The following is a 55,192-nucleotide window of genomic DNA, read 5'->3' as shown; positions in this document are numbered from 1 at the left end:
CGCCCCTCCTGCCCGCCGACGAGGCCCTCACCGAGCGCCTCACCGAGGCCCTCCGCGTGGCGCTCGCCGAGCCGGCCTCCGCCTGAGCGGACCGGCCTCCGGCCGGCAGCCCTGGCCGGGCGGGAACCGCCACGCCGGCACGTGGGCGGCGTGTCCGCGAACGCGGCCACAGCGAACCGGCCGCGCACCACCGCCCGATTCCGGCGGGGCGAAGGGCGCCGCCGGAATCGGCGGCGAAACCGCCCGCTATCGGCGGCCCAGCGCGTGCCGAACACCCGGCCGCCGGAGCGGCGACACGCCACCCGCCGAAGGCCGCTCACGGCTTGCCAAGGCCGCCACCGGCCCCGCGCACGCCGGCCGCCAAGGGCGACTCGGCTCTTGCCGAACGTCACCGCCGGCGGGTGGCCCGCGGCGGCGGCCATGCCGTCGATGCGGCGCACGCGCAGCCAAGCTGGCCGTCGCGGCACGCCGCGCGGACAGCGCCGACACGACGACGGCCATTGCCGACGGCGTCCGGCGTGGTTGGTCGCGGCCGGTGGCCGGCCCTCGGGCGCACGTGGCGCGCACGCCCGCCCCGTCAGTACGTCAGCTCCTGCCGAGCACCGGCGCCGGCGCGTGGCCAGGTGCCGCCGAATCGGCGGCGACGCCGCGCGCCAGCAGCGTCGCGCCGGCCACGGCGCCCGGCATGAGGAGGACGGCGCCCAGGGGTATCAGGTAGAGGATCACGAGCGGCACGCCGAAGCCGAGCGCCACCGGCAGGCGGCGGCGCAGCAGCCGGATCCGCTCCTTCAGCGGCAGGCCACGGCGGTCGAGCGCGGCCGAGGTGAGCTCGATGGTGAGGAAGAAGCCGGAGACGGCGATGCCGATCACCGGTATGAAGGTCTGACCGATCACCGGCACGAAGCCCAGCACGAACAGCGGGATGGTGAACATCAGCACCCGCAGCAGGACCCGGACGCTGTCGCTGATGGAGACGCGGATGTCCTGCCAGAACGAGCGCCCGTGGCCGGGGGGCGCGCCGCCCTCGGTCTCCTCGACCTTCTCGCCGAGCGCCTGGTAGAAGGGGTCGCCGATGATCAGCGTGACGGCGGTGAAGGTGACCACCGCCAGCATCACGCCGGCCGCGACCAGCAGCAGCGCGAACCCCACCCGGACCAGGGACTGCCAGGTGCTGTCCCAGCCGTCGGCGAAGGGCGTGGCCCAGACGGCGATGTCCCCGGCCTGGAAGGCGAGGGCGACCAGCGCGCCCGCGTAGACCAGGAAGGCGATCAACGCGGGCACGAGACCGAACAGCAACCAGCGCGGGTGGGCGAGCACCCATCGTTGTCCCTGGGCCAGGTAGCGCAGACCCGCCGAGAATCCGTTCACGCCGGTCACCCTATCGCCCACCGCTGACAGCCCGTCCGGTCAGTTGTGGCTGTGCAGGACCTCGTTGAGGCCGCCCCAGGTGCCGGTGCGCGGCAGGGCCTCGACGGTGCCGGTCGTGGAGTTTCGGCGGAAGAGGAGGTTGTTCGCGCCGGAGAGCTCCAGGGCCTTGACGACCGAGCCGTCCGGCAGCGTGACCCGGGTGCCCGCGGTCACGTAGAGGCCGGCCTCCACGACGCAGTCGTCGCCGAGCGAGATGCCGAGGCCGGCCTGGGCGCCGAGCAGGCAGCGCCTGCCGATGGCGATGGTCTGCTTGCCGCCGCCGGAGAGCGTGCCCATGATCGAGGCGCCGCCGCCGATGTCGGAGCCGTCGTCCACGACCACACCGGCGCTGATCCGGCCCTCGACCATGGAGATGCCGAGGGTGCCGGCGTTGAAGTTGACGAAGCCCTCGTGCATCACGGTGGTGCCGGTGGCGAGGTGGGCGCCGAGCCTGACCCGGTCGGCGTCGCCGATGCGGACGCCGGCGGGCACCACATAGTCCGTCATCCGCGGGAACTTGTCGACGCTGGTGACGTTGAGACAGAGCCCGTCGGCGCGGGCGGCGAGCCTGGTCTGCTCGATCCGGTCGACGGGGACGGGCCCGAGGTTGGTCCAGGCAACGTTGGCGAGCAGCCCGAACTGGCCGTCCAGGTTGAGGCCGTGCGGACGGACCAGGCGGTGGCTGAGGAGATGCAGCCTGAGGTAGACGTCGTGGGCGTCGAGCGGCTTGTCGTCGAGCGAGGCGATGACCGTGCGGACCGCCACCACCTCGACGCCGCGGCGGGCGTCGGGGCCCACCGCGCGGGTGGCCGCCTCGCCGAGGAGCTCGGCGGCGCGCTCGGCGCTCAGCCGCTCGGTGCCGGCGACGCCGGGCTCGGAGGTGAGCTCGGGCGCGGGGAACCAGGTGTCGAGGACGGTCCCTTCGGTGGTCAGGGTGGCGAGGCCGGCGGCGACGGCGCCGGTGGCGGTGGTTGCTTCGTCGGTCATGGTGATGACGCTAACGGGTGGCCCCGCCCGGGGACGAACCGGTCCGGCTGGCGGGCGGGGGCCCGGCGAGCGCGCGCTCGAACAGGGCGACGGCCTCCCGCTCGTCGTACGGCTGGCCGCTCAGCAGCAGTTGGATGAGCAGCCCGTCGAGCGCGGCGGTCAGCAGCCTGGCGGTGACCGGGTCGGGCACGAGCGGGCGCAGCAGTTCGGCGATGCCGTCCAGGACGCGGGCGGAGAGCGGGCGGAGGCTCGGGCGGCGCAGCCCGGCGAAGTAGAGCTCGTAGCAGAGCTCGGTCTCGGCGCGGCCGGGGCCGAGGCTGTGGGTGACGTAGCGGGCGAGCCGCTCGGCCGCCGGCAGCTCGGAGTGGCGGGCGAGGCGCCGGGCGAGGTCGGCGAGCCAGATCTCGTTCAGCCGGTCGAGGGCGGCGGCCAGCAGGTCGTCGCGGCCGGCGAAGTGGTAGGTGGTGGAGCCGAGCGGGACGTCGGCCTCGGCGGCGACGGCCCGGTGGGTGAGGCCGGCGATGCCGTGCTCGGTGACGACCCGGACGGCGGCCTGGACGATGCGCTCGCGCCGGTCGGGGTCGTACCGGCGGGCCATCAGTGCGCTCCTCCCAGGTTGAGCGTGACGACGCCGGCGATGACCAGGGCCACGCCGAGCACCTTGGCCGCGGAGGCCGACTCGTCGAGGAAGAACATGCCGACGAGGGCGACGACTGCGGTGCCGACGCCGGACCAGATGGCGTAGGCGGCGCCGACCTCCATGGACCTGAGCACCTGGGCGAGCAGCGCGAAGGCGACGAGGTAGCCAGCGACGGTGCCGACGCTGGGCCACAGCCGGCTGAGGCCGTCGCTGTACTTCATCAGGGTGGTGGCCACGATCTCCGAGGCGATCGCGGCGGCAAGCGTCAGATAGACCATGTGGACAAGCGTACACAACGATGTGTACGCCGGTACGCACCTCTGGTCGGCGCACGCCGGTGGAGTGACGACCCCGCGCGCCACCCCGGGCCGCCCGGGAGTTTCCGGTCATCCTTGCAGCGAACAGCGGCAATACCATCAGCGGAACATCACAGGGAGTGAAGAGCAGATGGCCGAGTGCGAGGTCTGCGGCAACGACTATCGGATGGCCTTCGAGGTCCGCGCGGCGGGCGAGGTCCACGTCTTCGACAGCTTCGAGTGCGCCGTCCAGCGCATGGCCCCGATCTGCGAGAACTGCCAGACCCGGATCATGGGCCACGGCCTGGAGACGGAGGACGGCCACTTCTACTGCTGCGGCCACTGCGCCCGTGCCAAGGGGCACGCCCAGCTGGTCGACCACGCCTGAACGCGCCGGTGCCTCCCGCCATCCCCGGTCGGGGGCGGCGGGAGGCACCGGGGGAGGAAGCGCGCCCCCTCAGACGTTGAAGCCGAGCGCCCGCAGCTGCTCGCGACCGTCGTCGGTGATCTTGTCCGGGCCCCACGGCGGCATCCAGACCCAGTTGATCTTCAGCTCGGACACCAGGCCCTCGGTCGCCGTCCGCGCCTGGTCCTCGATGACGTCCGTCAGCGGGCAGGCCGCCGAGGTGAGCGTCATGTCGATGGTGGCGACGTTACCCTCGTCCACGTGGATGCCGTAGATCAGGCCGAGGTTGACCACGTCAATCCCCAGTTCCGGGTCGACGACGTCCATCATCGCCTCCCGGATCTCCTCCTCGCCCGCCGGCTTGGCGGTGATGGTCTCGGTGTCGCTCATGACGTCGTCCTCTCCTTCACCAGGCTGTCGCCCAGGGCCTGTGCGGTGGCGTCCTTCCAGGCCATCCAGCTCAGCAGCGCGCACTTCACCCGCGCCGGGTACTTGGAGACGCCGGCGAACGCGACCGCGTCCTCCAGCACCTCCTCCATCGCGTCGTCCGGGGTGACCTGCCCCTTGGACTGCATCAGGCGCAGGAACGTGCCCTGGATGGCCAGCGCCTCCCCCAGGTCCTTGCCGACCAGCAGCTCGTTGAGCACGGAGGCGCTCGCCTGGCTGATCGAACACCCCTGGCCCTCGTAAGAGACGTCGGCGATGGTCTCGCCCTCGTACCGCACCCGAAGCGTGATCTCGTCGCCGCAGGTCGGGTTCACGTGGTGGACCTCGGCGTCGCCGTCGCGCAGCCCGCGCCCGTGCGGGTTCTTGTAGTGGTCCAGGATCACGTCCTGGTACATCGACTCAAGCGCTCCCAGCTGCATGCGTCACACCGTCCCTATCCGAAGAAGCCACGCACGTAGGTGAGGCCTCGGACCAGGGCGTCGACCTCGGCCGGCGTGGAGTACAGATAGAACGACGCCCGCGTGGTCGCCGGAATTCCGTACCGCAGGCACACCGGCCTGGCGCAGTGGTGGCCGACCCGGACCGCGATGCCCTGCTCGTCGAGCACCTGCCCCACGTCGTGCGGGTGGATGTCGGCGAGGGTGAAGGACACCGTTGCGCCCCGGTCCTCCTCGCTGACCGGGCCGATGATCCGCAGGTCGGGCACCTCGGCGAGGCGCTCGAGCGCGTAGCGGGTGATGGCGTGCTCGTGGGCCGCGATCCGCTCCATGCCGATGCCGCTCAGGTAGTCGACGGCCGCCCCCAGGCCCACGGCCTGCGCGACCGGCGGCGTGCCGGCCTCGAACTTGTGCGGCGCCGGCGCGTACGTCGAGGAGCTCATGGTGACCGTCTCGATCATCTCCCCGCCGCCGAGGAACGGCGGCAGGTCCTCCAGGAGCTCCTGCCGGCCCCACAGCACGCCGATGCCGGTCGGCCCGCACATCTTGTGGCCGGTGAAGGCCACGAAGTCGGCGCCGAGCGACTGGACGTCGAGCGGCATGTGCGGGGCGGCCTGCGAGGCGTCGATCACCACCAGGGCGCCAACCTGCTGGGCGCGCCTGACGATCGCCTCGACCGGGTTGACCGTGCCCAGCACGTTGGAGACCAGCACGAAGGAGACGACCTTGGTGCGCTCGGTGATGACCTCGTCGATGGTCGACAGGTCGAGCCGGCCGTCGTCGGTGAGGCCGAACCACTTCAGCTTCGCGCCCGTGCGCTGCGCCAGGAACTGCCACGGCACGATGTTGGAGTGGTGCTCCATCTCCGTGATGACGATCTCGGTGCGGTCGTCCACCCGGTAGGGCTCCTCGGCCCAGCCCAGCATGTTGGCCACCAGGTTGAGCGACTCCGAGGCGTTCTTGGTGAAGATCACCTCGTCCCTGCTCGGCGCGTTGATGAACGAGGCGACCTTGGTGCGGGCCCCCTCGTAGAGCGCGGTGGCCTCCTCGGCCAGCACGTGGACGCCGCGGTGCACGTTGGCGTGGTGGCGCTCGTAGTAGTCCGCGAGCGCGTCGAGCACCTGGCGCGGCTTCTGGGAGCTGGCCGCGTTGTCCAGGTAGACCAGGGGCTTCCCGTCGTGCACGGTGCGGTGCAGGATCGGGAAGTCCTTGCGGATCGCCTCGGTGTCGAGGAGACCGGGCAGCGTATGGCTCACGAGCCCTCCTTGTTCGCTTCTCCGCCCGCGCGGCACGGCAGAGCTCTCATCGAAACCCGCGGCCCGGCAGCCGCGCGTGCGTCGCTCACGAAACGGCCCCCTTGGTGTACTGCTCGTAGCCCTCGGCCTCGAGCTTGTCGGCCAGCTCGGGACCCGCGGACTCGACGATCCGGCCGCCGGCGAAGACGTGCACGTGGTCCGGCTTGATGTAGCGCAGGATGCGCGTGTAGTGGGTGATCAGCAGGGTGCCGACCTCGCCGCCCTCGCGCAGCCGGTTGACGCCCTCGGAGACGATCCGCAGCGCGTCGATGTCGAGGCCCGAGTCGGTCTCGTCCAGGATGGCGATCTTCGGCTTCAGCAGCTCGAGCTGCAGGATCTCGTGGCGCTTCTTCTCGCCGCCGGAGAAGCCCTCGTTGACGTTGCGCTCGGCGAAGGCCGGGTCCATCTCGAGGCGTTCCATGGTCTCCTTGACCTCCTTCACCCAGGTGCGCAGCTTGGGGGCCTCGCCGCGAATGGCGGTGGCCGAGGTGCGCAGGAAGTTGGAGACCGAGACGCCGGGCACCTCGACCGGGTACTGCATGGCGAGGAAGACGCCGGCGCGGGCCCGCTCGTCGACGGACATCTCCAGCACGTCCTCGCCGTCCAGCGTGACAGTGCCGCCGGTGACGGTGTACTTGGGGTGGCCGGCCAGCGAGTAGGCCAGGGTGGACTTGCCGGAGCCGTTGGGGCCCATGATGGCGTGGGTCTCGCCCTGCTTCACGGTCAGGTCGACACCGCGCAGGATCTCGGTGGAGCCGGTCTCGGTCTCGACGGAGACGTGCAGGTCGTGGATCTCAAGCGTTGCCATGGGGATGCCTCAGGACTCCTGGGTGAGGGAGACGAGCACGGCGGCGCCGGGCCCCTCTCCTTCGATCTTGACGGGGTAGACGGGGATGGGACGGGTGGCGGGCAGCCCGGAGGGCTTGCCGGTGCGCAGATCGAAGCTGGAGCCGTGCAGCCAGCACTCGACCTGGCAGTCCTCCACCTCGCCCTCGGAGAGCGAGACGTTCGCGTGCGAGCAGATGTCGTTGACCGCGAACACCTCGCCCGACGTGCGGACGACGCAGACCGGGGTGTCGTCGAGCTCCACGCGCCTGGGCACGTCCTCCTCGAGGTCGCCCAGCGCGCAGACCCTCACAAAGCCACCGGTGGTCATGAGATCGACGCCTTCAGCTCGGCCTCCAGCTTGGCGATCAGCCGCTCCTCGACGTCCGGCACGCCGATCTGCTGGACCAGCTCGGCGAAGAAGCCGCGCACCACGAGGCGGCGGGCCTCCTCGGCGGGGATGCCGCGGGCCATCAGGTAGAACAGCTGCTCGTCCTCGAACCGGCCGGTGGCCGAGGCGTGGCCGGCGCCGACGATCTCGCCGGTCTCGATCTCCAGGTTGGGGACCGAGTCGACCCGCGCGCCGTCGGTGAGGACCAGGTTGCGGTTGAGCTCGTACGTGTCGGTGCCGGTCGCGGAGGCGCGGATCAGCACGTCGCCGATCCAGACCGCGTGCGCGCCGGTGCCCTGGAGGGCGCCCTTGTACGCCACGTTGCTGCGGCAGTTCGGCGCGTTGTGGTCGACGAGGAGCCGGTGCTCCTGGTGCTGGCCGTCGTCCGTGAAGTAGACCCCGTACAGCTCGGCCTCGCCGCCGGGCCCCGCGTAGGCGACCCGCGGGTGCAGCCGGACCACGTCCCCGCCGAAGGTGACGACCACGGACTTGAAGGTGGCGTCCCGGCCGACGAGCGCGCTGTGCTGGGAGCAGTGCACGGCGGTGTCGTCCCAGTCCTGCACGCTGACGACAGTGACCTTGGCGCCGTCGCCGACGAGGAACTCGACGTTGGCCGCGCGGACGGTGTCGCCGGTGTGGTCGAGCACGAGGACGACCTCGGCGAAGGCCCCGATCTCGAAGACGGTGTGGCCGAAGGTGACGCCGCCCTCGCCGTGCAGGCTGACCCGGACCGGCTCCTTCAGCACCGCGTCCTTGGGGACGGAGATCACGGTGGCCTTCTCGAAGGAGCTGAACGCCTGGGCCGCGACCCGGTCGACGGGCACCCCGGCCCTGCCGACCCTGGGGTCGTCCCGGCCGACCGGGGTGACGGTGACCGCGTCCGGCGCCTCGACCGCGACCTTGACCGAGCCGTCGGCGACGGCGGTGCCGTCGTGCAGCCCCCGCAGCCGGTCGAGGGGGGTGAAGCGCCACTCCTCCTCGCGGCCGTGCGGGACGGGGAAGTCCGCCACTTCGAAGGACGGCGGGGCGCTCATCCGGGTGGCGACGGTGGACTCGGCGGCCACCGCGACCGCTCCGCCCGCGCTGGCGCCGGCCGGAATACTCTGGGCCTCAGCCATGGGTGTCGTCGTGCTCGCTCTCTTGATCGGACGGGTTGTCGGACGGGAATGCTTGGGTGGGCGGGGCCGCCGGTCAGCCGACGGCGCCCTCCATCTGCAGCTCGATCAGCCGGTTGAGCTCCAGGGCGTACTCCATGGGCAGCTCCTTGGCGATGGGCTCGACGAAGCCGCGCACGATCATCGCCATCGCCTCGTCCTCGGACAGGCCCCGGCTCATCAGGTAGAAGAGCTGGTCGTCGCTGACCTTGGAGACGGTCGCCTCGTGCCCCATGGTCACGTCGTCCTCGCGGACGTCGACGTAGGGGTAGGTGTCGGAGCGGGAGATGGTGTCCACGAGCAGCGCGTCGCACAGCACGTTGGACTTGGAGCCGGCCGCGCCCTCGGCGATCTCGATCAGGCCGCGGTAGGAGGTGCGGCCGCCGCCCCTCGCCACCGACTTGGAGACGATGTTGGAGGAGGTGCGGGGGGCCATGTGCACCATCTTGGCGCCGGCGTCCTGGTGCTGGCCCTCGCCCGCGAAGGCGACGGACAGCGTCTCGCCCTTGGCGTGCTCGCCCATCAGGTAGACGGCCGGGTACTTCATGGTGACCTTGGAGCCGATGTTGCCGTCGACCCACTCCATGGTGGCGCCCTCGTAGGCCACGGCGCGCTTGGTCACCAGGTTGTAGACGTTGTTCGACCAGTTCTGGATGGTCGTGTAGCGGCAGCGGCCGCCCTTCTTGACGATGATCTCGACGACCGCCGAGTGCAGCGAGTCCGAGTTGTAGATCGGCGCGGTGCAGCCCTCGACGTAGTGCACGTAGGCGTTCTCGTCGACGATGATCAGCGTCCGCTCGAACTGGCCCATGTTCTCCGTGTTGATGCGGAAGTAGGCCTGGAGCGGGATGTCCACGTGCACGCCCGGCGGCACGTAGATGAAGGAACCGCCGGACCAGACGGCCGTGTTCAGCGCGGCGAACTTGTTGTCGCCGGCGGGGATCACGGTGCCGAAGTGCTCCTGGAAGAGCTCCGGGTGCTCCTTGAGCGCCGTGTCGGTGTCGAGGAAGATGACGCCCTGCTTCTCCAGGTCCTCGCGGATCTGGTGGTAGACGACCTCCGACTCGTACTGCGCGGCCACGCCGGCCACCAGGCGCTGCTTCTCGGCCTCGGGGATGCCGAGCTTGTCGTAGGTGTTCTTGATGTCCTCCGGCAGGTCCTCCCAGCTCTGGGCCTGCTTCTCGGTGGAGCGCACGAAGTACTTGATGTTGTCGAAGTCGATGCCGCTGAGGTCGGAGCCCCAGTTCGGCATGGGCTTCTTGCCGAACAGCTTGAGGCCCTTGAGGCGCAGCTTCAGCATCCACTCCGGCTCGGACTTCTTGGCCGAGATGTCGCGGACGACGGCCTCGGACAGGCCGCGCTTGGCCGCGGCGCCGGCCACGTCGGAGTCGGCCCAGCCGTATTCGTACTTGCCCAGGCCCTCGAGCTCGGGGTGGGCGGTCTCCGTGGGGAGCGTCATGCTGGGTTCCTCCCGGCAGTGCTGTCGGTTGCGGTGGTGGTCTTGGAGGGGACGTGTCCCGCCTTCGGCACGAAGGTCGTGCACACCCCGTCCCCGTGGGCGATGGTGGCAAGCCGCTGCACGTGGCTGCCGAGCAGGTCGGAGAAGACCTCGGCCTCGGCCTCGCACAGCTGCGGGAAGCGCTGCGCCGCGTGCGCCACGGGGCAGTGGTGCTGGCACAGCTGCTCGCCGGCCGGCGCCGCGACCTCGCGGACGGCGGCGGCGAAGCCGGAGGACGTCAGCGCCTCGGCGAGCGCGCGCGCCCTGTCCTCGGGCGCGGCCGCGTCGAGGAAGGAACGGTACTGCTCGGCCTGGGCAGCGGCGCGCTCCCTGGCGAAGGCCAGCACGGCGGCCGCCCCGCGCTCGCCGCCGCCGGCGGCGCGCTCGATCCAGCGCAGCGCCTCCACGGCGAGCTCATCGTACGCGTGGTCGAAGGCGTCCCGACCGCCGTCGGTCAGCGCGAAGGCCTTGGCCGGCCGGCCCCGACCGCGCGCCCCGTAGACGCGCTTCTCCCTCGGCTCCACCAGGCCCTCGGCGACCAGCGCGTCCAGATGACGGCGGACGGCGGCCTGCGTGAGCCCGAGACGCACGGAGAGCTCGGCGGCGGTGGACGGTCCGTGATCGAGAATGGAGCGGGCAACGCGCTGCCGCGTCCCGGCCGCCTCAGCGGCCGCGGGCACCTCCCGCTGCTCACTCCGGTTTTTCACAACGTCATTGTTGCGTAATTCTCGCGACGCGAGCAAGCCGCGGTCTGACCTGCCCGAATGCAGTGCATCACGTAAGGCGAACCTAACCTGCGGGAGCCGTCGGGTGGGCGCTCCAGGCGCTCCCCGCCGCCCCGCAGGGTGGTCCCGGCCGCGACGGGGAGGCCCCCGGGCCGCCCCGCTCCTCAGGCCCGCCGGTCAACCGCCGGACACGGGCCCGTCGACTCCCGGACCAAGAGGTCGGTCTCGAGGATCATCTGGACCGTGCCGCTGCCCGCCACGTCGATGGCCTGGAGGAGCAGGTCGACGGCCGCGCGGCCCGCCGTCTGGGTCGGCATGGCGATGGTCGTCAGTTTCGGGTGGTTCAGCCGGCCGGCGACCGTGTCGTCGACCCCGACCACGCTGATGTCGCGCGGCACCTCGGCGCCCTCCACGGCCAGCCCCTCGATGGCGCCGATGGCCACCAGGTCGTTGTACGCGATGACCCCGGTCGCGCCGGCCTCGAGCACCGCGGCGGCGGCGCGGTAGCCGCCCTGCTCGGTGGGGGCGTTCGGGCCGTGGTACGAGAGGTCGACGCCGTGCCGCTCGGCCGCGGCGCCCGCCGCGCGGCGGATCTGCCCGCTGGTCCAGGAGCTGCGCGGCCCGCCGAGCACCGCGAGCCGCCGGTGTCCGAGCCCGGCCAGGTGGTCGACGGCCGCGCCGGCACCGCTGCCGACGTCCATCAGCACCGCGGGCAGGCCCTTGACCCGGCGGTTCACCACGGCGAACGGCAGGTCGGCGCCGAGCCTGGCGATCGCCGCGTTGGACAGCCGGGGGCTGACCAGCAGCACCCCGTCCACCTGCCGGGCGAGGGTGCCGATCAGCTCCTCCTCGACCCGCGGGTCCTCGTCGGTGTCCGCGACGAACACCTGGTAGCCACGCACCCTCGCGTAGGACTGGGCGGCCTTGATCAGCGGCGGGAAGAACGGGTTGGCGATGTCCGCGACGATCAGCCCGAGATTGTTGGTGCGCCCGGTGGTCAGCGCGCGCGCCGCGAGGTTGGGCCGGTAGCCCAGCTCCGCGGCGGCCGCGATGACCCGTTCCCTGGTCTCGGCGTTGACCAGGTTCGGCGCCGAGAAGGTGCGGGAGACCGTGGACACGTGGACCCCGGCGGCCTGGGCCACCTCCCTGATGGTCACCGCCACCCGATCACCGCCACCTGATCCGCTCCAGCTGCACGTACTTGGTCATGGCCGGAACCCTAGCTGCAAGCGGTTGTGAATGGTACGTGCGAGAACCCTTGACGTTTCCTCGGCGGTGAGCCAGAGTCCTGCAACCGGTTGTAATCCAACGCGCGCTCGCACCCAACTCCGCCGTGGCGTCACGGAAAGGAGCGCTCTTCCGCATGTCCACCTCTCAGGGAACCCTTGCCCCGCAGCTCCGCAAGCGGCGGCGCAAGGAGGCGGTCGCCGCCTACCTGTTCCTCGCACCCTGGTTCGTCGGTCTCGTGGCCATCACCGCGGGTCCGCTACTGAGCTCCCTCTACCTGTCCTTCACGGACTACAGCCTCATCGGCGACTCGCAGTGGGTGGGCCTCGACAACTACGTCGAGATGTTCACCGACGATCCGCGTTTCATGAAGGCCCTGAACAACACGGCCGTCTACGTCTTCGTCTCGGTGCCGCTCCAGCTGACCTTCGCCCTGGCGTTGGCCCTGGTGCTGGACCGCGGCGTCCGAGGGCTGCCGTTCTACCGCTCCGTCTACTACCTGCCCTCGCTGCTCGGCGGCAGCGTCGCCGTCGCCATCCTGTGGCGGCAGGTCTTCGGCGCCGAGGGGCTCGTCAACGAGGTCCTCGGCTGGTTCGGGGTGGAGGGCGAGAGCTGGGTGGCCCACCCGGACACCGCGCTCGGCACTCTGATCGTGCTGAACGTCTGGACGTTCGGCGCCCCGATGGTCATCTTCCTCGCCGGCCTGCGGCAGATACCCCGTAGCTACTACGAGGCGGCGGGCCTGGACGGGGCCGGCCAGATCCGGCAGTTCTTCTCGATCACGCTGCCGCTGCTGACGCCGATCGTCTTCTTCAACCTGGTCCTGCAGCTGATCAACTCGTTCCAGTCCTTCACGCAGGCCTTCGTGGTCAGCGGCGGCAAGGGCGGCCCGTCCGACTCCACGCTGCTGCTGACGATGCACATCTACCAGGAGGGCTTCGGGAACTTCCAGATGGGCTACGCCTCCGCGATGGCCTGGTTCCTGGTGGTCGTCATCGCCGTGCTGACCGGGGTGAACTTCCTGATGTCGAGGTATTGGGTCTTCTACAGTGACTAGTAACGCCGCCGTCAAACGAGCGCAGCGCGCCAAGACCAACGACACCGTCTTCGGCCGGGTGCTGCACGCCCTCGCAGGCAAGAAGCTGCTCACCCACGCGCTGCTGATCGGCTTCGGTCTCGTGATGCTCTATCCACTGCTGTGGATGGTCTCCAGCTCCTTCAAGCCGCAGGAGCTCATCTTCCGCGAGCCCGGGCTGGTCCCCAGCGAAGTCACGACGGAGAACTACACCAACGGCTGGGACGCGCTGCAGTACCCGTTCAGCCACTACTTCCTGAACTCGGCGATTATCACGGCCGGTTCGATCGTCGGCAACCTGGTGGCCTGCTCGCTGGCCGCCTACGCCTTCGCCCGGCTCGAGTTCCCGCTGAAGCGCTTCTGGTTCGCGCTGATGCTGGGGTCGATCATGCTGCCGCTGCACGTCACGCTCGTGCCGCAGTACATCCTGTTCTCGGAGCTGGACTGGATCAACACGTTCTACCCGCTGATCGTGCCCAAGTTCCTGGCCACCGACGCGTTCTTCATCTTCCTCATGGTGCAGTTCATCCGCACCCTGCCGAGGGAGCTCGACGAGGCCGCGGTCATCGACGGCGCGGGACACTGGCGGATCTTCTCCCGCATCATCATCCCGCTCTGCACCCCGGCGCTGGCCACCACGGCGATCTTCACCTTCATCTGGACCTGGAACGACTTCCTGTCCCAGCTGATCTTCCTCACCAGCCCCGACATGCTGACCGTCCCGGTGGCGCTGCGGAACTTCCTGGACTCCAGCGGTGAGTCCTCCTGGGGACCGATGTTCGCCATCTCGGTCCTCTCGCTCGGGCCGATCTTCGGCTTCTTCCTGGCCGGCCAGCGGTACCTGGTCCGCGGCATCGCCACCACCGGTCTCCGGTGACGCCGCCCACCCCCACACATACTCCCGACACGCATCAGACAAGGAGGTCTCTCGTGACGAGCAGCAGAAGGCACCACTGGACCACCGCGAGGAAGCTCGCCCCGGCGCTGTTGACGACCGGCGCCCTGGTCCTCACCACCGCGGCCTGTGGCGGCGGTGACAGCGGCGGCGGGGACGGCCCCGTGACGCTGCGTCTCAGCTGGTGGGGCAACGAGGTCAGGCAACAGCTCACCACCGACGCCGTGGCGCTCTTCGAGGAGCGGAACCCCGACATCCAGGTCGACCTGGAGTACGCCGACTGGGACTCCTACTACGACCGGCTCACCACCCAGCTCGCCTCGGGGGACGCACCCGACGTGTTCGCCACCGAGATCCGGCGGATGGGCGAGTTCGCCACCCGCGGCGCGCTGGCCGACATGGAACCGCTGGTCGACACCGAGAACCTGGACCCGGAGATCCTCGCCACCGGTGAGGTGGAGGACACCCTCTACGCCATCCCCACCGGGGCGAACGCCTTCGTCATCATGGCCAACACGACCCTGATCGAGGAGGCCGGGCTCGAACTGCCCGACGACACCAGCTGGACCTGGGACGACTACCGCGAGTTCAGCGCCCAGGTCACCGAGGCCGTCGGCGACGGCACCTACGGCACCCAGCTGAGCTGGAACGACGCCTACCTCAACATCTACGCGGCCCAGCGCGGCGAGTCGTTCTACGCGGACGGCCAGATCGGCATGTCCCCCGAGACCGTCGCCGACTGGTTCGAGTACAACAACCAGCTGGTCGAGTCCGGGGCCACCCCCGACGCCTCGCTCAGCGCCGAGATCGGCAACACCAGCGTCGACCAGTCGCTGATCGCCACCGGCCAGGGCGCGTTCGGCATGTGGTGGAGCAACCAGCTCCAGGCCGTCACCACCGGCTCCGGCGCGGAGATCGAGATCCTGCGCTGGCCCCAGGACTCCGACGCCGTCAGCGGCGGCCAGTTCCTGCAGCCCAGCATGTACTGGAACATCGCCGAGTCGAGCGGGGAGAAGGAGGCCGCCGCCCAGCTGGTCGACTTCCTGATCAACGACCCGGAGGCGGCCGCCATCCTCGGCTCCGACCGCGGCCTGCCGATCAACAGCGCGGTGCGCGAGCAGATAGAGGCCGACCTGCCGGAGACCGACCAGCAGTCGCTCGCCTTCATCGACGCGCTGTCCGACGAGTTGGCCGACCCGCCCGCGGTCAACCCGGTCGGCGCCGGCGAGATCCCGGACATGCTGCAGCGCTATGGCGAGGAGGTCAACTTCGGCCGGCTGTCCCCGCAGGAGGCCGCCGACGCGTTCATCGACGAGGCCAACTCCTCGCTCGGCTGAGGCCGCGCCCGCCGCACCGACCGCACCACCACACCACCGCACCACCGCACCACCGCACCACCGCACCACCACCACTCCACAGGGAGAACCCCCGGATGACACGCCGCTACGCAATCGTCGGCCTGGGCCACCGGTCCCGGATGTACGTCGACGCCCTGCTGGGCGACTGGAGCGACACCGGAGAGATCACCGCGCTCTGCGACCGGAACCAGACGCGGATGGACTACTACAACGAACGCATCGCGGCGACGGGTCGGGACCCGGTGCCGACCTTCTCGCCCGACGGCTTCCCGGCCCTGCTCGAACTGGCCGACGCCGTCGTGGTCACCACCATGGACTCCACCCACGCACACTACGTGTGCGCGGCCCTGGATGCCGGGCGGGACGTCATCGTGGAGAAGCCCCTGACCGTCGACGCGGAGAGCTGCGCCAAGATCGCGGCCGCCGCCGAGCGCGGTCGGGGGCGACTGGTGGTCACCTTCAACTACCGCTACGCGCCCCGCAACTCGGCGGTGCGCGAGCTGCTGGCCGCCGACCGGATCGGGGCGGTCACCTCCGTCCACTTCGACTGGGCGCTGGACACCATCCACGGCGCCGACTACTTCCGCCGCTGGCACCGGCAGGCCGAGAACTCGGGCGGCCTGCTGGTCCACAAGTCCACCCACCACTTCGACCTCGTGAACTGGTGGCTCGGCTCCCACCCCGAACTGGTCTTCGCCCAGACCGACCTGCGCTTCTACGGCGGCTCCGGGGCCGGCGCCGAGCTCTACGGGCCCAGGCCCGAGCGCGGTCAGGGCGCCCCCGGGCTGGGCACCGACCCGTTCATCCTCGACATCTCGACCGACCCGCACCTCAAGCGCCTCTACCTGGACGCCGAGCACGAGGACGGCTACATCAGGGACCAGGACGTGTTCACCGACCCGGTCACCATCCCGGACAACATGTCGGTCCTCGTCCGCTACGGCAACCGCGCGCTGCTCAGCTACTCGCTCACCACGCACGCGCCCTCCGAGGGCTACCGGGTGGTCTTCACCGGTACCAAGGGCCGGATCGTGCTCGACGTGTGCGAGCGCGCCTGGACCCCGCCGCAGGCGGCCGTCGACCCGTCCGCGCACGGCAAGACCCACGACGAGGGCACCTACGAGCGGCTCACGCTGCACGAGCACTGGAAGGAGCCGGAGGAGATCCCGATCGTCCAGGGCGCCGGCGGCCACGGCGGCGGCGACCGGCTGCTGCTCGACGACGTCTTCCGCGGCGCGGGGAACGACCCGCTGGCCCGCCAGGCCGGCTACCGGGACGGCATCCGCTCGGTGCTGACCGGCGTGGCGGCCAACGAGTCCGCCCGCACCGGCGGCCCGGTGCTCCTCGCCGACGAGGGCACCCGGCTGCTCGACGACTGACCGCCCCCCAGGCCGCCGGGACCGGCCCCCTTCCGGCCGGTCCCGGCGGCCGACCTACACTCCACACCATGCACTCCGCAGGGGCCGCACCCGCCGTCGAGGCCGTCGGTCTGGTCAAACGCTATGGCTCGACGACCGCCGTCGACGGCCTCGACCTCACCGTACGCGCCGGCACCGTCACCGCCGTCCTCGGCCCCAACGGCGCCGGCAAGACCACCACCGTCGAGTGCTGCGAGGGCTACCGGACCCCGGACGCCGGCCGGCTGCGGGTCCTCGGCCTCGACCCGGCCACCCAGGCCGCCGAGCTGCGGCCCCGCATCGGCGTGATGCTCCAGGAGGGCGGCGTCTACCCCGGGATCAGGGCGCTGGAGATGCTCCGCCACGTGGCCGGGCTGCACGCCCACCCGCTGGATGTCGACGAGCTCGCCGAGCGCCTCGGCCTCGGCTCCTGCGGCCGCACCACCTACCGACGGCTCTCCGGCGGCCAGCGGCAGCGGCTCGCCCTGGCCCTCGCCGTCGTCGGCCGCCCCGAGCTGGTCTTCCTCGACGAGCCCACCGCCGGCCTCGACCCGCAGGCCAGGCACGCCACCTGGGACCTGATCCGCGAGCTGCGGGCCGACGGCGTGACCACCGTGCTCACCACCCACTTCATGGACGAGGCCGAGGAGCTCGCCGACGAGGTGGCCATCGTCGACGCCGGCCGGGTCATAGCGCACGGCAGCCCGGTCGAGCTCTCCCGCGGCGGCACCGCTGACGTGCTGCGCTTCTCCGGCCGCCCGGGGCTCGACCTCGCCTCGCTGCGCGCCGCGCTGCCCGCCGGCAGCGAGGCCGAGGAGCCGAGCCCCGGCAACTACCGGATCACCGGCGACGTCGGCCCCCGGCTGCTCGCCACCGTCACCGCCTGGTGTGCCCAGCACGGGGTGCTCGCGGACCGGATCAGCACCCAGCGGCACACCCTGGAGGACGTCTTCCTGGAACTCACCGGCAAGGAGCTGCGGTCATGACCGGCCGGCACACCCCCCGCCCGGGCGCGGCCCCGCTCCCCCGGATGATCGCCGCCCAGGCCGCGCTCGAAACCCGGATGCTGCTGCGCCACGGCGAGCAGCTGCTGCTGACCGTGGTCATCCCGACGCTGCTGCTCGTCCTCTTCTCCACCGTCGACCTGGTGGACGTCGAGGGGGAGCGGATCGACTTCCTGGCCCCCGGCGTCCTGGCCCTCGCCGTGCTCTCCACCGCCTTCACCGGGCAGGCCATCGCCACCGGCTTCGAGCGCCGCTACGGCGTGCTCAAGCGGCTCGCCGCCTCGCCGCTGCCGCGCTGGGCGCTGCTGTGCGGCAAGACCGGCGCGGTGCTGGTGACCATCGCGCTCCAGACCGTGCTGCTGACCGTGGTGGCACTGGCGCTCGGCTGGTCCCCGCACGGCAACCCGCTGGCCGTGGCCGTCCTGCTGCTGCTCGGCACGGCCGCCTGCTCGGGTCTCGGCCTGCTGATGGCCGGCACGCTGCGCGCCGAGGCGACGCTGGCCGCCGCCAACCTGGTCTTCGTGCTGCTGCTGTTCTTCGGCGGGGTGATCGTGCCGCTCGACGACTTCCCCGCCGGGGTGCGCGCGGTCCTGGAGCTACTGCCGCTCGCGGCGCTCTCCGACGGCCTGCGGGACGTGCTGCGGGACGGCGCCGCCATGCCCTGGGCCGACGCCGGCGTGCTGGCCGCCTGGGCGGCTGTGGCACTGGCCGCGGCGGCCCGCTTCTTCCGTTGGGAATAGCGGCGCCGCCGGCCTCCCGGCCCCTCGTGAAAAGTTGCACAAGCGGGGGGCATACGATGACCGGGTGCTGAAAGCAGTGCGAAACCCCCTCGCCTACATCGCCGAGCGCTGGACGCCCCGCCCCGAGACCGTGCGGCGCGCGGCGCTCGCCGCGCTCGTCATGAGCGTCGTCATCATCGTCACCGGCGGCGCGGTCCGGCTCACCGGTTCCGGGCTCGGCTGCGACACCTGGCCGCGCTGCAGCGACGACAGCCTGGTCGCCACCAGCGAGATGGGCCTGCACGGCGCCATCGAGTTCGGCAACCGGATGATGACCTACGTGGTGTCCGCCGCCGTGGGCTGGTTCATCATCGCCGCCAGGTCGGCCAAGCCGGAGCGGCGGTCGCTGACCAGGCTCGGCTGGGCCCAGTTCTGGGTGGTCATGGGCAACGGCGTGATCGGCGGGATCACGGTCCTGACCGAGCTCAACCCGTTCATCGTCGCCGGCCACTTCCTGGCCGCGATGGCCCTGCTCACCACCACGGCGCTGGCCTGGCTCCGCACCCGGGAGGGCGACGCGCCGCCGCGCCCGCTGGTCGGTCCGCCCGTGCGGCGCGCGGTGTTCGGCCTGACGGCGCTCTCCGCCGTCCTGGTGGTCGTCGGCACGGCCGTGACGGGCAGCGGCAAGCACGCGGGGGACGACAGCGACATCGAGCGGATGCCGTTCGAGTGGGAGACCGTGACCCGGGTCCACTCGCTGCTCGCCTGGGCCGTGGTGCTCGGCGCGATCGCGGTCTGGGCCGGCATGCGGCTCATGGACGCCCCGCCGGGGCCGCGGGCGCGGGCCAGGGAGCTGATCTGGGTGCTGCTCGCACAGGGCGTGCTCGGCTACACCCAGTACTTCCTCGACGAGCCGGAGCTGCTGGTCGGCATGCACCTGTTCGGCGCCACGCTGGTGTGGATCGCCACGCTGCGGCTGCTGCTCGCCGTCCGCGAGCGGGGGGCCGCGGCGGGCGACGCGCCGGCCACTCCGGCCCGGGAGCCGGCGCCGCTCGCCGCCGGCTAACCGATCTGGATGCCGGCCATCCGGCGCCACTCCCGCGGCCCGGTCCGCAACCGGGCCGCGAGCTCCCCATCCAGGGCCTCCCGCACCTCGACGCCGGCCGCGAGCGCGGCCTCCTCGAGGGTCTCGCGGCTCGCGGCCACCACGTCCCCCCACGCGCCGTCCGCCCCCACCAGCACGAGACGGTAACCACGGGCGCCCAGATAGGCGATCTGCCCGCCGGCCCCACCGTGCGCCTCGGCGAACCGGCGCACGGTGCGGGTGACGGCCCGGGCGCGGCGTGACGATGAACTCTCGACCATGCGCCCCAGGTTACCCGCCGGTACGCCACCCTGCGGCGGGGCGTCCGTCAGGCGATCGGTGCCAGCAGGGACCGGGCGACACGCTCACTCTCGGCGGCGAGCCCCGGCGGGTTGGTCGCGATGAACAGCGTGTCACCCGCGAGGTTGCCCAAGACGTGCCAGACCGGGTCGGGCCGGCCCGCCACGGTGAGCCGGCCGGAGCCAGGCTCGTTGCTGAGGCCACCGGTCCCGCACGCTTCGGCGGCGCCCTCGGCCAGCAGCGAGCTGACCAGCGGACCGGCCTCCTGAGGTGTCGCGTAGGCGGGCGGGTTGACCGCGTTGATGACGAGATCGGCCGTCCACCTGGAGGTGTCGAGGACGCGGAACCCCTTGCCCTCGGCAGGCTCTATCTTGACGAGGCCCGGCCGCGTCCTGAGCTGACCGGAGTCGAACAGCCGCAGCAGCAGGTGCGCGTTGAGCGGCACCATCGGCGAGCTCAGGCCGTTGATGGTGCGGAAGTGGCGGCGCAGCAGCATCGTTCTCTCGTCCCGGGGAAGCGACCGCCAGGCGGCCGGCCCCGCGGTGCGGATGGCCAACGTCAGCAGCCGGCGGCCGAGGTGCGGCGAGTCCACCGCGTCGAGCTGGCGGCGCAGCCATTCCGCGGTGTGCCGGGTCTCGGTAACCTCGGACGCGAACGAGTCGAAATCCTGACCGAGCTCGGCGAGTTCCTGACGCATGAGGGAGACCAGCCGGGCGAAGGACAGTTCCGGGGCAAGGGCCGCGATCCGGCTTGGCGTCAGGTGCCTGGGCCTGAGCTCGACCGGACGCTGCTGGACCCAGGGCAGCATTCCGTGCCGGGAGAGCAGGCTGATGGGCCCGGTGTGCCCGCCCGCGACGAGCCCGGCGACGATGTCCACCGCGGTCAGGCCGCTGCCGATGACGGCGACGTGCGCGCTCGCGGGGATTCCGGCCAGCGTGCGCGCGAGCGGGTATGGCTCGAGCACGAAGCCCGGCGCGCCGTCGAGGCCGTAGTGATCGTGCGGACGACCGCCGCCCACGCAGAGCACCGCGCGGTCGACCCGATGGCGGCCGCCGTGCTCGGTGTGCAGCACGGCCGCGTCCCGCGAGAACCCGGTGACCCGCGAGTTCACGACGCTCACCCGCCAGCCGTCCTGCCGGAGCCGGTCGATCGCCGCCCGGGCCGTGTGGCCGAGATACTCGCCGTAGACCGCCCGGGGAACGAGCGGCTGGCCGAGTCCCGGGTCCTGGTACGCCGCGAGATCGATGATCTCCCGTTCGCCGCGGTCGTGCAGCCAGCGGGAGTAGTGGCCGGGGTCCCCGGCCCGGATGGACATGATCACCGGCGGCGCGTTCACCCGGGCCGCGGGCATGTCGGGCTGGTAGGCCCGGCCCCGCCAGGGTGCCGGCGACCCGTCGAACACCGTGATGCCGCCCGGGGCGGCGTTCGCCCGCGCCAGCGTGTCGAGCAGCCCGACGGTGGCCGCCCCCGCCCCGACGATTCCGATCTCCGTTCCAATCTCCAAGGTCATCGCTCCATGACCCCTTTCAGCTGAGGTTTCGCCACTCACCCTCGCTGGGCGGAGCGGGGCTTCCCATCCCTCGATCGCGGGGTTCGCCCGGTCGCGCACCCCCCTCGATCGAGGGGTTGCGGGCCCGTCGTCGCCGAGGGGAGGATCACGGGCATGACCAGGTCCGCTCTACCCGGGCACCGGGAGGTGCTCGCGGGCGCCGACCGCGCTCAGGACGCGCTCGCCCTGTTCGCCGAGACCTCCACCCGGCTCCAGCGGCTGATGCCGTTCGACGCCGCGGTCTGGCGCGCGACCGACCCGCTCACCGGGCTGACCACCGCGCCCGTCCTGGTGGAGAACCTCAACGAGGGCGGCTGCGGCGCCTACTGGGAGTGCGAGCTGCTCGGAGAGAACATCAACCTGTTCCGTGACCTCTCGCGCGCCGCGGTTCCCGCGGTCGGGCTGCGGGAGAGCACGGGCGATCGGCAGGCGCTCAGCGTGCTGTACCGGAAGTTCATGCTTCCCCGGGGTCTCGACGACGAACTCCGCGCGGTGCTGCGGGTGGGCGGACAGCCGTGGGGGATGCTGAGCCTGTTCCGGGAGCGGGGGCGGCGGCCGTTCGACGCCGGGGACACCAGCTTCGTCGGCAGCCTGTCGGCCCCGCTGGCGCGGCGGCTGCGCTCCTACGCCCAGCCCGCGCCGGCGCCGGTCTCCACCGTCCAGGGCGGTCCCGGCCTGCTGCTTATCGACTCGGCGAACGTCCTCCTCTCGATCAACGAGGACGCCAGGCGGCTGCTGGCCGAGATGCCGCCCGGGCCATCGGTGCCCACCCGGTTCGGGGTCGCGCTTCCCGCGTGGATCCTCACCATGGCCACCTACGCGCGGTCGGTCAGCGGCGATGACAACGCCCGCATCCGGATCCCCACCAGGACCGGCCACTGGCTCGTCTGCCACGGCTCACGCCTCCGCGAGCCGGACGGCCGGCCGGGCGCGACCGCGATGGTGATCGAGCCGGCCAAGGTCTCCGAGGTGGTGTCCCTGGTCATGGCGGCCTTCGAACTGTCCCCGCGCGAACTCGAGGTCACCCGGCTGATCGCGCGCGGACTGCCGACCCGGGACATCGCCGACCGGCTGCATCTGTCGCCCCACACGGTGCGCGACCATGTGAAGGCCGTCTTCGACAAGGTCGGCGTCACCAGCCGCGGCGAGCTCGTGGCCGCGCTGTTCACCGAGCACTGCGAGCCGCTCGCGGCCGCCAACACCGTCCGCGTCCTGGGCGAGCCACCCTCGGTCCTCGACCGTCCGTCGCCCGTGCGGTCCTTGAGCACGGCGTCACGGAACTGAAGCGCCGAGGCGCCCCGGCGCCTCACGCGGAGGACGCCTCACGCGGAGACCCAGGTCAGGAGACGAAGGGGTCGATGGCCACCGCGAGGAAGACCAGCGAGACGTACGTGATCGACCAGTGGAACAGCCGCATCTCCTTCAGCCTGGCCGCCCCCGCCCGCGCCCGCGCCTGGAGCGCGTGCGCTTCCCAAAGCCACCAGATGCCGGCCGCCGCCGCCACCGTCGTGTAGAACCAGCCGGCGTACCCGAGGGGCCACAGCAGCAACGAGACCACGACCATCACCCAGCTGTAGGCGACGATCTGCCGGGCGACCGCCAGGTTGCCCGCGATCACCGGCAGCATCGGGACGCCGACCTTCGCGTAGTCGTCCTGCACCCGCATCGACAGCGGCCAGTAGTGCGGCGGGGTCCAGAAGAAGATCACCAGGAAGAGGATGACCGCGGCCCAGGAGAGCGAGCCCGTCACCGATGACCAGCCGATCAGCACCGGCAGGCAGCCGGCGATGCCGCCCCAGACGATGTTCTGGGAGGTGCGGCGCTTGAGCCACATGGTGTAGACGACGACGTAGAAGAGCAGCGCGCCCAGGGAGAGCGCGGCCGACAGCCAGTTCACCAGGAGGCCGAACCACAGCGTGGACACCACGGCGAGGGTGATGCCGAAGACCAGACCCTCGGTCGGCCGCACCACGCCCGTCACCAGCGGGCGGTTCTTCGTGCGCTCCATCACGGCGTCGATGTCGCGGTCGATGTACATGTTGAGCGCGTTGGCGCCGCCCGCCGAGAGGTAGCCGCCGAGGCAGGTGGCGAGCACCAGCCACGGTTCTGGCACCCCGCCCTCGGCGAGGAACATCACGGGGACCGTCGTCATCAGCAGCAGCTCGATGATGCGGGGCTTGGTGAGGGCGACGAACGCCCAGAACCTCGCCCTCGGTGTCCAACGACCCGAGGCGGAGCCGAGCTCTGCCACGGGACGGGAATCAACGGCCGTCACGGACACCCCTGGTTGTACGACATCGGCGATCGGTTGTGCCCCGTCACTCTAGACGCCCGACTTACACGGCTTGTCACTGGGGGTGCCCGTGTCCGAGCGTTGTGCGGCCCGTGGACATGCCGGCCGGGCCGGCCTGGGGCACCCTTGAGGTGTCGGCCAGCGGCCCCCGAAGGAGCGGGCTCCCGGCCGGGACCCCGCCCAGAGGTAGGCTCGACGGCGGCCCGGTGAGCCACCCGCCGCCTGGCGGATCGTCCCCGTCACCGGCCTGACACACGCGGAACATACGCGGAAGGGAGCCCTGACGCAGGGTGAGCAGCAAGCCGACCACCTCAGACCTCGAATGGACCGACCTGGACCAGCGGGCCGTCGACACCGCCCGGGTTTTGGCCGCGGACGCCGTGCAGAAGGTCGGTAACGGCCACCCCGGCACGGCCATGAGCCTGGCGCCAGCCGCCTACCTGATCTTCCAGAAGCTCATGCGGCACGACCCCTCCGACCCCGACTGGACCGGCCGCGACCGGTTCGTCCTGTCCGTGGGCCACACCAGCCTCACGCTCTACGTCCAGCTGTACCTGGCCGGCTACGGCCTGACCCTGGACGACCTGAAGTCGTTCCGCACCTGGGGCAGCAGGACCCCAGGGCACCCGGAGCACGGCCACACGGTGGGCGTCGAGACCACCACCGGGCCGCTTGGTCAGGGCATCGGCAACGCGGTGGGCATGGCGATGGCCGCCCGCTACGAGCGCGGCCTGTTCGACCCGGACGCGGCCCCCGGCACCTCCCCGTTCGACCACACCATCTACACCATCGCCGGTGACGGCTGCCTCCAGGAGGGCGTGGCCGCCGAGGCCGTCTCGCTCGCGGGCCACCAGAAGCTCGGCAACCTGGTGCTGCTCTACGACGACAACCACATCTCCATCGAGGGCGACACCGCCACCGCGTTCTCCGAGGACGTGCTGGCCCGCTTCGAGGCGTACGGCTGGCACGTGCAGCGCGTGGCGCCGAAGGAGGACGGCGACCTGGACCCGGCCGCGCTGCACGCCGCGTTCCAGGCCGCGAAGGAGGAGACCGAGCGCCCCTCGATCATCGCCGCGCGCTCGATCATCGCCTGGCCGGCGCCCAACGCGCAGAACACCGAGGCCGCGCACGGCTCGGCGCTCGGCGCCGACGAGGTGGCCGCCACCAAGCGGGTGCTCGGCTTCGACCCCGAGCAGCACTTCCAGGTCGAGGACGCGGTGCTCGAGCACGCGCGCGGCGCGGTGGAGCGCGGCCAGGCGGCGCGCGCCGCCTGGGAGAAGGAGCTGGCGGTCTGGCGCGAGGCCAACCCGGAGCGCGCCGCCGAGTTCGACCGGATCAGGGCCGGGAAGCTGCCGGAGGGCTGGGAGAAGGCGCTGCCGGTCTTCGACGAGGGTTCTTCCGTGGCCACCCGCAAGGCGTCGGGCCAGGTGCTGAAGGACCTCGGCGCGATCATCCCCGAGCTGTGGGGCGGCTCCGCCGACCTGGCCGGATCGAACAACACCACGATCGACTCGTCCTCCTCGTTCCTGCCGGCGGGCAACCCGCTGCCCGAGGCCAACCCGTACGGCCGTACCGTGCACTACGGGATTCGCGAGCACGCCATGGGCGCGGTGATGAACGGCGTGTCGCTGCACGGCAACACCCGCATCTACGGCGGCACCTTCCTGGTGTTCTCCGACTACATGCGGCCCGCCGTGCGCCTCGCGGCGCTGATGAAGCAGCCCGTCACCTACGTGTGGACGCACGACTCGATCGGCCTCGGCGAGGACGGCCCGACCCACCAGCCGGTGGAGCACCTGGCCGCGCTGCGCGCCATCCCCGGGCTGAACGTGGTGCGCCCGGCCGACGCCAACGAGACGGCCATCGCCTGGCGCGAGATCCTGCGCCGCGCCGACGCCCCGCACGGCCTCGCCCTGACCCGGCAGAACGTGCCGACCTACGCGCCCAACGAGGGCACGGCCAAGGGCGCTTACGTGCACACCGAGGCGGAGGGCGGCGCGCCGCGCGTCATCCTGATCGCCACCGGCTCCGAGGTGCACCTGGCGCTCGCCGCCCGGCAGGAGCTCCAGGCGGACGGCCTGCCGACCCGGGTGGTCTCGGTGCCGTGCGTGGAGTGGTTCGAGGAGCAGGACCAGGCGTACCGGGACAGCGTGCTGCTGCCCGAGGTGACGGCGCGAGTGGCGGTGGAGGCGGGCATCGGCCTGACCTGGCACCGTTATGTGGGACAGCACGGGCGGGTCGTGTCGCTTGAGCGCTTCGGCGCCTCGGCGGACTACCAGACGCTCTACCGTGAGTTCGGCATCACGCCCGAGGCCGTGGCGTCGGCCGCGAGGGAGTCGCTGGCGGCCTCGACACGCTGACGCGGGGTGCCGGCGGCCCGCCGCCGGCACCCACCACCCGCCCGTACCGGTCAACGACGACGACGGCACACGACACCAGGAGACGCGATTCCAATGACAGACGCACTCGGGCGCCTTTCCGACGAGGGCGTGGCGATCTGGCTGGACGACCTGTCCCGGGCCCGGATCAGCTCAGGCAATCTCAGTGAGCTGCTTGACCAGCAGCATGTCGTGGGCGTGACGACCAACCCGACGATCTTCCAGAAGGCGATCTCGGGGGGCGACGGTTACGAGGAACAGGTGGCCGACCTGGCCGCCAGGCGGGTGACGGTCGAGGAGGCGGTGCGCATGATCACCACCGCCGACGTGCGGGACGCGGCGGACGTGCTGCGCCCGCTGCACGAGGCGACCGGCGGTCTCGACGGCCGGGTGTCCATCGAGGTGGACCCCCGGCTCGCGCACGACACGGCGGCCACCATCGCCGAGGCCAAGCAGCTCGCCTGGCTGGTGGACCGCCCCAACACGTTCATCAAGATCCCGGCGACCCGGGCCGGGCTGCCGGCGATCACCGAGGTCATCGGGCGGGGCATCAGCGTGAACGTGACGCTGATCTTCTCGCTCGACCGCTACCGCGAGGTGATGGACGCCTACCAGGCGGGGCTCGAGAAGGCCAGGGCCAAGGGCCTCGACCTGTCGGCCATCTACTCGGTGGCGTCGTTCTTCGTCTCCCGGGTGGACACCGAGGTCGACAAGCGGCTCGACGCGCTGGGCACGTCGGAGGCGACCGCGCTGCGCGGCAAGGCTGCGGTGGCCAACGCGCGGCTGGCGTACCAGGCGTACGAGGAGGTCGTGGCGGCCGACCGCTGGCAGGCCCTGGCGCGGGAGGGTGCCAACCCGCAGCGGCCGCTGTGGGCCTCCACCGGCGTCAAGGACCCGGCCTACCCCGACACCATGTACGTCGCGGACCTCGTGGCGCCCGGCACGGTCAACACCATGCCGGAGGCCACCCTGCGGGCGGTCGAGGATCACGGGGTGATCAGCGGGAACACGATCGCCGGCACCTACGAGGAGGCCCGTGCCGCGCTGGACGCGCTGGAGAAGATCGGCGTGTCGTACGACGACGTGGTCCAGGTGCTCGAGGACGAGGGCGTGGAGAAGTTCGCCCACTCCTGGGACGGCCTGCTCGAGTCCACCAAGGCGGAGCTCGAGCGCCTCGCGGGTGGGAAGGGCTGACCCGGAGGTGAGCGGCGGATCGAAGCGGGCGGCGTCGTCCCGGCCCCCGGCCGGCGGCAACCCGCTGCGCACCGCGCAGGACCGGCGGCTGCCGCGCATCGCGGGCCCCTCCGGTCTGGTGATCTTCGGCGTGACGGGTGACCTGTCGCGCAAGAAGCTGATGCCTGCGGTCTACGACCTCGCCAACCGGGGTCTGCTGCCGCCGGGGTTCTCGCTGGTGGGCTTCGCCCGCCGGGACTGGGAGCACGAGGACTTCGCCGAGGTGGTGCGCAAGTCGGTAAGCCGGTACTCGCGCACCCCCTTCCGCGAGGAGGTCTGGCGGCAGCTGGCCGAGGGCATGCGGTTCGTGCCCGGCGTCTTCGGCGACGACGACGCCTTCGCGACGCTGCGGGAGACGATCGAGCGGCTCGACAAGGAGCGCGGCACGGGTGGGAACTTCGCGTTCTACCTGTCGGTGCCGCCGAAGTACTTCCCCGAGGTGGTGCGGCAGCTGCGCGGCAGCGGTCTGTCGGAGGCGCCGCACGGGTCGTGGCGGCGGGCGGTGATCGAGAAGCCGTTCGGGCACGACCTGGCAAGCGCCCAGGAGCTCAACTCGGTGGTGCACGAGGTGTTCGCGCCGCACGAGGTGTTCAGGATCGACCACTACCTGGGCAAGGAGACGGTCCAGAACATCCTGGCGCTGCGGTTCGCCAACACGATGTTCGAGCCGATCTGGAACCGGTCGTACGTGGACCACGTGCAGATCACCATGGCCGAGGACATCGGCATCGGTGGCCGTGCCGGCTACTACGACGGCATCGGCTCCGCGCGGGACGTGATCCAGAACCACCTGCTCCAACTGCTGGCGCTGACCGCCATGGAGGAGCCGTCCTCGTTCGAGGCCGACGCGCTGGTGACCGAGAAGCTGAAGGTGCTCGAGGCAGTGCGGCTCCCGCGCGACCTGGCCAGGCACACGGTGCGCGGCCAGTACACGGGCGGCTGGCAGGGCGGCGAGAAGGTGCTCGGTTACCTGGAGGAGGAGGGCATCGACGCCGACTCCACCACCGACACCTACGCGGCGCTCAAGCTGGAGATCGACAACCGGCGGTGGGCGGGGGTGCCGTTCTACCTGCGCACCGGCAAGCGGCTCGGCCGCCGGGTGACGGAGATCGCGGTGGTCTTCCAGCAGGCCCCCTACTCGCCGTTCGACACCACCGACACCCAGGAGCTCGGCCACAACGCGCTGGTGATCCGGGTGCAGCCGGACGAGGGCGTCACGGTGCGGTTCGGCTCCAAGGTGCCCGGCACCCAGATGGAGATCAGGGACGTCACCATGGACTTCGCCTACGGCGAGTCCTTCACCGAGTCCAGCCCCGAGGCATACGAGCGGCTGCTGCTCGACGTGCTGCTCGGCGACGCCAACCTCTTCCCCCGCCACCAGGAGGTGGAGCGGTCGTGGGAGATCCTGGACCCCATCGAGGAGTACTGGGCGCGGCACGGCAGGCCCGAGCCGTACGCCTCGGGCACCTGGGGCCCGGAGGCGGCGGACGAGATGCTGGCACGAGACGGACGGAGCTGGCGCCGGCCATGAACATCGATCTCACCGAAACGACGTCCAGCAAGGTCAACGCGGCGCTGGTCGAGGCCAGACGCGCGGTGGGCTCGGCGGTCGGCATGGTGCTGACCCTGGTCATCGTCACCGACGAGGGCAACCACTACGACGCGCTCCGGGCGGCGAGCGAGGCGTCCAAGGAGCACCCCTCCCGGATCCTGGTGGTGATCAGGCGCCCGGGGCGTTCGCCGCGCGAGCGCGCCTCCGCGCGGCTCGACGCGGAGGTGCGGGTCGGCGGCGAGACGGGCAACGGCGAGACGGTGCTGCTGCGGCTGCACGGCGAGTTGGCGGGCCACGCCTACAGCGTGGTGCTGCCGCTGCTGCTGCCGGACGCGCCGGTGGTGGTGTGGTGGCCGGACGAGGCGCCGCCGCATCCGGCCGAGGACCTGCTCGGCACGCTGGCGCAGCGGCGGATCACGGACGCGGCGGCCTGCGAGGACCCGGTGGCGGCGCTCGGCGAGCGGGCCCGGGTCTACGCGCCGGGCGACACCGACCTGGCCTGGACCCGGATCACGCCGTGGCGCAGCGTGCTGGCGGCGGCGCTCGACCAGCGACACGGCCCGATCACGGCGGCCGAGGTGGCCGGCGAGGAGTACAACCCGAGCAGCGAGCTGCTCGGGTTGTGGCTGGCGGAGCGGCTCGGGGTGCCGGTGGACCGGGTGGTCTCGCCGGGGCCAGGCATCACGGCGGTGCGGCTGACCACCGAGGACGGGGTCATCTGCCTGGACCGCGCCGACGGTTCGCTGGCCACGCTGGCGGTGCCCGGGCAGCCCGACCGGCACGTGGCGCTGCACCGGCGGTCGACGGCCGAGCTGATCGCCGAGGAGCTGCGCCGGCTCGACCCGGACGAGGCGTACGCGGAGGCGGTGCGGCACGGCGTGGACCGGCTCGGTTCCGGGTCGGCGGGCACGGCGCAGGCCCAGGAGCGGCCGCCGCTGCCCAGGCGCTCGCCGGGTGAGGCGCGGCACCGGCCGGGCCGGCCGGCCAAGTCGAGCAAGCCCGCGAAGTCGACCCGGAGCAGGGAGAAGAAGGCATGACGGGGACGCCACGTCTGGTGGTGCACGATGACAAGGAGCTGATGGCGCAGGCCACGGCGGCCCGGCTGATCACGGAGATCGTGGACGCGCAGACGGCCCGCGGCTCGGCGTCCGTGGTGCTCACGGGCGGCCGCAACGGCAACGGGGTGCTGGCCGCGCTGGCCGGCTCGCCGGCCAGGGAGTCCGTGGACTGGGCCCGGGTCGACCTGTGGTGGGGCGACGAGCGCTTCCTGCCGGAGGGCGACCCGGACCGCAACGAGACGCAGGCGCGGCAGGCGCTCCTCGACGACCTGCCGCTCGACCCGGCACGGGTGCACCCGATGCCGGCGTCCGACGGCCGGCACGGCGACGACGTGGACGCGGCGGCCACCTCCTACGCCGCCGAACTGGCGGTGGCGGCCGGTCCCTTCGACGTGCTGATGCTCGGCGTCGGCCCGGACACGCACGTGGCCTCGCTGTTCCCCGGGCTGCCGGCGGTGCGGGAGGAGAAGCGGACGGTCCTCGCCGTGCGGGACGCCCCCAAGCCGCCGCCCACCCGCATCACGCTGACGCTGCCGGCGATCCGTTCTGCGCGCCAGGTGTGGCTGCTCGCGGCGGGCGAGGACAAGGCCGAGGCGGCGGCCACCGCGCTCACGGGCGAGGTGGCCGCCGTCGACGCTCCGGCGGCCGGCGCGCGCGGCACGGCCCGCACCCTGTGGCTGCTCGACCGCGCCGCCGCCTCGGCCCTGCCGCCGGAGCGGCTCTCCTAACGCCCACGCAACTCGCGGTAGGTGGCGACCAGTCGCGCCGTGGAGGCGTCGAGCCCCGGCACCTCGCCCGCCGCGCCAGCGGCTGATGTCGACGTCTCCGTGAGGGCCGGCTCGACGCGCTTGGCGAGCACCTTGCCGAGCTCGACGCCCCACTGGTCGAAGGAGTCGATGTCCCAGACCGCGCCCTGCACGAACACCTTGTGCTCGTACAGGGCGACGAGCTGGCCGAGCACGGACGGGGTCAGCTCGGCGGCCAGGATGGTGGTGGTGGGCCGGTTCCCCGGGAAGGTGCGGTGCGGCACGAGCTCCTCGGCGACGCCCTCGGCCCGCACCTCGTCCGCGGTCTTGCCGAACGCCAACGCCTGCCCCTGCGCGAAGAGGTTGGCCATCAGCAGGTCGTGCTGGGCGGCGAGGGTGGGGGCGAGCTCGGCCACCGGCCGGGCGAAGCCGATGAGGTCGGCCGGGACGAGCTTGGTGCCCTGGTGCAGCAACTGGTAGTAGGCGTGCTGTCCGTTGGTGCCGGGGGTGCCCCACACCACGGGCCCGGTCTGCCAACTCACCGGCTCGCCCTGCCGGTCGACGTACTTGCCGTTGGACTCCATGTCCAACTGCTGGAGGTAGGCGGTGAACCGGGACAGGTAGTGGCTGTAGGGCAGCACGGCGTGCGCCTGGGCGTCCCAGAAGCCGCCGTACCAGATCCCCAACAGGCCGAGCAGCATCGGCACGTTCTCCTCGATCGGCGCGGTGCGGAAGTGCTCGTCGACGAGGTGGAAGCCGGCCAGCATCTCGCGGAACCGCTCGGGGCCGATGGCGATGACCAGCGAGAGGCCGATGGCGGAGTCGTAGGAGTACCGGCCGCCGACCCAGTCCCAGAACTCGAACATGTTCTGGGTGTCGATGCCGAACTCGGCGACCTGCTCGGCGTTGGTGGACACGGCCACGAAGTGCCGGGCCACCGCGGCCTGGTCGCCGCCGAGACCGGCGAGCAGCCACTCGCGGGCCGAGGTGGCGTTGGTGATGGTCTCGATGGTGGTGAACGTCTTGGAGGCGACGATGATCAGCGTCTCGGCAGGGTCCAGGTCGCGCACCGCCTCGTGCAGGTCGGCGCCGTCCACGTTGGAGACGAAACGGAAGGTCAACTCCCGTGCGGTGTAGGGCCGCAGCACCTCGTAGGCCATGGCGGGGCCGAGGTCGGAGCCGCCGATGCCGATGTTCACCACGTTCCTGATGCGCCTGCCGGTGTGGCCGGTCCACGCACCGGAGCGGACCCGCTCGGCGAACTCGGCCATCCGGTCGAGGACCGCGTGCACGGCGGGCACCACGTTCTCGCCGTCGACCTCGATCACCGCGTCCCGCGGGGCGCGCAGCGCGGTGTGCAACACGGCGCGGTTCTCCGTGATGTTGATCCGCTCGCCACGGAACATGGCGTCCCTCAACTCGGCGACGCCGGTGGCCTCGGCGAGCGCGCGCAGCAGCCGCAGCGTCTCGTCCGTCACCAGGTTCTTCGAGTAGTCGACACGCAGGTCGCCGACCTGGGCCCGGTACCGCTCGGCCCGCCCGGCGTCGCCGGCGAACAGCTCCCGCAGATGCACCTCCCCCAGGTCATCCCGGTGCTTCGCCAACGCGCTCCACTCAGCAGTCCGATCGAGCCTCATACCCGGTCAACCCATCCGTCCGTCTCGCTGTTCCCACCTCGCGCGCAACGCTAGTCGATCGCCCTCGGGTGGGTACGCGACGGGCCCGGGCCCCGGTGGGTGAAACCGGGGCCCGGGCCCGAAGGACGCGTGTGCTCGCGTGTGATGGGGAACGGACGCGCCCAGGCGCTCAGATCTCGCCGCGCAGCTTGGCCAGCGCCTCGGCGAGGATCGCCTCGCCGTCGGCGTCGCTGCGGCGCTCGCGGACATAAGCGAGGTGCGTCTTGTACGGCTCGGTGCGCGGTGGGTCCGGGGGCGAGTCCCGCTCGGTGCCGGCCGGGAAGCCGCAGCGCGGGCAGTCCCAGGTGTCCGGAATCTGTGCGTCGCTCGCGAAGCTGGGCTGTGTCTCGTGCCCGTTCGCACACCAGAAGGAGACCCTCAGCCGAGGAGCGGACTCGCCGCGCTCGGCCTCACCCATGGGCCCCGCGCCGACCCGGCTACCCCGGATCGCGTTGCCACCTGCCACGGTCGTTACTCCTGCCTGACATCCTGCGAAGTCCTCAGTTTATGCAAGGCTCAACGCACGTCCAGTGCTTCGAGTTACTGACTTACCGGTTCATGGCCAGGCCGTCGTCAGGACCTCATCAACAGGCCCAGGATCACGACGATCCCGAACCAGATGAGGCCGACCACCACCGTGATCCGGTCCAGGTTCCGCTCGGCGACCGACGAACCGCCGACCGAGGACTGCATGCCTCCGCCGAACATGTCGGAGAGACCGCCGCCCTTTCCCTTGTGCATGAGCACGAGCAAGGCCAACAGGAAGCTGAAGATGATCAGCGCGATCTGGAACGCCGTTTCCACGACTGGACCAACTCTCTCAACAACGTCGCACGGACAAGTGATCTCTGCCTTGGGCCGACCTCGCGGCTACCCACCGCACCGGCCGGCCCCGGACAGCGTACCGCGCGGTGCCGATTTAACTGATTCTACTGGTCGCTCTTCTACTGGTCGCGGAACCGAACGATCTTGACGAACTCGTCGGCGTCCAGCGCGGCACCCCCGACCAGGGCCCCGTCCACGTCCGGCTTGGCCATGATCGCGGACACGTTTCCCGCCTTGACTGAGCCGCCGTACTGGATGCGCACCTGCTCGGCAAGCGAGCCGTCGTAGAGCTCCGCGAGCCTGGCCCTGATCGCCGCGCACACCTCCTGCGCGTCCTCCGGGGTGGCGACCTCGCCGGTGCCGATGGCCCAGACCGGCTCGTAGGCGATGACGATGGACTCGGCCTGGGCGGCCGGCACGTCCTTCAGGGCCCCGTCGAGCTGGGCGAGGGTGTGCTCGACGTGGGTGCCGGCCTTGCGGACCTCGAGCGGCTCGCCGACGCAGAGGATCGGGGTGAGCCCGTGCCGGTAGGCGGCCTTGACCTTGGCGTTGCAGGTCGCCTCGTCCTCGCCGTGGTACTGCCGGCGCTCGGAGTGGCCGATCACGACGTAGGTGCAGTTCAGCTTGGCCAGCATGGGCCCGGAGATCTCTCCGGTGTAGGCGCCCGAGTCGTGGGCCGAGATGTCCTGGGCACCGTACCTGATCTTGAGCTTGTCGCCGTCGACCAGGGTCTGCACAGACCGCAGGTCGGTGAACGGCGGCAGGACGGCGACCTCGACGGCGTCGTAGTCCTTGTCGGAGAGGGCGAAGGCCAGCTTCTGTACGTGGGCGATGGCCTCCAGGTGGTTGAGGTTCATCTTCCAGTTGCCCGCCATCAGCGGGGTTCGCGAAGACGCGGTGGCCATGGTTCAGTCCTCCAGTGCGGCGAGGCCGGGGAGGGTCTTGCCCTCCAGGTATTCGAGGCTGGCGCCGCCGCCGGTCGAGATGTGACCGAAGGCCGCCTCGTCGAAGCCGAGGATACGGACGGCCGCGGCCGAGTCGCCGCCGCCGACGACGCTGAAGGCGGAGCTGTCCACCAGGGCCTGGGCCACGGCCCTGGTCCCCTCGGCGAGGTCGGGGTGTTCGAAGACGCCCATCGGGCCGTTCCAGAACACGGTGGCGGCGTCGGCGAGCTTGGCCGCGTACAGCTTCCTGGTCTCCGGGCCGATGTCCAGGCCCATCAGCCCGGCCGGGATGGCGTCGGCGGGCACCACCGATGCCTCGACCGGCGCCTTGCTCGACAGGTCGGGGAACTCCTTGGTGGCGACCACGTCGACCGGGAGCACGAACTCGACGCCGCGCTCCTTCGCCTGCTCCAGGTAGCCCTGGACGGCCGGGATCTGGTCCTCCTGGAGCAGCGAGTCGCCGACCTCATGGCCCTGGGCCTTGAGGAAGGTGTAGGCCATGCCGCCGCCGATCAGGATGCGGTCGGCGCGCTGGAGGAGGTGGGCGATGACGCCGAGCTTGTCGGAGACCTTGGCGCCGCCGAGCACCACCGCGTAGGGGCGCGACACGTTCTCGGTGAGCTGGCGCAGCACGCCGACCTCGGTGGCGATCAGGCCGCCGGCGGCGCGCGGCAGCCGGCCGGGGAGGTCGAAGACGGAGGCGTGCCTGCGGTGGACGGCGCCGAAGCCGTCGCCGACGTAGGCGTCGGCGAGGGCCGCGAGCTGGTCGGCGAAGGCGCCGCGCTCGGCGTCGTCCTTGCTGGTCTCGCCGGGGTTGAAGCGGAGGTTCTCGAGGAGCGCGACCTGTCCCTCGGCGAGCGAGGCGACGGTGGCGGTGGCGCTCTCGCCGACGGTGTCGGTGGCGAACGCGACGGGCCTGCCGAGCAGTTCGCCGAGCCGCCGGGCGACGGGGGCCAGCGAGTACCGCGGCTCGGGCGCGCCCTTGGGGCGGCCGAGGTGGGAGGCCACGATCACCTTGGCGCCCGCCTCGGCGAGCTTGGTGATGGTCGGCACGGCGGCCCGGATGCGGCCGTCGTCGGTGATGGTCTCGCCGTCGAGCGGGACGTTGAGGTCGGCGCGGACGAAGACCCGCTGCCCGGCGACCTGAAGATCGTCAATCGTCTGCATGGTGTGTGTTCCGGCTCCTGGGGGCTGGTGTGCCAGGGCCTGTCTTTTGGATCTTCGTGGATCAGCGAGCGGCGGATGGCTCCCCCAGCTGACGCTGGGAGGTGCCCCCATTCGCTGGCAAGGCGCCCCACGCGGCGGAGCCGCACATCGACAGCAGCGCAGCTCGTACGTGGTCGTACTCGCACGCGGTGTCCATATGCCGCTCCGCGGCGTGCGGCAACGCGGCCAGCCGGGATGCCTGGGGGTACCTCCCAGCCGCCAGGCTGGGGGCTCGTCGCGAGCCCGCGAAGATCCGGAAGACAGGCCCCAGGGCCCGCGGCGCGCGCCGCGGGCCCCTGCTCCTACTACTCCGACGGGGTCTTCAGCGCCTGGTCAGAGACGCTCGCCGACGTAGACGGTGAGGTCGACGAGACGGTTGGAGTAGCCCCACTCGTTGTCGTACCAGCCGACGATCTTGACCTGCTTGCCCTGCGCCATGGTGAGCGAGGCGTCCAGGGTGCAGGAGGCCGGCCAGTTGACGATGTCCGAGGAGACGATCTGGTCCTCGGTGTACTCCAGGATGCCCTTGAGCTGGCTCTCGGCGGCGGACTTGAAGGCCGCGTTGACCTCTTCCTTGGTGACCTCGCGGTCCAGCTCGACCACCAGGTCGGTGACGGAGCCGGTGGGGACCGGAACGCGGAGCGCGATGCCGTCGAGCTTGCCCTTGAGCTGCGGCAGGACCAGCGAGGTGGCCTTGGCGGCGCCGGTGGTGGTCGGAATGATGTTGACCGCGGCGGCGCGTGCCCGGCGCAGGTCCTTGTGCGGGAAGTCCAGGATGCGCTGGTCGTTGGTGTAGGCGTGGACGGTGGTCATCAGGCCCTTGACGATGCCGAAGCTCTCGTCGAGCACCTTGGCCATCGGCGCCACACAGTTGGTGGTGCAGGAAGCGTTGGAGATGACGTCGTGCGCGGCCGGGTCGTACTTGTCCTGGTTGACGCCCATCACGACCGTGATGTCCTCGTCCTTGGCGGGCGCGGAGATCAGGACCTTCTTGGCGCCGGCGGCGAGGTGCTTGGCGGCGTCGGCCCGCTTGGTGAAGATGCCGGTCGACTCGATGACGAGGTCGGCGCCGAGCTCGCCCCAGGGCAGGTTGGCCGGGTCACGCTCGGCCAGGGTCTTGAAGGTCTGGTTGCCGACCGTGATGGTGTCCTCGGTGTGGCTGACCTCCTGCTTCAGCCGACCGAGGATGCTGTCGTACTTCAGCAGGTGCACCAGGGTCGCGTTGTCGGTCAGGTCGTTGACGCCAACGATCTGGACATCCGCTCCCTGTTCAAGGAGCGCGCGGAAGTAGTTGCGACCGATACGGCCAAAGCCGTTGATTCCTACGCGGATCGTCACGAACCGATCTCCTCGTTGGTACGCCGGCGAAACGGACACCGGCGATGATGTATTGGGATGTCCCCGACCGCCTCCGACCCTACCGCGACCACCCGGCGCGTATGACATCGGCCATGGGGTGTTCCGGCCCGGAATCATGGGCCGGAACACCACTTGACCGGCCGCCGCCGATGCCCCGAAAGGGGACGCGGTCAGCCCACCATCTCCTCGGTGAGGCTGGCCTCGGTGCCCGGGATGCCCAGATCCTGCGCCCGCTTGTCGGCCATGGCGAGCAGCCGCCGGATGCGGCCGGCGACCGCGTCCTTGGTCAGCGGCGGCTCGGCCAGCGCGCCCAACTCCTCAAGCGAGGCCTGCTTGTGCTCCATCCGCAGCCGGCCCGCGGCGGCCAGGTGGTCGGGCACCTCCTCGCCCAGGATCTCCAGCGCGCGCTGCACGCGGGCGCCGGCGGCGACGGCGGCGCGGGCGGAGCGGCGGAGGTTGGCGTCGTCGAAGTTGGCGAGGCGGTTCGCGGTGGCCCTGACTTCGCGCCGCATCCGGCGCTCCTCCCAGGCGAGCACCGACTCGTGGGCGCCGAGCCGCGTCAGCAGGGCGCCGATGGCGTCACCGTCCCGGACGACGACGCGGTCCACGCTGCGTACCTCGCGGGCCTTGGCGCCGATCTGCAGCCGGCGCGCCGCGCCGACCAGGGCGAGGGCGGCCTCAGGACCGGGGCAGGTGACCTCGAGCGAGGAGGAGCGTCCTGGCTCGGTCAGCGAGCCGTGGGCGAGGAAGGCACCGCGCCAGGCGGCCTCGGCGTCGCAGGTGGCGCCGGAGACCACTTGCGGCGGGAGGCCGCGGATGGGCCGGCCGCGGCCGTCCACCAGGCCGGTCTGCCGGGCCAGCTGGTCGCCGCCCGCCACCACGCGGACCACGTACCGGCTGCCGCGGCGCAGCCCACCGGGGGCCATCACGACCAGGTCGGAGGTGTGGCCGAAGATCTCCAGGATGTCCCGGCGCAATCGCCGGGCCGCGATCCCGGTGTCGAGCTCGGCCTCGATCACGATCCGCCCGCTGACCAGGTGCAGGCCGCCCGCGAAGCGCAGGATCGACGACACCTCCGACTTGCGGCAGCAGGTGCGGGTGACGGGAAGCCGGGAGATCTCGTCCTTCACCGCAGCCGTCATCGCCATGGGCCGATCCTTCCATGCATCCGAAAAATACGGTCGTACGCGGCCGCCAACAGCTCCGGGTCGTGCCTCGGGGACACCGCCCCGTCCGGCATGCCCCCGGCCGCGGCCACCGGCGCCAGCTCGACCCTGGCCCCAAGACGCTCGGCGGCCCGGCTCAGGCTCTCCTGGTCCGGGACGGCGGCCTGGTCTGCCAGCACCACGTCGAAGGCGAGTTTAGGGGCGTGTTGTACCAAAACCTCCACATGACGCTGCGGGGAGAAGCCATCAGTTTCGCCGGGTTGCGGGGCCAGGTTGAGCGAGAGCACCCGGCGCGCCTTGGTGCGGGTCAGGGCGTCGAGCAGTTCCGGGACCAACAGATGTGGGATGACGGAGGAGAACCAGGACCCCGGGCCGAGCACCACCCAGTCGGCGTCGAGCACCGCCTCGACGGCCTCGGGGACCGCTGGCGGGCCGGACGGCACCAGCATGACCTGCCGCACCTCGCCAGGGGTGAGCGCCACCGCCACCTGGCCCCTGACCCGGCTCAGCTCCTCAGGACGGGTCGGCTCGTGGCCGCGGACCAGCGCCTCGAGCTCAAGCGGCACGGCGGACATCGGCAGCACCCTGCCGTGCGCGCCGAGCAGCTTGCCGACCAGGTCGAGGGCGCGGACGTGGTCGCCGAGCTGCTCCCACAGGGCGACGATCAGCAGGTTACCCACGGCGTGGTCGTGCAGGGCGCCCTCGCTCTTGAAGCGGTGCTGCACCACCTCGGACCAGGTGCGCCCCCAGTCGTCGTCGCCGCACAGGGCGGCCAGCGCCTTGCGGAGGTCGCCGGGCGGCAGGACGCCGAGCTCGGCGCGCAGCCGGCCGCTCGACCCGCCGTCGTCGGCGACCGTGACCACGGCGGTCAGGTCGCCGGTGATCCGGCGCAGCGCGGCCAGCGAGGCCGCCAGCCCCATGCCGCCGCCGAGCGCGACGACCTTGGGCTGCGCCCGGCGCCCGCTCCGCGGCCTGCCGCCGCGCCTGGCGCGACCGACCACGTCCGCTGTCCGGCGCTGCCGGAGCCCCTTGCGCGGCATTCCTATTCGCGCCCCATGTCCCGGTGGACCACGACCGTCTCGATCCCTTCCGCGGCCAGCCGGCGGGCCAGCCGCTCCGACATGGCGACGCTGCGGTGCTTGCCGCCGGTGCAGCCGACGGCGATGGTGACGTAGCGCTTGCCCTCGCGGCGGTAGCCGCTGGCGATCAGCTGCAGCAGCTCCGCGTACCGGTCGAGGAACTCCTTGGCGCCCGGCTGGTTGAACACGTAGCCGGCGACCTCCTCGCTGGTGCCGGTGTAGGGCCGCAGCTCGGGCACCCAGTGCGGGTTGGGCAGGAACCGGCAGTCCACGACGTGGTCGGCGTCCACCGGCAGGCCGTACTTGTACCCGAAGGACATCACGGTGGCGCGCAGTTCCGGCTCGTCACCGCTGGTGAACTGGGCGTCCATCTTGGCGCGCAGCTCGTGCACGTTGAGGTTGGAGGTGTCGATGACCAGGTCGGCGTCGCCGCGCAGCTCGCGCAGCAGGTCGCGCTCGGCGGCGATGCCGTCGACGATCCGGCCGTCGCCCTGCAGCGGGTGCGGTCGGCGGACCGACTCGAAGCGCTGCACCAGCGCGTTGTCCGAGGCCTCAAGGAAGACGACGCGCCGGGTGACGCCCTTGGCCGCCAGGTCGCTCAGGGACTCGCGGAGGCTGTCAAAGAAGCTGCGGCCGCGGACGTCGACCACGACGGCGATGCGCGCAACGTTGCCCTGGGAGCGGGCGCCGAGGTCGACCATGGTCGGGATGAGGGCCGGCGGCAGGTTGTCCACGACGAACCAGCCGAGGTCCTCCAGGCACTTGGCCGCGGTGCTGCGGCCGGCGCCTGACATGCCGGTGATGATCACCAGCTCGGGGATGGTGACGACCTCGTCGCCGGGCGGCGACGGGGCCTGTTCTTCGCCTCTTGTCTGCTCACTCATGTCTGCTGTCCCCCGCCTGTCTGTTCTCTGTGATGGTCGCGTGGTGGGCCGCGCCCGTGCCGGGCGCCCACCGCCAGGCGTGCCGCCGGCTCAGTCGTCGACGATCTCGCCGGTGGCGGTGTTGACCGCTGGGGCGACCTGGCCGCTCGCGGCGAGCGCGGCGGCGACCGTCTCCGCGGTCTTGCGGCCGATGCCGGGCACCTCGCAGATCTCCTCGACCGTGGCGGCGCGGAGCCGCTTGACCGAGCCGAAGTGCTTGAGCAGGGCCTTCTTGCGGGCCTCCCCGAGTCCGGTGACGGTGTCGAGGGGACCCTTCCTTATCGATTGTGACCGCTTTCCGCGCTGATAGCGGATGGCGAAGCGGTGCGCCTCGTCCCGGACGCGCTGCAGCAGGTACAGGCCCTCGCTGGTGCGCGGCAGAATCACCGGATCCTCCTCGCCCGGCAGCCATACCTCCTCGAGCCGCTTGGCGAGGCCGCAGACGGCGACGTCGTCGATGCCGAGGTCGTCCATGGCCCGGCGGGCGGCGGCCACCTGCGGCTGTCCGCCGTCCACCACCACGAGCTGGGGCGGGTAGGCGAAGCGCTTGGGGCGGCCGTCCTCCGTGCGGAGGGACGCGGGAACCTCGTCCTCCGGTTCCTCCACGGCCCACTCGCCGGTCTTCTCGCGCTCGCGGAGATAGCGGCGGAAGCGCCGGGAGACGACCTCGTGCATGGCGCGCACGTCGTCCTGGCCGGCGAAGCTCTTGATCTCAAACCGCCGGTACTCGCTCTTGCGGGCCAGGCCGTCCTCGAAGACGACCATGGAGGCGACCACGTCGTCGCCCTGGAGGTGGGAGACGTCGAAGCACTCGATGCGCAGCGGCGCCGAGTCGAGGCCGAGAGCCTCGGCGATCTCCTCGAGGGCGCGGGACCTGGTGGTGAGGTCGGAGGCGCGCTTGGTCTTGTGCAGGGCGAGCGCCTGCTGGGCGTTGCGCTCGACCGTGGTCATCAGGTCCTTCTTGTCGCCGCGCTGGGGCACCCGCAGGCTGACCCGAGAGCCGCGGCGCTCGCTGAGCCAGTCGGCGACCGGCTCGGGCGGCTCGGGCAGGGCGGGCACCAGGACCTCCCGGGGCACGGCCTCGCCGCGCTCCTCTCCGTAGAGCTGGGTGAGGGCACTCTCGACCAGCTCGGCCGTGGAGAGGTTGGCGACCCGGTCGGTGACCCAGCCCCGCTGGCCGCGCACCCGGCCGCCGCGCACGTGGAAGATCTGCACGGCCGCCTCGAGCTCGTCCTCGGCGAGGGCGACGAGGTCGGCGTCGGTGGCGTCGGCGAGGACGACGGCGTTCTTCTCCAGGGCCCGCTTGAGGGCCTCGATGTCGTCCCGCAGACGGCCGGCGCGCTCGTACTCGAGCTCCTCGGCGGCCTCGTGCATCTCCTGCTCGAGGCGGCGCAGGTAGGTGCCGGTGCGGCCGGCCATGAAGTCGCAGAACTCCTCGGCGAGGGCGCGGTGTTCCTCGGGGGTGACGCGGCCGACGCAGGGCGCCGAGCACTTGTCGATGTACCCCAGGAGGCAGGGGCGCCCGACCGCCGCGGCGCGCTTGAAGACCCCGGCGGAGCAGGTGCGGACGGGGAAGACCCGCAGCAGCAGGTCGACCGTCTCCCGGATGGCCCAGGCGTGGGCGTAGGGGCCGAAGTAGCGCACGCCCTTGCGCTTGGGGCCGCGCATCACCTGGGCCCTGGGGATCTCCTCGTTCATCGTGACGGCGAGCGACGGGTAGCTCTTGTCGTCCCGGTACTTGACGTTGAACCTGGGGTCGTACTCCTTGATCCAGGAGTACTCGAGCTGGAGCGCCTCGACCTCGGTGGCGACCACCGTCCACTCCACCGAGGCGGCCGTGGTGACCATGGTGGCGGTCCTGGGGTGCAGGCCGCTGATGTCCTGGAAGTAGGAGGAGAGCCTCTGACGCAGGCTCTTGGCCTTCCCCACGTAGATCACCCGACGGTGGTCGTCGCGGAAGCGGTAGACGCCCGGCGAGTCGGGGATCTCGCCCGGCTGCGGGCGGTAGCTGGAAGGATCGGCCATGTGCGCCACCCTACTGCCGGGGGCTGACAGTCAGTGAACGGCGCACGTCACCAACCGCGTTCGCGCCACTCGGGGAGCTTGGGGCGCTCGGCGCCGAGTGTGGTGTCGTTGCCGTGTCCCGGGTAGACCCAGGTCTCGTCGGGGAGCCGGTCGAAGAGCTTGGTCTCGACGTCGCGCAGCAGGCTGGCGAATGCCTCGGGGTCGCCGTGGGTGTTGCCGACGCCGCCGGGGAAGAGGCAGTCGCCGGTGAAGAGATGGGGGTGGCCGTCGGGGTCGTCGTAGACGAGGGCGATGGACCCCGGGGTGTGGCCGACGAGGTGGCGCGCGGTGAGCCGGCAGGCGCCGACGGTGATCTCGTCCCCGTCGTCGACGAGCACCTCGGTGGGGACCGGGATGCCCTCGGCGTCGTGCCGGCCGGCCAGGGTGCGGGCCCCGGTGGCGCCGACGACCTCGGCCAGCGCCTGCCAGTGGTCGCCGTGCCGGTGGGTGGTGACGACGGTGGCGAGGCCGTCCTGGCCGATCAGGCTGAGCAGGGTGGGGGCCTCGTTGGCCGCGTCGATCAGCAGCTGCTCGCCGGTCTCACGGCAACGCAGCAGGTAGGCGTTGTTCTCCATGGGGCCGACGGCGACCTTGGAGATGATCAGCTTGGCGAGCTCGTGGGTGTCGGCCGGCTGTCCGACCGTGACGTTTCCGGTGTAGGCCATGGCCGTCAGTCTGCTACAGCGACGCGGCCCACGGTCAGAGGCCGGGCAGCTCGGGGAGCGGTTCCGCGGTGGTGAGGCCGCTGCCCGCGGTGCGGCCGCTGAGCCAACCGACGAGCGCGGCCGTGGTGCCGACGACGACCTGCGGCTCCGCGCCGGCTCGGCCGGTCCGCCAGCTGCGGCCGTCCTCGGCGCGCAGCTCGAGGGGCGGCACGGCGGGGTGGTCGGCCAGGCGGCGGGCGAGGTAGTCGGGCGCGCGGTCGAGGAAGGCGCTCGACAGGCTGGCGATGGTGCGGCCGATGTCGAGGTCGATGCCGTGCAGCTCGATCTCGACCCAGCGGCGGAGCGGGATGACGGCGGCCGCGTCCCGCTGGCCGTCGCGCAGCGTCACGACCGCTCGCCACTCGTCGTCGGTGAGCCCGGCGGCGGCGGTGGCGAGCCGGTCGGCGCTGTCCCGCAGGTCGGCGAGGTGGACGGCGAGCGGGCGCGGGGCGTCGCGCTCGATGTCGGCGTTCCTGGCCTCGAGGCTGGGGTACATGGGGCGGCCCTGGAACACGTTCACCAGAGCGTCGGCGTTGCGCGCGAGGTGGGCGAGCACGTGGCCGCGGGTCCAGCCGGGAAGGTGGGAGGAACCGGCGACCGCCGCGTCGTCCAGGGTGGCGACGTCGGCGACGAGGCGGTCCGTGGCGTCGTTGAGGCCGGCGAGGTCGGCCGTGGGTCCGGTCATGATCACCACGCTATCTCCCTCACACCTTCGAGTGAAGGTGGGCGGGAAGCCGCCGGGAATCGAACGAGCGTGCTATAGAGTGCGGAGCGCAGGGCCCGAGGCATCCGGGGGACGTTCGTCAGATGCCGCCCATACTCTTGAACGGGCCGCCTGCGCTCCGCGGGCGATCCGGGATTCACACGAAAGGTGCCATCCGGCGTGGCCGACCGACTCATCGTGCGTGGCGCTCGCGAGCACAATCTGCGGAATGTCTCGCTCGACCTGCCCCGCGACTCGCTCATCGTCTTCACCGGGCTGTCGGGTTCTGGCAAGTCCTCGCTGGCCTTCGACACGATCTTCGCCGAGGGCCAGCGGCGCTACGTCGAGTCGCTGTCCTCCTACGCCCGGCAGTTCCTCGGGCAGATGGACAAGCCGGATGTGGACTTCATCGAGGGCCTGTCCCCCGCCGTGTCCATCGACCAGAAGTCGACCTCGCGCAACCCGCGCTCCACCGTGGGCACGATCACCGAGGTCTACGACTACCTCCGGCTGCTCTTCGCCCGCATCGGGCGCCCGCACTGCCCCGAGTGCCGTCATCCCATCGCCAGGCAGTCGCCGCAGGCGATCGTCGACAAGGTGCTGGCGCTCGAGGAGGGCAGCCGCTTCCAGGTGCTCTCGCCGCTGGTGCGGGAGCGCAAGGGCGAGTTCGTCGACCTCTTCTCCGACCTGCAGACCAAGGGCTACAGCCGGGCCAGGGTGGACGGCGAGACGATCCAGCTCACCGAGCCGCCCAAGCTGAAGAAGCAGGAGAAGCACACGATCGAGGTGGTCGTCGACCGCCTCACGGTGAAGGAGAGCGCCAAGCGCCGGCTGACGGACTCGGTGGAGACCGCCCTCGGCCTGTCAGGCGGCATGGTCATCCTCGACTTCGTCGACCTGCCGGCGGACGACCCGCAGCGCGAGCGGATGTTCTCCGAGCACCTGTACTGCCCGTACGACGACCTGTCCTTCGAGGAGCTCGAGCCGCGCTCCTTCTCCTTCAACTCCCCGTTCGGCGCGTGCCCCGAGTGCAGCGGCCTCGGCAGCCGGATGGAGGTGGACGCCGAGCTGATCGTGCCCGACCCGGAGAAGACCCTGGAGGAGGGCGCCATCCACCCCTGGTCACACGGGCAGACCAGGGGCTACTTCAACCTGCTGCTCGGCGCCCTCGGCAAGGCGTTGAACTTCCGCACGGACATCCCCTGGCAGGGCCTCCCGCAGCGCGCCCGCAAGGCGATCCTGCACGGCCACAAGTCCAAGATCGAGGTGCGCTACGAGAACCGGCACGGCCAGGAGCGCGCCTACACCACGGCCTTCGAGGGCGTGATCCCGTTCGTCCAGCGGCGGTACGCGGAGGCCGAGACGGACAACAGCAGGGAGCGCTTCGAGGGCTACATGCGCGAGGCGCCCTGCCCCGGCTGCCAGGGCACCCGGCTGAAGCCGCTGGTCCTCGCGGTCACGGTGCAGGACAGGTCCATCGCGGACGTGGCGGGCATGTCGATCAGCGCCTGCGCCGAGTTCCTGCGCGGCATGACGCTGACCGACCGCGAGAAGGCCATCGCCGCGCGGGTGCTCAAGGAGGTCAACGAGCGGCTGCGCTTCCTGATCGACGTCGGGCTCGACTACCTGTCGCTCAACCGCGCCGCCGGCACCCTGTCGGGTGGCGAGGCCCAGCGGATCCGCCTCGCCACCCAGATCGGCTCCGGCCTCGTGGGCGTCCTCTACGTGCTGGACGAGCCGTCGATCGGCCTGCACCAGCGGGACAACCACCGGCTGATCGAGACCCTGGTCCGCCTGCGGAACCTGGGCAACACGCTGATCGTCGTCGAGCACGACGAGGACACCATCCGCACCTCCGACTGGGTGGTGGACATCGGCCCGGGCGCCGGCGAGCACGGCGGCAAGGTGGTGCACAGCGGGCCGCTGGCCGAGCTGCTGGCCAACGAGGACTCGCTGACCGGCCAGTACCTGTCCGGCGCGCGCTCGATCCCCACGCCCGCCGAGCGGCGCCCGGTGGACCGGGGGCGTCAGCTCACGGTGCACGGCGCCCGCGAGCACAACCTCAAGGACGTCGACGTCAGCTTCCCGCTCGGCGTGCTGACAGCCGTCACCGGCGTCTCGGGCTCCGGCAAGTCCACCCTGGTCAACGACATCCTCTACACCCACCTGGCGCGCGAACTCAACCGCGCGCGGGCGGTCCCCGGCCGGCACACCCGGATCACCGGCGACGACCTGGTGGACAAGGTGGTGCACGTCGACCAGTCGCCGATCGGCCGCACCCCGAGGTCCAACCCGGCCACCTACACGGGCGTCTTCGACCACGTCCGGCGGCTCTTCGCGGAGACCACGGAGGCCAAGGTCCGCGGGTACCAGCCGGGCCGCTTCTCGTTCAACGTCAAGGGTGGCCGCTGCGAGAACTGCTCGGGCGACGGCACCATCAAGATCGAGATGAACTTCCTGCCCGACGTGTACGTGCCCTGCGAGGTCTGCCACGGCGCCCGGTACAACCGGGAGACCCTGGAGGTGCACTACAAGGGCAAGTCCATCGCCGAGGTGCTCGACATGCCGATCGAGGAGGCCCTCGACTTCTTCGAGGCCGTCCCCGGCATCGCCCGCCACCTGCGCACCCTGCGGGACGTCGGCCTGGGGTACGTCCGGCTCGGCCAGCCGGCGCCCACACTCTCCGGCGGCGAGGCCCAGCGGGTCAAGCTGGCGGCCGAGCTCCAGCGGCGCTCCACCGGCAGCACGGTCTACGTGCTGGACGAGCCCACCACCGGACTGCACTTCGAGGACATCCGCAAGCTGATCTCGGTGCTGTCAGGACTGGTCGACAAGGGCAACACCGTGATCGTCATCGAGCACAACCTCGACGTGATCAAGACCGCGGACTGGGTGGTGGACATGGGCCCCGAGGGCGGCTCGGGCGGCGGCCAGGTCGTCGCCCAGGGCACGCCGGAGCAGGTCGCCGCCGAGCCGGCCAGCCACACCGGCAAGTTCCTGCGGGACCTGCTCGGTGACCTCCCGGCAGCCGGGGCCCCGGCCACCGCCGGGAGGGGCCGCGCGAAGCGGGCGGCCGCGAAGCGGAGCTGACGCCCCGTGAGGTTCCGCCGGGGCCGGTGGGGTTGTTCTCCCAGAGTTCTCGTCGGCCCTCTGGTATAGACCGGTCCTCCTTGGAACGCTGAGCCGCTGTCGGCGCGCACCGCGCCGACAGCGGCAAGCGTCCAAGGGAGTTCCTGTGTCAGGAGTCGCCGCGCGCGGGAGACCGCGCGCCCGTTCACTGCTCGTGCTGGGGGTGGCCTCGGCGCTGGCGGTCCTGTCCGCGCCACCGCCGGCCGTGGCCGCCCCAGCGCCGGCCCTCACCCGGGCCGTCCCCGCCTCGGTGGCCGACGGCGACGGCATCGAGCTGTCCCGCACCGAGCAACCGGTCGCGCCCGGCGCCGAACTGACGACCTATCGGCGCCTGGAGTCCGACAAGTGGCTGAGCGCCCAGGCGCTCACCGTCGACCTGACGAGCGAGCTGCGCGTCGACTACCTCGGCGCCGACGAGGTGGCGGACGCGGCCACGGTCGAGGAGCTGGTCGCGGGCCACGACCCGGGCGAGGGACGCACGACCGTGGCCGCCATCAACGGCGACTTCTTCGACATCAACGGCTCGAGCGCCCCCCTCGGCCCCGGCGTCGCCGACGGGGAGCTGCGCCACTCAGGCTCGGGCGGCGCCGCCCAGGCCGCCGCCATCGGCCCCGACGGCGCCGGCCGCGTCCTCGACCTCTACTTCGACGGCACCCTCGACCTGCCGGCCGGCGAGCGCGACCTCGCCGGCTTCAACGCGGCCACCGTCCCCGCCGGCGGCATCGGGCTCTACACCCCGCTGTGGGGCGAGGATGACCGGGCACTGCCGGTCACCGGGGCGGCCGAGGTCACCGAGGTCCTGGTGGTGGACGACCGGGTGTCCTCGGTGTCCGACGAGCCGGGCGCCGGACCGATCCCCGACGGCGCCTACGTGCTGCTCGGCCGCGACGCCGGGGCGCTGGCCCTCGACGAACTCTCCGCCGGCGACCCGGTCGCCACCGAGTACGCGCCCCGCACCGGCGACGGCGGGCCGCTGCCGCACACCGCGGTCGGCGGCCGCGGCGTGCTGGTGTCCGAGGGTGAGCCGGTGAACTGGGAGGGTCTGCCGAACAACGCGACCGCGCCGCGCACCGCGGTGGGCTTCTCGCGGGACGGGCAGGAGATGTACGTGCTGACCGTGGACGGCCGGCAGGCGCACTCCAGCGGGGTCACCCTGACCGAACTGGCGCTGCTGATGGACGACCTCGGCGCCTACAGCGCGCTCAACCTGGACGGCGGCGGCTCCACCACGCTGCTCGCCCGCGCGCCGGGCGACGCGGCGCCGACCGTGGTCAACAGCCCCTCGGACGGCCGGCAGCGCGAGGTGCCCAACGGTCTTGCGATCACCGCGCCCGAGGGCAGCGGCGCGGTCGCCGGCTACCGGGTCGCCACCGCCCTCGACCCGGCCGTGGCGCCCACCGCCGACGCCGTGCCCGGCGGCCACCCCAAGCGGGTCTTCCCCGGTCTCACCCGCCAGCTGACCGCTACCGGGCACGACGAGACCCACGGCCCGGCCGACGACGATGCGGGGCCGCGCTGGCGCTCGGACCGCTCGTCCGTGGGCGTGGTGGACGCCGACGGGGTGTTCACGGCTCGGCGCCCGGGCACCGTCGAGGTCACCGCGTCCCGGCACCGGGCCACCGGCTCGACGGAGCTGACCGTGCTCGGCGAGCTGACCAGGATCACCCCCACCACCCGGCGCGTCGGCCTGGCCGACGCGGACGCCACCGGCGGCTTCGGGGTGCTCGGCCACGACGCGGCCGGCGGATCGGCGCCCATCGAGCCGGCCGACGTCGCCCTCGACTACGACGCCGCCCTCTTCCGGGTCGAGCCCGACCCGGCGGCCGGCGGCTTCACGGTGACCGCCGCCTCCGACGCGGGCGCCGCCTCCGGGCTGATCACCGCGACGGTGGCCGGGGCCACCACCACCGTGGCGGTGACCGTCGGCCTCCAGGACACCGTGGTGGCCGACTTCGAGGACGCCGACCGCTGGGTCTTCAGCCACGCGCGCGCCGGCGGCTCGCTCGCCCCCGAGCCGGCCGGGCGGGAGGGCACCGGGGTGCGGATGGCCTACGACTTCACGCTCTCCACCGCGACTCGCGCGGCCTACGCGACCCCGCCGGCCGAGATCCCCGTCGCCGGCCAGCCGCAGAGCTTCACGCTCTGGGTGGACGGCGACGGCCGCGGCTCCTGGCCCTCGCTGCACCTGGTGGACGCCCAGGGCGTCGGTCAGGTGCTGCGCGGGCCCCACATCACCTGGGAGGGGTGGCGGCAGATCACCTTCGAGGTGCCGCAGGGCATGGCCTATCCGGTCTCCGTGCGGCGCTTCTACATCGCCGAGACCCGCCCCGACACGCGGTACGCCGACGAGGTCGTCCTCGACGAGCTGCGCGCCCAGACCCCGCCGGAGGTGGAGCTCCCCGACGCGGACCGGCCGGCCGACCCGCTGATCGGCTCCGGGGCCGACGCGGCGGCCAGGGAGTGGCGGTTCGCCGTGGTCTCGGACGCCCAGTTCGTGGCGCGGGACCCGGACAGCGACATCGTGGCGCTGGCCAGGCGGACGCTGCGCGAGGCCAGGGCGGCCGACCCCGACTTCGTGATGATCAACGGCGACTGGGTGGACGAGGGCTCGCCGGCCGACCTGGCGTTCGCCCGCCAGGTGATCGAGGAGGAGCTGGGCGACGCCGTCCCGTGGTACTACGTGCCGGGCAACCACGAGGTGATGGGCGGCTCCATCGACGGCTTCGAGGAGGAGTTCGGCCCGGCCCAGCTGACGTTCGACCACCGGGGGACCCGGTTCGTCACGCTGGACAGCTCCTCGCTGACCCTGCGCGGCGGCGGCTTCGCCCAGCTGCGCGAGCTGCGGGCGCAGCTCGACGCGGCGGCACGAGACCGCTCGATCGGCTCCGTGGTCGTGATGTCGCACGTGCCGCCCCGGGACACCACGGTGCGGCCGGCCAGTCAGCTGACCGACCGTCTCGAGGCCGCGCTGCTCGAGGAGTGGCTCGCGGAGTTCCGGCGGGAGACCGGCAAGGGTGCCGCGTTCTTCGGCGCGCACGTGGGGGTCTTCGACGGCTACCGGCTGGACGGGGTGCCCTACTTCATCGGCGGCGACGCGGGCAAGGCGCCGGCCGCCGCGCCGAACGAGGGCGGCTTCACCGGCTGGGCGCTGGTGGGCGTGGACCGGGTGTCGGGGCACGAGCAGGCCGAGGCCAGGCGGTCGCCCGAGACGGTGCTGCCCGACTGGCTGACGGTACAGACCAGGCCGCACGTGGACGCGCTCGACCTGACCGCGCCCGCGACGCTGCGGGCCGGCGAGACGGCGGCGGCGGGCGCCACGCTGACCCAGCGCCTGGTTTCCGGGGAGCGTGAGGTGCCGGTGGGCTTCCCGGTCAGCGCCGACTGGGCCGGCTCGCGCGGCCTCCACCTGGGCCCGGCCCAGGAGGCCGGCCGCCGCGACATCGCCGCCTTCGACCCGGCCACCGGGCGGCTGACCGCCCTGCGCCCCGGCACCGTCACCCTCACGGTGGCGGTCGGCGGCGAGCGCCGGGACGCGGAGATCCGCGTCACCCGCTGAGGCGGGCCGACGGGGGCCGCCGGCGCGGCGGCCCCCACCAGCCCTATGTGAGGCCCACCTCCCGGCCCTATTTGAGGCCCACCTCTCGCATCTGGCGCAGCTCCTTCTTGAGGTCGGAGACCTCGTCCCGCAGCCGCGCCGCGATCTCGAACTGGAGCTCGGCGGCGGCGGCCCGCATCCGGGCGGTCAGCTCCTCGATGGTCTCGGCCAGCTCGGCCGCCGGCCGGTCGGTGAGCTCCTTCTCGCCCTTGCCGCCCCGGCCCGCGGCGGGCAGCGGCGCCTTGCCCTTCTTGCCGCCCTCGGCCTTCCGGTAACCGGTGTCGAGCAGCTCCTGGGTGTCCACGTCCTCGCGGGCGATGGTGGCCACGATGTCGTTGATCTTCTTGCGCAGCGGCTGCGGGTCGATGCCGTTGGCCTCGTTGTACGCGACCTGCTTGGCACGGCGCCGGTTGGTCTCGTCGATCGCGCGCTCCATGGCCGGCGTCACCCGGTCGGCGTACATGTGGACCTGTCCCGACACGTTCCGCGCGGCGCGGCCGATGGTCTGGATCAGGGAGGTGCCTGAGCGCAGGAAGCCCTCCTTGTCCGCGTCCAGGATGGCCACCAGCGAGACCTCAGGCAGGTCGAGGCCCTCACGGAGCAGGTTGATGCCGACCAGCACGTCGAACTCGCCCGCGCGCAGCTCGCGCAGCAGCTCGACGCGGCGCAGGGTGTCCACGTCGCTGTGCAGGTACCGCACCCTGATGCCCAGCTCGAGGAAGTAGTCCGTGAGGTCCTCGGCCATCTTCTTGGTCAGCGTGGTGACCAGGACCCGCTCGTCCTTCTCCACCCTGGTCCAGATCTCGTGCACCAGGTCGTCGATCTGGCCCTCGGTGGGCTTCACGATCACCTCGGGGTCGACGAGCCCGGTGGGGCGGATGATCTGCTCGACCACTCCGTCGGAGCGGGAGAGCTCGTAGGGGCCCGGGGTCGCGGAGAGGTAGACGGTCTGGCCGACCCGCTCCAGGAACTCCTCCCACTTCAGCGGCCGGTTGTCCATCGCCGAGGGCAGCCGGAAGCCGTGGTCGACCAGGGTGCGCTTGCGTGAGGCGTCCCCCTCGTACATGGCGCCGATCTGCGGGACCGTGTTGTGCGACTCGTCGATGACCAGCAGGAAGTCCTCGGGGAAGTAGTCGAGGAGGGTGTGCGGCGGGGATCCGGTCTCACGGCCGTCGACGTGCAGCGAGTAGTTTTCGATGCCGGAGCAGGTGCCGATCTGCCGCATCATCTCGATGTCGTAGGTGGTGCGCATGCGCAGCCGCTGGGCCTCGAGCAGCTTCCCCTGCCGCTCCAGGGTGCCGAGGCGGTCGGCCAGCTCCGCCTCGATGCCGGAGATGGCGCGCTCCATCCGCTCCGGCCCCGCCACGTAGTGCGAGGCGGGGAACACGTAGAGGTGCTCGTCCTCCGAGATCACCTCGCCGGTGAGCGGGTGCAGGGTGGACAGCGCCTCGATCTCGTCGCCGAACATCTCGATACGGACGGCGAGCTCCTCGTAGACCGGGAAGATCTCGATCGTGTCGCCGCGGACCCGGAAGGTGCCGCGGGTGAAGGCCAGGTCGTTCCGCGTGTACTGGATGTCGACGAAACGCCGCAGCAGCGCGTCCCTGTCGATCTCCTCGCCGACCTTGAGCGGCACCATCCGGTCGACGTACTCCTGGGGGGTGCCCAGGCCGTAGATGCAGGAGACGGAGGCGACCACGATCACGTCACGCCGCGTGAGCAGCGAGTTGGTCGCGCTGTGCCGGAGCCGCTCGACCTCCTCGTTGATCGAGGAGTCCTTCTCGATGTAGGTGTCCGTCTGGGGGACGTACGCCTCGGGCTGGTAGTAGTCGTAGTACGAGACGAAGTACTCGACCGCGTTGTTCGGCAGGAGCTCGCGGAACTCGTTGGCCAGCTGGGCCGCGAGCGTCTTGTTGGGCGCCATGACCAGGGTGGGACGCTGCAACCGCTCGATCATCCACGCGGTGGTCGCCGACTTACCCGTGCCGGTGGCGCCGAGCAGGACGACGTCCTTCTCCCCTCCGCTCACGCGCTTCTCCAGCTCGGAGATGGCCGAGGGCTGGTCGCCACTTGGCTGATAAGGGCTGACGACCTCGAAGGGCGCCACCGTACGTTCGATGTGTGAAACGGGCCGCATGGCACCACCGTACGACCAGGCACTGACAACGCGGGCAGACTGACCGGCCGTCCCCACAGGTTCAACTCACGGTAACCGCTGTTCTCCCTCCTCGTTTCCAGGAATGGGGAGGCTCCCCGCGTCCCACCCGACCCGGGCGCGCGCTGCGTCGCCCGGGGCCGCTCGAGAAGTCAGGAGTCCCCCCCCATGCCGAACTCGCTCAAGCCCGCCTCCAAGGGGCGAATCAGCGGACTCGTCGCGGTCAGCGCGCTCGCGCTCCTCATCCCCGGCGGGGCCTTCGCCGTCTCGGCTTCCTCGCAGGCCGCCGAGTCGCCGGCGTCCGAGCCCGCCACCGAGGCGCCGGCGGCGAGCGCGGCCGTCGCGGCGAACGGCGTGGCGGCCGACCACGAGCGGGGCCCGCGGCTCGTGGCACACCGGGGGGCCTCGGGGCACGCGCCGGAGAACACCCTGGCCGCGGCGGACGCCGCCCACGACCTCCGCACCGAGTGGGTCGAGACCGACGTGCAGCAGACGGCGGACGGCGAGCTGGTGCTGATGCACGACACCACGCTCAACCGCACCACGAACGTCGAGGAGGTCTTCCCCGACCGCGCGCCGTGGAACGTCTCCGACTTCACGGCCGAGGAGATCGCCCAGCTGGACGCCGGCAGCTGGTTCGGCCCCGAGTTCGCCGGCGAGCCGGTGCCCACGCTGAACGACTACCTGGACCTGCTCGCCGAGAACGGGCAGAGCCTGCTGCTCGAGATCAAGTCCCCGGCCCTGTACCCGGGCATCGAGGAGGACATCCTCGCCGAGCTGCGGGAGGAGGGCTGGCTGCGCGGCCGGCCCGGCGACCGCCTGGTGCTGCAGAGCTTCGACGCCGACTCCATGCGCACCGTGCACGAGCTGGCGCCCCAGGTGATCACCGGCTTCCTCGGCACCCCGGCGCTGGCCGACGTGCCCGAGTACGCCGAGTTCGTCGACCAGATCAACCCGCGGTTCCGGGACCTGACCGCCGAGTACGTGGCGGGCATCCAGGCCGTCCGCGGCGCGCACGGCAGGCCGCTCGAGGTGTACTCCTGGACGATCAACGACCCGGCCACGGCGGCCACGGTGGCCGGGCTCGGCGTCGACGGGATCATCACCGACTTCCCGGACCGGGTCAGGGAGGGCCTCGGCGACTGACCGACGGGGATTGTCAGTGGGGCGGCCTAGGCTGCCCCACATGAGTCCTGACACGCGCGAGACGCCCGCGGGGCCCGGGCCGGCTTCCGGCACCACCTGCGCCTGGTCGGTGCGGGAGACGCCCATCGGGCCGCTGCTGCTCGCCGCCACGGAGCGCGGCCTGGTGCTCGTGGCCTTCCACGCCGACGCCCGCGTGACCCGGCGCGCGCTCGCCCGCCTCGAGGGGGCCCTGGGGCGCCGCCCCGTCCCGGCGGGGGAGGATCCGGCGGCCGGCCCGCTGCTCGCCGGGGCGTGGGCCGAGCTCGACGAGTACTTCGCGGGGCGGCTGCGGTCCTTCGACACGGCTCTCGACTGGTCGCTCGCGCCCGGCTTCACCGGTCAGGTGCTGCGGGAGCTCGCGGCCTCGGTGCCGTTCGGCGGCGTCGTCGGATACGGGGAGTTGGCCGAGCGCTTGGGGGATCCGGGCGCGGCGCGTGCGGTGGGCGCCGCGATGGGGGCGAATCCGCTGCCGGTGATCGTGCCCTGCCACCGGGTGCTCGCGGCGGACGGAGGGATAGGCGGCTTCGGCGGCGGCCGCGAGACCAAGCGGGCGCTGCTCGCGCTCGAGGGGGTGCTGCCGGCGCCGCTGTTCTGAGCGGGGGCCGAGGCGGCGGAGCCGCGGCCGCACGCGGCCCGGGCCGCGCGGCCCCCGCACACCGCGCTGACCCCCCGGGCCTACGGGGGGCCGGGGGGTCAGCGCGTGGTTTCCGCGGTGTTCGGCGGCCGGATCAGATGTCCAGGCCGTGCTTCTTCAGGAAGGCGACGGGGTCGACGGCCGAGCCGTAGCTCGCCGTGCTCCTCACCTCGAAGTGCAGGTGCGGGCCGCTGGAGTTTCCGGTGTTGCCGGACTCGGCGATGGTGTCGCCGGTGGACACCCGGTCCCCCACGCTGACCTCGATCTTCGAGAGGTGGGCGTACTGGGTGTAGACGCCGTCGGAGTGTTTGATCACGATGGCGTTGCCGTAGGCGGGGCCGTCGCCGGCGCCGTTGCCGCCGGCCTTGACGACGGTGCCGCCGTGCACGGCCTGGACCTCGGTGCCCACCGGCACCGCGAAGTCCTGACCGCTGTGCTTGTGGGCCCAACGTTCACCGCTGTTGCCGAACGTGGCGCTCAGGGAGTAGTCGTCGGATATCGGCGACACCCAGGACCTCTCCGCCTTCTCCTTGGCGGCGGCCTCCGCGGCCGCCCGCGCGGCCTCCTCGGCCTTCGCCTCGGCCTTCGCCTCGGCCTTCGCCTTGGCGGCGGCCTGGGCCTCGGCGGCCTTGGCGGCCGCCTGCTGGGCATGCGCCTGGCTGTGCGTCGTGTCGGCCAGCTGGCTGGCGGTGTGCGAGGCGAATACATCGGCGCGGCCGCCCTCGGCCGCGGCCGCCACGCCCGTCAGGGCCACGGAGCCGCACACGGCGGCCGTCACGACAGCGGCGACGCGCTTGCGGGCACCGAAGATCCTGCGGGTCTGGTTCGCGGTGGTGTTCGGCATGGGGGACCTACCTCAGCGATTCGGGGATATTCAGGCCAGACCTGAGCAAGAAGCGTCAAATCGGCCGGTCGAATCTCATTGATAACGACCGGTTTGCCCGTTTTCAAGGACCGTTGTTACTAGACGACCGCGTAGTGAAAACGGGGGAGGAAAGTCTCCTCAACCCCCTTAGCCGACCGGCCCCACCTCGCAAGAATCGGGCCGAGGCGATCCGCCCCGACCCGACCAAACCCCCTGCGACCTGCGCTTTCCCTCACGCCCCCGGGGGGCTCCCGGACCCCCTGCCGGTTTGCCCACCACGCCGGGCCGAAAGTCCCAGGCCTTTTGTCACATTTCCCTTCTATCGCTTTTCGTAGCTCGTCTGGCGGCTGTGACGAGGGCCACGGGAAAGCCCTCGATCAGCGCGGGAAAACCTCGAATCCGACGCAGGGAACGCCGCCGAACCGCTCCGCCACGACCGCCGCCGCCTCGCGGTGGAGATCCCTGGCGTACTCTTCGGGCGCCAGGTCGCTGAGCGCCGCGATGTACGCCCGATGCTCGGCGAGCGAGGCGATGGCCCGCTCGAAGGCCGCCTCCCCCACCGCCTGGGCGTGCGTCGGCTCCGGCGAGCCGGCCACGGCGACCC

48 protein-coding genes and 1 pseudogene are annotated in these 55,192 nt (G+C 71.8%); 18 read left to right on the top strand and 31 right to left on the bottom strand.

Translation table 11 applies throughout. From position 1 onward, the window contains the following. Positions 1-585: 585 nt before the first annotated feature. Genes E1265_RS03335 through E1265_RS03320 form a run of 4 tightly spaced genes read right to left on the bottom strand, consistent with a single transcriptional unit; the run spans position 586 to position 3,312 of the window. The gene (locus E1265_RS03335) at positions 586-1,368 is read right to left on the bottom strand and encodes an EI24 domain-containing protein (RefSeq protein WP_243740501.1); all 783 of its coding nucleotides are present in this window, start codon (positions 1,366-1,368) and stop codon (positions 586-588) included. Positions 1,369-1,407: 39 nt separating this feature from the next. After that, on the bottom strand, positions 1,408-2,394 hold the full coding sequence (dapD, locus tag E1265_RS03330; RefSeq protein ID WP_132928681.1) for a 2,3,4,5-tetrahydropyridine-2,6-dicarboxylate N-succinyltransferase: 987 nt from the start codon (positions 2,392-2,394) through the stop codon (positions 1,408-1,410). A gap of 10 nt (positions 2,395-2,404) precedes the next feature. Further along, positions 2,405-2,992 carry a TetR family transcriptional regulator gene (locus tag E1265_RS03325; protein WP_132928680.1) on the bottom strand — a complete coding sequence of 196 codons (588 nt, stop codon included), beginning with the start codon at positions 2,990-2,992 and terminating at the stop codon, positions 2,405-2,407. Further along, on the bottom strand, positions 2,992-3,312 hold the full coding sequence (locus E1265_RS03320; protein WP_132928679.1) for a multidrug efflux SMR transporter: 321 nt from the start codon (positions 3,310-3,312) through the stop codon (positions 2,992-2,994). Before E1265_RS03320 ends, E1265_RS03325 begins: the two co-directional genes overlap by 1 nt. 169 nt (positions 3,313-3,481) lie before the next feature. On the opposite strand from E1265_RS03320, the gene E1265_RS03315 reads away from it, so the two are divergent. Next, the gene (locus E1265_RS03315; protein ID WP_132928678.1) at positions 3,482-3,718 is read left to right on the top strand and encodes a hypothetical protein; all 237 of its coding nucleotides are present in this window, start codon (positions 3,482-3,484) and stop codon (positions 3,716-3,718) included. A 69-nt stretch (positions 3,719-3,787) separates the two neighbouring features. Here E1265_RS03315 and E1265_RS03310 read toward each other — a convergent pair whose 3' ends face one another. From E1265_RS03310 to E1265_RS03270, 9 genes are all read right to left on the bottom strand, one after another. Further along, positions 3,788-4,126 (bottom strand): metal-sulfur cluster assembly factor, encoded by a 339-nt coding sequence (locus E1265_RS03310; RefSeq protein WP_132928677.1) that lies wholly within the window; start codon positions 4,124-4,126, stop codon positions 3,788-3,790. Then, entirely contained in the window at positions 4,123-4,602 is a 480-nt protein-coding gene (gene sufU / locus E1265_RS03305) for a Fe-S cluster assembly sulfur transfer protein SufU (RefSeq protein WP_132928676.1), read from the bottom strand. Before sufU ends, E1265_RS03310 begins: the two co-directional genes overlap by 4 nt. A 14-nt stretch (positions 4,603-4,616) precedes the next feature. Beyond that, complete coding sequence (locus E1265_RS03300; protein ID WP_132928675.1) at positions 4,617-5,876, bottom strand: cysteine desulfurase; 1,260 nt, start codon at positions 5,874-5,876, stop codon at positions 4,617-4,619. Between the two features lie 85 nt (positions 5,877-5,961). After that, positions 5,962-6,723, bottom strand: coding sequence for a Fe-S cluster assembly ATPase SufC (gene sufC / locus E1265_RS03295; RefSeq protein ID WP_132928674.1), 762 nt, complete (start codon positions 6,721-6,723; stop codon positions 5,962-5,964). A 9-nt stretch (positions 6,724-6,732) separates the two neighbouring features. Further along, a complete protein-coding gene (locus E1265_RS03290; RefSeq protein WP_132928673.1) occupies positions 6,733-7,071 on the bottom strand; it encodes a non-heme iron oxygenase ferredoxin subunit in 339 nt (112 codons plus the stop codon). Next, positions 7,068-8,249: a Fe-S cluster assembly protein SufD gene (gene sufD, locus E1265_RS03285; protein WP_132928672.1), complete on the bottom strand. Its 1,182-nt coding sequence runs from the start codon at positions 8,247-8,249 to the stop codon at positions 7,068-7,070. Before sufD ends, E1265_RS03290 begins: the two co-directional genes overlap by 4 nt. A gap of 73 nt (positions 8,250-8,322) precedes the next feature. Continuing rightward, complete coding sequence (gene sufB / locus E1265_RS03280; protein ID WP_132928671.1) at positions 8,323-9,744, bottom strand: Fe-S cluster assembly protein SufB; 1,422 nt, start codon at positions 9,742-9,744, stop codon at positions 8,323-8,325. After that, positions 9,741-10,490 (bottom strand): MarR family transcriptional regulator, encoded by a 750-nt coding sequence (locus E1265_RS03275; protein ID WP_132928670.1) that lies wholly within the window; start codon positions 10,488-10,490, stop codon positions 9,741-9,743. The genes sufB and E1265_RS03275 overlap by 4 nt, the downstream gene beginning before the upstream one ends. A gap of 182 nt (positions 10,491-10,672) precedes the next feature. Beyond that, entirely contained in the window at positions 10,673-11,671 is a 999-nt protein-coding gene (locus E1265_RS03270; protein ID WP_132928669.1) for a LacI family DNA-binding transcriptional regulator, read from the bottom strand. Positions 11,672-11,871: 200 nt separating this feature from the next. Between E1265_RS03270 and E1265_RS03265 the strand changes: the two genes are divergently transcribed. From E1265_RS03265 to E1265_RS03235, 7 genes are all read left to right on the top strand, one after another. Further along, positions 11,872-12,792: a sugar ABC transporter permease gene (locus E1265_RS03265; RefSeq protein WP_132928668.1), complete on the top strand. Its 921-nt coding sequence runs from the start codon at positions 11,872-11,874 to the stop codon at positions 12,790-12,792. Continuing rightward, positions 12,785-13,687 carry a carbohydrate ABC transporter permease gene (locus E1265_RS03260; protein WP_243740500.1) on the top strand — a complete coding sequence of 301 codons (903 nt, stop codon included), beginning with the start codon at positions 12,785-12,787 and terminating at the stop codon, positions 13,685-13,687. Before E1265_RS03265 ends, E1265_RS03260 begins: the two co-directional genes overlap by 8 nt. Before the next feature lie 53 nt (positions 13,688-13,740). After that, complete coding sequence (locus E1265_RS03255; RefSeq protein WP_132928667.1) at positions 13,741-15,042, top strand: extracellular solute-binding protein; 1,302 nt, start codon at positions 13,741-13,743, stop codon at positions 15,040-15,042. Positions 15,043-15,137: 95 nt separating this feature from the next. After that, positions 15,138-16,442, top strand: a complete 1,305-nt coding sequence (locus E1265_RS03250; protein WP_132928666.1) for a Gfo/Idh/MocA family oxidoreductase — start codon at positions 15,138-15,140, stop codon at positions 16,440-16,442. A gap of 68 nt (positions 16,443-16,510) precedes the next feature. Next, complete coding sequence (locus E1265_RS03245) at positions 16,511-17,446, top strand: ABC transporter ATP-binding protein (RefSeq protein ID WP_132928665.1); 936 nt, start codon at positions 16,511-16,513, stop codon at positions 17,444-17,446. Next, positions 17,443-18,204 (top strand): ABC transporter permease, encoded by a 762-nt coding sequence (locus E1265_RS03240; protein WP_132928664.1) that lies wholly within the window; start codon positions 17,443-17,445, stop codon positions 18,202-18,204. Before E1265_RS03245 ends, E1265_RS03240 begins: the two co-directional genes overlap by 4 nt. A gap of 64 nt (positions 18,205-18,268) precedes the next feature. Then, positions 18,269-19,249: a COX15/CtaA family protein gene (locus E1265_RS03235; RefSeq protein ID WP_243740499.1), complete on the top strand. Its 981-nt coding sequence runs from the start codon at positions 18,269-18,271 to the stop codon at positions 19,247-19,249. Here E1265_RS03235 and E1265_RS03230 read toward each other — a convergent pair. Together E1265_RS03230 and E1265_RS03225 are read right to left on the bottom strand one after the other, a co-directional pair. After that, on the bottom strand, positions 19,246-19,548 hold the full coding sequence (locus E1265_RS03230; RefSeq protein WP_132928663.1) for a hypothetical protein: 303 nt from the start codon (positions 19,546-19,548) through the stop codon (positions 19,246-19,248). The two genes, E1265_RS03235 and E1265_RS03230, sit on opposite strands and share 4 nt — an antisense overlap. Positions 19,549-19,595: 47 nt before the next feature. Beyond that, positions 19,596-21,071 (bottom strand): FAD/NAD(P)-binding protein, encoded by a 1,476-nt coding sequence (locus E1265_RS03225; protein ID WP_243740498.1) that lies wholly within the window; start codon positions 21,069-21,071, stop codon positions 19,596-19,598. 159 nt (positions 21,072-21,230) lie between these two features. Between E1265_RS03225 and E1265_RS03220 the strand changes: the two genes are divergently transcribed. Next, the gene (locus tag E1265_RS03220; RefSeq protein ID WP_132928661.1) at positions 21,231-22,400 is read left to right on the top strand and encodes a helix-turn-helix transcriptional regulator; all 1,170 of its coding nucleotides are present in this window, start codon (positions 21,231-21,233) and stop codon (positions 22,398-22,400) included. A 55-nt stretch (positions 22,401-22,455) separates the two neighbouring features. Here the strand turns inward: E1265_RS03220 and E1265_RS03215 are convergent, their stop codons facing one another. Beyond that, positions 22,456-23,391 carry a heme o synthase gene (locus E1265_RS03215; protein WP_132928660.1) on the bottom strand — a complete coding sequence of 312 codons (936 nt, stop codon included), beginning with the start codon at positions 23,389-23,391 and terminating at the stop codon, positions 22,456-22,458. A 308-nt stretch (positions 23,392-23,699) separates the two neighbouring features. Between E1265_RS03215 and tkt the strand changes: the two genes are divergently transcribed. The 5 genes from tkt to pgl all read left to right on the top strand — a co-directional run bounded on the left by tkt (position 23,700) and on the right by pgl (position 30,358). Further along, positions 23,700-25,769 carry a transketolase gene (tkt, locus tag E1265_RS03210; protein ID WP_132928659.1) on the top strand — a complete coding sequence of 690 codons (2,070 nt, stop codon included), beginning with the start codon at positions 23,700-23,702 and terminating at the stop codon, positions 25,767-25,769. A 93-nt stretch (positions 25,770-25,862) separates the two neighbouring features. Then, positions 25,863-26,981 carry a transaldolase gene (tal, locus tag E1265_RS03205; protein ID WP_132928658.1) on the top strand — a complete coding sequence of 373 codons (1,119 nt, stop codon included), beginning with the start codon at positions 25,863-25,865 and terminating at the stop codon, positions 26,979-26,981. Between the two features lie 7 nt (positions 26,982-26,988). After that, entirely contained in the window at positions 26,989-28,551 is a 1,563-nt protein-coding gene (zwf, locus tag E1265_RS03200) for a glucose-6-phosphate dehydrogenase (protein ID WP_132928657.1), read from the top strand. Then, a complete protein-coding gene (gene opcA, locus E1265_RS03195; RefSeq protein WP_132928656.1) occupies positions 28,548-29,609 on the top strand; it encodes a glucose-6-phosphate dehydrogenase assembly protein OpcA in 1,062 nt (353 codons plus the stop codon). The genes zwf and opcA overlap by 4 nt, the downstream gene beginning before the upstream one ends. Beyond that, positions 29,606-30,358 (top strand): 6-phosphogluconolactonase, encoded by a 753-nt coding sequence (gene pgl / locus E1265_RS03190; RefSeq protein ID WP_132928655.1) that lies wholly within the window; start codon positions 29,606-29,608, stop codon positions 30,356-30,358. The genes opcA and pgl overlap by 4 nt, the downstream gene beginning before the upstream one ends. Here pgl and pgi read toward each other — a convergent pair. The 12 genes from pgi to E1265_RS03130 all read right to left on the bottom strand — a co-directional run bounded on the left by pgi (position 30,355) and on the right by E1265_RS03130 (position 43,007). Continuing rightward, positions 30,355-32,013, bottom strand: a complete 1,659-nt coding sequence (gene pgi, locus E1265_RS03185) for a glucose-6-phosphate isomerase (RefSeq protein WP_132928654.1) — start codon at positions 32,011-32,013, stop codon at positions 30,355-30,357. The genes pgl and pgi overlap by 4 nt on opposite strands. 169 nt (positions 32,014-32,182) lie before the next feature. After that, positions 32,183-32,518: an RNA polymerase-binding protein RbpA gene (locus tag E1265_RS03180; RefSeq protein ID WP_132819565.1), complete on the bottom strand. Its 336-nt coding sequence runs from the start codon at positions 32,516-32,518 to the stop codon at positions 32,183-32,185. Between the two features lie 107 nt (positions 32,519-32,625). Then, the gene (secG, locus tag E1265_RS03175) at positions 32,626-32,856 is read right to left on the bottom strand and encodes a preprotein translocase subunit SecG (RefSeq protein WP_132928653.1); all 231 of its coding nucleotides are present in this window, start codon (positions 32,854-32,856) and stop codon (positions 32,626-32,628) included. A gap of 140 nt (positions 32,857-32,996) precedes the next feature. After that, positions 32,997-33,782 carry a triose-phosphate isomerase gene (gene tpiA / locus E1265_RS03170; protein ID WP_132928652.1) on the bottom strand — a complete coding sequence of 262 codons (786 nt, stop codon included), beginning with the start codon at positions 33,780-33,782 and terminating at the stop codon, positions 32,997-32,999. A gap of 3 nt (positions 33,783-33,785) precedes the next feature. Beyond that, complete coding sequence (locus E1265_RS03165; RefSeq protein WP_132928651.1) at positions 33,786-34,988, bottom strand: phosphoglycerate kinase; 1,203 nt, start codon at positions 34,986-34,988, stop codon at positions 33,786-33,788. A gap of 372 nt (positions 34,989-35,360) precedes the next feature. Continuing rightward, a complete protein-coding gene (gene gap / locus E1265_RS03160) occupies positions 35,361-36,365 on the bottom strand; it encodes a type I glyceraldehyde-3-phosphate dehydrogenase (protein ID WP_132928650.1) in 1,005 nt (334 codons plus the stop codon). 191 nt (positions 36,366-36,556) lie between these two features. Beyond that, positions 36,557-37,534, bottom strand: a complete 978-nt coding sequence (whiA, locus tag E1265_RS03155) for a DNA-binding protein WhiA (protein ID WP_132928649.1) — start codon at positions 37,532-37,534, stop codon at positions 36,557-36,559. Then, on the bottom strand, positions 37,525-38,592 hold the full coding sequence (yvcK, locus tag E1265_RS03150) for a uridine diphosphate-N-acetylglucosamine-binding protein YvcK (RefSeq protein ID WP_279571396.1): 1,068 nt from the start codon (positions 38,590-38,592) through the stop codon (positions 37,525-37,527). Before yvcK ends, whiA begins: the two co-directional genes overlap by 10 nt. A 2-nt stretch (positions 38,593-38,594) precedes the next feature. Then, entirely contained in the window at positions 38,595-39,515 is a 921-nt protein-coding gene (gene rapZ / locus E1265_RS03145; RefSeq protein WP_132928647.1) for an RNase adapter RapZ, read from the bottom strand. Between the two features lie 90 nt (positions 39,516-39,605). Then, positions 39,606-41,579 carry an excinuclease ABC subunit UvrC gene (uvrC, locus tag E1265_RS03140; RefSeq protein ID WP_132928646.1) on the bottom strand — a complete coding sequence of 658 codons (1,974 nt, stop codon included), beginning with the start codon at positions 41,577-41,579 and terminating at the stop codon, positions 39,606-39,608. 47 nt (positions 41,580-41,626) lie between these two features. Next, positions 41,627-42,283, bottom strand: coding sequence for an MBL fold metallo-hydrolase (locus tag E1265_RS03135; RefSeq protein WP_132928645.1), 657 nt, complete (start codon positions 42,281-42,283; stop codon positions 41,627-41,629). Positions 42,284-42,317: 34 nt separating this feature from the next. After that, positions 42,318-43,007 (bottom strand): maleylpyruvate isomerase family mycothiol-dependent enzyme, encoded by a 690-nt coding sequence (locus E1265_RS03130; RefSeq protein WP_132928644.1) that lies wholly within the window; start codon positions 43,005-43,007, stop codon positions 42,318-42,320. Between the two features lie 198 nt (positions 43,008-43,205). On the opposite strand from E1265_RS03130, the gene uvrA reads away from it, so the two are divergent. Further along, positions 43,206-46,115 carry an excinuclease ABC subunit UvrA gene (gene uvrA / locus E1265_RS03125; protein WP_132928643.1) on the top strand — a complete coding sequence of 970 codons (2,910 nt, stop codon included), beginning with the start codon at positions 43,206-43,208 and terminating at the stop codon, positions 46,113-46,115. A gap of 145 nt (positions 46,116-46,260) precedes the next feature. Then, positions 46,261-49,710, top strand: coding sequence for a phosphodiester glycosidase family protein (locus E1265_RS03120; protein ID WP_132928642.1), 3,450 nt, complete (start codon positions 46,261-46,263; stop codon positions 49,708-49,710). Between the two features lie 67 nt (positions 49,711-49,777). Here E1265_RS03120 and uvrB read toward each other — a convergent pair whose 3' ends face one another. Continuing rightward, positions 49,778-51,886: an excinuclease ABC subunit UvrB gene (uvrB, locus tag E1265_RS03115; RefSeq protein ID WP_132928641.1), complete on the bottom strand. Its 2,109-nt coding sequence runs from the start codon at positions 51,884-51,886 to the stop codon at positions 49,778-49,780. Positions 51,887-52,072: 186 nt separating this feature from the next. Between uvrB and E1265_RS03110 the strand changes: the two genes are divergently transcribed. Continuing rightward, complete coding sequence (locus E1265_RS03110; protein ID WP_132928640.1) at positions 52,073-53,050, top strand: glycerophosphodiester phosphodiesterase family protein; 978 nt, start codon at positions 52,073-52,075, stop codon at positions 53,048-53,050. A 40-nt stretch (positions 53,051-53,090) separates the two neighbouring features. Then, entirely contained in the window at positions 53,091-53,684 is a 594-nt protein-coding gene (locus tag E1265_RS03105) for a methylated-DNA--[protein]-cysteine S-methyltransferase (RefSeq protein WP_132928639.1), read from the top strand. A 133-nt stretch (positions 53,685-53,817) separates the two neighbouring features. On the opposite strand, the gene E1265_RS03100 is transcribed toward E1265_RS03105, so the two are convergent. Beyond that, entirely contained in the window at positions 53,818-54,567 is a 750-nt protein-coding gene (locus tag E1265_RS03100) for a M23 family metallopeptidase (RefSeq protein WP_132928638.1), read from the bottom strand. 398 nt (positions 54,568-54,965) lie between these two features. Beyond that, a pseudogene (locus E1265_RS36780) lies at positions 54,966-55,192 on the bottom strand (PIG-L family deacetylase); the annotation flags it as partial.

This window comes from Streptomyces sp. 8K308, from assembly GCF_004348315.1.
Lineage (GTDB): Bacteria > Actinomycetota > Actinomycetes > Streptomycetales > Streptomycetaceae > Streptomyces.
This window is presented reverse-complemented; position numbering and strand designations above follow the sequence as displayed.

Coding starts and splice junctions, on each gene's coding strand:
- E1265_RS03105 (WP_132928639.1), top strand. CDS start 53,091: ATGAGTCCTGACACGCGCGAGACGCCCGCGGGGCCCGGGCCGGCTTCC.
- E1265_RS03100 (WP_132928638.1), bottom strand. CDS start 54,567: ATGCCGAACACCACCGCGAACCAGACCCGCAGGATCTTCGGTGCCCGC.
- uvrB (WP_132928641.1), bottom strand. CDS start 51,886: ATGCGGCCCGTTTCACACATCGAACGTACGGTGGCGCCCTTCGAGGTC.
- E1265_RS03110 (WP_132928640.1), top strand. CDS start 52,073: ATGCCGAACTCGCTCAAGCCCGCCTCCAAGGGGCGAATCAGCGGACTC.
- uvrC (WP_132928646.1), bottom strand. CDS start 41,579: ATGGCCGATCCTTCCAGCTACCGCCCGCAGCCGGGCGAGATCCCCGAC.
- pgl (WP_132928655.1), top strand. CDS start 29,606: ATGACGGGGACGCCACGTCTGGTGGTGCACGATGACAAGGAGCTGATG.
- E1265_RS03310 (WP_132928677.1), bottom strand. CDS start 4,126: ATGAGCGACACCGAGACCATCACCGCCAAGCCGGCGGGCGAGGAGGAG.
- rapZ (WP_132928647.1), bottom strand. CDS start 39,515: ATGAGTGAGCAGACAAGAGGCGAAGAACAGGCCCCGTCGCCGCCCGGC.
- E1265_RS03315 (WP_132928678.1), top strand. CDS start 3,482: ATGGCCGAGTGCGAGGTCTGCGGCAACGACTATCGGATGGCCTTCGAG.
- E1265_RS03250 (WP_132928666.1), top strand. CDS start 15,138: ATGACACGCCGCTACGCAATCGTCGGCCTGGGCCACCGGTCCCGGATG.
- tpiA (WP_132928652.1), bottom strand. CDS start 33,782: ATGGCCACCGCGTCTTCGCGAACCCCGCTGATGGCGGGCAACTGGAAG.
- sufU (WP_132928676.1), bottom strand. CDS start 4,602: ATGCAGCTGGGAGCGCTTGAGTCGATGTACCAGGACGTGATCCTGGAC.
- whiA (WP_132928649.1), bottom strand. CDS start 37,534: ATGGCGATGACGGCTGCGGTGAAGGACGAGATCTCCCGGCTTCCCGTC.
- E1265_RS03240 (WP_132928664.1), top strand. CDS start 17,443: ATGACCGGCCGGCACACCCCCCGCCCGGGCGCGGCCCCGCTCCCCCGG.
- sufD (WP_132928672.1), bottom strand. CDS start 8,249: ATGGCTGAGGCCCAGAGTATTCCGGCCGGCGCCAGCGCGGGCGGAGCG.
- yvcK (WP_279571396.1), bottom strand. CDS start 38,592: ATGCCGCGCAAGGGGCTCCGGCAGCGCCGGACAGCGGACGTGGTCGGT.
- E1265_RS03325 (WP_132928680.1), bottom strand. CDS start 2,992: ATGGCCCGCCGGTACGACCCCGACCGGCGCGAGCGCATCGTCCAGGCC.
- opcA (WP_132928656.1), top strand. CDS start 28,548: ATGAACATCGATCTCACCGAAACGACGTCCAGCAAGGTCAACGCGGCG.
- E1265_RS03245 (WP_132928665.1), top strand. CDS start 16,511: ATGCACTCCGCAGGGGCCGCACCCGCCGTCGAGGCCGTCGGTCTGGTC.
- E1265_RS03135 (WP_132928645.1), bottom strand. CDS start 42,283: ATGGCCTACACCGGAAACGTCACGGTCGGACAGCCGGCCGACACCCAC.
- E1265_RS03220 (WP_132928661.1), top strand. CDS start 21,231: ATGACCAGGTCCGCTCTACCCGGGCACCGGGAGGTGCTCGCGGGCGCC.
- pgi (WP_132928654.1), bottom strand. CDS start 32,013: ATGAGGCTCGATCGGACTGCTGAGTGGAGCGCGTTGGCGAAGCACCGG.
- E1265_RS03320 (WP_132928679.1), bottom strand. CDS start 3,312: ATGGTCTATCTGACGCTTGCCGCCGCGATCGCCTCGGAGATCGTGGCC.
- tal (WP_132928658.1), top strand. CDS start 25,863: ATGACAGACGCACTCGGGCGCCTTTCCGACGAGGGCGTGGCGATCTGG.
- E1265_RS03165 (WP_132928651.1), bottom strand. CDS start 34,988: ATGCAGACGATTGACGATCTTCAGGTCGCCGGGCAGCGGGTCTTCGTC.
- sufC (WP_132928674.1), bottom strand. CDS start 6,723: ATGGCAACGCTTGAGATCCACGACCTGCACGTCTCCGTCGAGACCGAG.
- E1265_RS03290 (WP_132928673.1), bottom strand. CDS start 7,071: ATGACCACCGGTGGCTTTGTGAGGGTCTGCGCGCTGGGCGACCTCGAG.
- E1265_RS03130 (WP_132928644.1), bottom strand. CDS start 43,007: ATGACCGGACCCACGGCCGACCTCGCCGGCCTCAACGACGCCACGGAC.
- dapD (WP_132928681.1), bottom strand. CDS start 2,394: ATGACCGACGAAGCAACCACCGCCACCGGCGCCGTCGCCGCCGGCCTC.
- E1265_RS03265 (WP_132928668.1), top strand. CDS start 11,872: ATGTCCACCTCTCAGGGAACCCTTGCCCCGCAGCTCCGCAAGCGGCGG.
- E1265_RS03230 (WP_132928663.1), bottom strand. CDS start 19,548: ATGGTCGAGAGTTCATCGTCACGCCGCGCCCGGGCCGTCACCCGCACC.
- sufB (WP_132928671.1), bottom strand. CDS start 9,744: ATGACGCTCCCCACGGAGACCGCCCACCCCGAGCTCGAGGGCCTGGGC.